This window comes from Luteibacter yeojuensis, assembly GCF_000964085.1.
GTDB classification, from domain to species: domain Bacteria; phylum Pseudomonadota; class Gammaproteobacteria; order Xanthomonadales; family Rhodanobacteraceae; genus Luteibacter; species Luteibacter yeojuensis_A.
In genome coordinates, this window is record NZ_JZRB01000018.1 from 112,941 (window position 1) to 169,396 (window position 56,456).

A 56,456-nucleotide genomic window follows, 5' to 3' on the forward strand; every position below is an offset into this window, starting at 1 on the left:
CCCGAACCGCTGCGTCCGGGAATGGCTGTGGAAGCTGACATCCTTCTGGAGAAGCGCCGCGTGATCGAGTGGGTTTTCGAGCCCCTGTACGGGCTCGCCCATCGTTTTGACGAGTCGGAGCCGGCACGATGAGTGAATTCATTGAACGCCTGAACTTTGGCTTATCGTCCAGGCTTCCCGTTATCCGTCAGTCTGAGGTCGCCGAGTGCGGCATGGTTTGCCTCGCAATGGTCGCGGCTTACCATGGACAGCATCATAGCTTGGCGGCTTTGCGTCAGAGATTCGCTCTTTCAGTAAAGGGAACGGACCTCGCACAGCTCATTGCCATGGCAGATGGGCTAGGTTTCGCCGCGCGCCCGGTGCGGCTCGAGGTTGACGAACTCGCCGCCTTGCGCGTTCCCTGCATCCTGCACTGGGACATGGATCACTTCGTGGTGCTGAAGGCAGTGCGCGGGCAGCGGATTACGGTTCACGACCCAGCCGTCGGCGCGGTCACCATGAGCCTGCGTGACTTCAGCGCACATTTCACTGGCGTGGCATTGGAACTTCTGCGCGGTGCAACGTTCGCACGGCAGGCCAAGCCGCCGCCGGTCTCACTCCACGCGCTGGCCGGATCGGTCCGAGGGCTCTGGAAAGGGTTGGGCCAAATTCTCGCGCTGGCTTTAGTCTTGGAGTTGGCTGCCCTGCTGGCACCGCAGTACCTGCAAATTGTCGTGGATCAGGTTCTGGCCGACGACGACCACGATCTCTTGGCCTTTCTGGGCTACAGCTTTGCCGGCTTGCTTGTCGTGCAGACACTAGTTTCGGCGTTGCGCTCGTGGACGGTCGTCTGGCTAAGCACGTCTTTCAATTTGGGATGGACCGGCAACGTCTTTCAGCACCTGCTCAAGTTGCCCCAAGACTACTTTCTCAAGCGCCACCTGGGCGATATCGTTTCCCGTTTCGGCGCTGTTTCGGCGATCCAGCAAACCTTGACGACGCGTTTCATCGAGGTGCTGATCGACGGCACGATGGCAGCGCTCACGCTAGTGCTGCTCTTCGTGTACAGCATCCCACTGGCCATGATCGCGTTTTGTAGCGTCGTGGTCTATGCGGCGCTTCGCCTTTTGTACTTCCGTACATTCCGAGAAGCAAAACTCAATCTCATCATGGTCAACGCGAAACAGCAAACGACTTTGATGGAGTCAATACGCGGCTCGCAGGCCATCCGTCTTCAGAATGGTGTCGCCCGCCAGACCGGCAGGTTCTTGAACGCCACGGCGGACGCGTTAAACACCTCGGTCACAGTCCAGCGCCTTACGCTCATCTTCCAAGGCCTTGGCGGCTTGTCCTCAGGTGCGCAACGCATCGCCATTCTCTGGCTAGGCGCATCGCTGGCGCTCAAGGGCGAGATGAGCGCCGGTATGCTCATGGCTTTCGTTGCCTATGCGGACCAGTTCTCGGCTAGGGCATCCAGCATGATCGACTACGGGATCGAGCTTAGGATGCTTCGGCTTCAGGCTGAACGACTGGCCGATATCGTTCTGACACCCCAGGAGACCAGTGTTCAAGGTACGCACTCCCACCCATCCCTGGAACCATCACTCACCTTCAAGAATGTTGCATTCCGGTATGGCGCCGGCGAGCCATGGGTGTTGGAGCAGTGCAATTTCGAAGTGCATCCTGGCGAGTGTGTGGCTATCGTGGGCGCATCTGGTGCGGGCAAGAGCACGCTTTTGCGGCTCATGGTTGGCCTCCTTGATCCTTTGGTTGGCGAGATCCATGTCGGTGGCATGGACCTGCGTAAGGTCGGCAAATCGCATTATCGGGCCATCGCGCGTACGGTGATGCAAGACGATCACCTATTTGCGGGATCCATTTCGGAGAACATTGCTTTTTTCGCTGAGGAAGCGACCCCTGAGCGAGTCGAGCGAGCTGCACGACTTGCCGCGCTTCACGAGGACATTCTTGCGATGCCAATGGGTTACCACACGCTTGTCGGCGACATGGGCTCTTCACTCTCCGGCGGGCAGCAGCAGCGCCTGTTATTGGCGCGAGCCCTCTACGCCGAGCCGAAGATTCTGGTGCTCGACGAGGCGACCAGCCATCTGGATCTGCCTCGTGAGAGAGCCATTGCCGAAATGCTGTCGCAGTTGAAGATCACACGTGTCGTCGTGGCCCACCGTGCGGAAACAGTCGCTGCTGCGGACAGGGTTCTGGTGTTGTCAAGCGGTCGACTAACGGAGGCCAGGCGACAGTGGTCCTCGCCACCGGGTGAGGTCCTTCAACAAACTGAGAAGGAAGAAAGCAATGCGCGAGTTACAGTTGCGTGAGCTGGCGGCCGTTTGTGGTGGCCGGAGGATGGAGCGTGTCAACGGCAGCCTGCGGCCAATGGAGCTTGACCCTGGCAATGACGGAGGCACGGTCGATCTGCCGCCCATTACCGTTACAGCGCCCTCGGGTGGTGGGTGGAGTTTCCCGAGCGGCGGAGGCGGCAGCAGCGGTGGCGGCAGCGGTGGCGGAGGCACGTGGCCCGGTGGCGGGAGTGGTGGCGCGAGCTCTAGCGGGGGCAACGCCGATCCTAACGGTATTCACTTTCATTTCCAGGATGGCTTGGGCACGGTGTCTGCGTCGCCTATTTTTAACAACACAGCCCACGTGACCGGCGCGAAGTTTGGGTTGGACTCATACGGAAACAATGGCGCCCTCTCGTTCCAAAATGGCGGCGCCACGCTCATGGACACGTATCAGATGGGCAATGGCGCGACCATCTCAGGTACGCTGGCGTACCTAAATGGCAACTACACGGAAACACTGTCCGGATCGGCACAGCTTTCCGACATGAAGATTGATGCTTCGTTCAATAGCGCAAACTTCGGCCAGGTTCACCTTAACTACCAGGCCTCGCCGGGTGTAGCCTTGGGCATTGATATCGATACCAATAACTTGGTCAAGGGGCATGCCGTCACGACACTTTACGACTCTGGCGGCTGGAAGGTGCAGGCTCGTTCTGATATCGGTGGCGGTAGCTGGGGACCGACTGACCAAGCTTCCATCATGGTGACGCATTCAGGCCCGCAGCCGCAGTATTTCAGTTTTGCGGTTGGCAAGAGCCAGGATCGAGGGATCTACTTCGAAGGCGGGGTCAACATTCCGTTCGATTGATGTGCGAGGCGCGCAGCGATGCTGCGCGCCTCTTTGTTAGGAGAAATGTCTTCGATGAAGCATGCGGTATGGGTTGCCACCTGCCTTTATCTGGTCGTCTTCGATGCCAGTGCTGTCCAAATCAAGTATGTGTCGCCGGCACGCGCCTCGCCGCTTGTCCAGGCGGCCCTTCAGGGCAATGATGCTGTTCTCGATGCCTATGCCGAACGTAACCCCTACCCAGTGCTCAAAGCGTTCGCGGCAGCTACGGCTGCGCGTGCCAGGTATGATCTTGTGGCATCCGAGACCAAAGCTGCCGAATGCTACGGATTGGCGAAGTCCTCGCAGCCTGCGGAGATGAATACGCTCATGGCGTGTGGCGAGCTTCATGTCGGGAACGCGCTTTTGGCTGGGCGTTTCAAAGACTGGACGATTGAAGCAGCGCACGCGCGGAGGGATCTATACCCCCTCTTACCAAAGGTGGCGGGTGTTGAACTGCGCGATGCTGCGTTGGAATCGCCCGATGCAGCTGCTTTCGCCCAATGGCCCGCACCGACGTACGATCGGAGCAAGACGGGAGGAATACTGAAAGCTACAGGGCCCGCACTCAGTGGGTTCACAGGGCTAATCTCCGTCAAAGCAAGGGCGAATGGCGTGGAGCTAACACTTCTTGTCGACACGGGAACCCAGATGACCGTGCTCTCACGCGAAGACGCCAAGCGCGTCAACGCCAGACAGAGTTCGGAGACCGTCATGGAGGTCGCGCCCTCTCAGGTGGCCAAAAGCGTCGCAGTGAAGGCAGCCCTCCTGGGGAGCCTGAACCTGGGGGCGTTTCGGGTCGGGGATGCCAACATCGGCGTCTGGGACCAACCATTTTCGGTCCTTGGAATGGACATACTTCGCCAACTCCCCGGGCCGCTTCGCCTTAGTCGCCAAGCGTTGGCGTTCGGCGGGCCGACCTTACCTTCCACCTGCACGGGTCGGATAGCGTTGCACTCTGAGCTGGGTGCGCGGCCTGCTCAAATTTTCCTGACCGGAACGGTGGATGGGATCGCGAAAGAATTCATGGTCGACACTGGAAACAATGGTGGCGTCACGCGCCGAGCGCTGCCCGGCGAGGCGCCCGGGAAATCGATCGATGTGATGTCTGTCGCCGGGCCGACTGAAGTCAAGTCGAGCATCACATCCCAGTCGGTCGGGCTTGGACATACTGCTATGACCGAGCAGGTGCGTGTTGTCACAGGAGACATGGCCGCCGATTACATCTTGGGTGCCGGCGTGCTATCGGCAGAACGAACCCTTTGGCTATCCTTCGATGATCAGCGTGGATGCGTGCTGCCCACGGAGGCAGCCGAGTGAGATTCTCATGGCGGTATGTCATGCCAAGCACCTTATTGGGTGTGGTAGGAGTCGCTCTGGCAGGGTGCGCAGGTTACCAGCCTCTGCCCGATGAATCTGGTCATGTCCACGTTGAATGCGTGGACCTGGAGTCTATGTGCTACGCCGCTGCAGGTCGCGCGTGCCGGGGTCGCTACATCATTTTGGAGCGAGAGCGGACTCCGTGGGGGCCAAGTTTTGAGAAATCGGAGCCGGGGCAGGACCGCGCCTCCATCACCATGGAAGTTCAATGTGAACGTCAACAGGCTGCCCAATAGTTCGGTGCTGTAAATATCGGGTACGGTACTGCGGTCGTTTCGAACCCGGTCAATCTCTAGCGACGTCGACGCCGGAGACCTCCCAAATCTGCCTGCTCTTTGGCTTTTTCTGCGCAAGCAGCGATTTTGCCCTGCATTATCTCACTGGGCCGAGCGGCTAGGGGACGTCCGCCACGACGCCGCTAGGGCAAGAGCGTGTATGTCATGGGGTCTTGGTAAGATACGGTGTGGCGCGCCTCGTGTGAAAAGATACCCGTTCGGACGACGTGTAGGGGCCAGACCTGCCCAGTCTGATGCATACCGGCCCGGTACCGTTCGCAGTCGCCACGGCCGGTTGCCTCGCGGAGATGACAGCCGTAGCATCAGGCACGATGCGAGGGGGGCGCGCCTTGCTGACCTGCCCCCACTGAGCCGTACCATGTGAAGCTGTAAAGTTCGTCAACCACGAGGACGGACATGAAGAAGAGTCGTTTCACCACCGAGCAGATCATTGGCTTCATCAAACAGGCCGACGCCGGCATGGCGGTCTCGGAGCTAGCCCGGCAGCATGGCTTCAGCCCCGCGAGTTTCTACGCCTGGCGGGCCAAGTACGGCGGCATGGAGGCCGAGGACGCCAAGCGACTGAAGGAGTTGGAGTCCGAGAACGGTCGGCTCAAGCGTCTGCTCGCAGAGGCCCATCTGGACATCGAGGCGCTGAAGGTCGGGTTCGGGGTAAAACGCTAGCCGCGCAACGCAAGCGCGAGGCAATCCGGCGCATGTGCGAGCTGACGCCGATCAGCGAGCGCCGGGCTTGCCGCCTTGCGGGGCTGTCCCGCGATGCTTTCCGTCATGAGCCGATACCGACGCCTGCCACGCAGGCGTTGTCGCTGCGACTGGTCGAGCTGGCGCAAGCGCGCCGCCGCTTCGGTTATCGCCGCCTGCACGACCTCTTGAAGCCGGAATTCCCGACAGTGAACCACAAGAAAGTGTATCGCCTGTATCAGGAGGCCAAGCTGTCGGTGCGCCGTCGACGCAAGGCTAAGCGCCCAGTCGGCGAGCGCCAGAAACTGCGCGCATCGTGCCGGCCGAACGAGACCTGGAGCATGGGCTTTGTCTTCGATGCACTAGCCAACGGGCGCCGGATCAAGTGTCTGACCGTGGTCGATGACTTCACTCGTGAGAGCGTGGATATCGCCGTGGATCATGGCATCAGCGGTGCCTACGTCGTACGGCTTCTCGATCGGGCGGCCTGCTTCCGTGGCCATCCATGCGCCGTACGAACCGACAACGGGCCGGAATTCACCAGTCGCGCTTTCATTGCCTGGACGCAGCAGCATGGCATCGAACACATCCTCATCGAACCGGGCTGCCCCACGCAGAACGGCTACATCGAAAGCTTCAACGGCAAGTTCCGCGACGAATGTCTCAACGAGCACTGGTTCACGTCACTGACTCAAGCGCGAGACGTCATCGGAAGCTGGCGTCGGGATTACAACGAGGTTCGGCCCCATAGCAGCTGTGGCCGCATCCCACCATCGAAATTCGCTGCCTATCACCGCGCACAATCGGCCAACAACGCAGTAATCTCCAACCCCGGACTTTCACAGTGATCACTGGTACGGCTGCTGGGGGCAGGTCAGACTCCCTCCAGGTCGCAGCGCGTCTTAACTTGTCTTCATGGAGAAGCGAGCGTCTCGAGCGCTACGTCACATTCGTCAGCAAGCGCGAGCAAGGCCATGCCTCTAACTATTTCCGTGAATTCATTGGTTGCGACGTGACGGCTGACCCGCGCACAGAATCCAAGAAGTTCGTGGCAGTCCTTCAAGAGTTCATCGCCGAGCGAAAGGCTGCCGGTGTTCTCGCTGAAGATGATGGCGTGGCACGACTTCGGCACGTATTCGATCACATCACAAAAGCTGATCGTGGCACGCCTGTTAGCCTAGATGAGATCACCAAGGTGGTGTGGCCGGAGAATGAGGTGGTATTCACTAGCTTCCTAAATGCGCACAACGCGTCGCCGGTCGATCAATTTTATCCGGATACCTGTCGCACAGGGTCTTTTAGTAAGCCAAATGAAGGCCGACGCCACCGCTGGCTTGGCGAATACAGCTCTTCTCATTGCGTCACTGGTATTCCTCATTATCTGCGTCATGATTTTAGTTGGTCATGTTCAGACGATCGGTCAAGTTCCACCGAGTTGACGCTAGATCGCAAGGCAATGAAGGAGCGATTCCCCGGACAGTACAAGCGCGTAAACACCATTTATGATGCCGTTGAGGCCCGCGCGTCATGGGTCGCTCGATATCCATGGGTGCTCGGAGGTGTCCTTCTTTTGGCGACTGCCTTTACCTGCTATGCCTATCTTCAGCTGCCCCCCGTTAGTGCAGGTACAGCTTCCCACGACGTGACACAGCAAGCATCGCACTGAATTAGCAAGCATCGCACTGAATTGCAGATGCGCGGCCCATCGTCTTAGCCCAAGGCAAGCACCTCTAGTCGGAGGTTTTGGCAGGATCTGTACGCCGGAGGTCTTGCATGGCGCCGCGACCTGCAAGCGACTTGCGCGTGTAGTGCGTGACCATTCGTTCTGTTTTCCACCCGCCAGCCTGCTGGATCTGTGTGCTGGTAGCACCGTTCTCAGCAAGGTCGTTTGCCGATCCAATTCGCGCCGAATGCCCACTGATCGCCGCGGCGCCCTCCAGTCCGGCGGCTTTGGCGCGTCGGCGAAAGATGCGAGCCACCTCCTGCGGCAGGAGGGCAGGGGAGGCATCACCTGCGAGCTTGGGGCGACCGCCCACGGGCCGAAAAAGGGCGCCTTCCGTGATGCCGGACGTGGCTTGCCACGCACGGACGCGGACGATCGTCTCCTGGCTTACAAAACGGAAGTCAGGCGACTCGCCGTCCTGGTTGGTTTTGGAAAACGGTACGTGCAACGACCACGTGTTGCGACGACGATTCAAGTGCAGATGCGCTACCTCGATCGCCACCAGTTCGGACTCGCGGCACAGCGTATCCGAAGCGAGCGAGAGCAGGGCAGCATCACGCAGGTCGCGTGGGCTGTCGCCCAACGTGGCGAGGATCGCGGAGACGCCGCCCATGTCGAGTTCGGCCGCCTGTTTGCGCATATGCCCGCCCGTAGTCTTGAGGCGCCGGGTCAGTTTCTTCCATTTCACCGACCAGTCGGGATCCTTGGACGGGCTCGGCAGACCCGCCGCGGCGTGGACCAGGCCCACGGTGTACAGATAGCGATCCACCGTAGCGCGTTTGCGGCCACGATCGATGGCGTCGACCAGAAAGGCTTCCAGCTGCAAAACGGAGGCTGGCAGCGGTGAATTTCCGCTCGTGTCACACCAGACCAGGTACTGCGCCCAGTCCGAACGGACGGCCTTGACTGTCGCCGACGCACTGCCGGCGGCAAAGTCAGTCGACCAGCTCGCCAGGCGGGTCAAGACCTGATCCACCGACGTCGCTAGGGCAGCGCGAGGCTCGCGCACGGTCGCGGATACACCAGGCACCGAGGACAGCGCATCAAGTGTCTGCACGATAGGTAGAGCAGGGTACGTTGACTTAGGCATAGGAAATTGATCGCCAGGCTGGGCCACTGAAAACCATAATAGCGAATAACTGCCATTATTCGCTATTGCTGGAGCAACTTTTTTGGCATATTTTTCAGTAAATTGCAGCAATTGAACGATGACACACCAATCAATTAACGCTTTTGCCGTTAGGAGGCCACACATAGAACGCCAACTGAGCGAGCGCATCGTACGGTTCGTCGGAAACTTGCTTCCACTTTACGACCTGAAGCACCAGGACGGGACGGGGGTAGCGCGCCAGCTTGCCACGGGACTTATTCTCAGGCCGGTGGACGAAAGCGGCGCGGAGGAAGAGCGTGGGCAGATCCAGTTGCAGCATCCGTCCGGTGAAGCATGGGAGGCCGAGGGGCGCATGGTGGCGACCGGGGCGATCCGCGATTACGTGGATCTGATGGGGTTCGGGCTCACTGAAACGAGCCGCCGCGCGGAATTCAGACGAATGTGCGATCACTTCGCGTTCAAGACCGGCACACATGTTTATATCGAGTGGGAGAATGATGCCTCGGACGCACTTGCTCTGGCTGGCCGTGTGGTGCGCGCACTCGGCAAAGACGTCGCCATGAGTGCGTTCAAAAAGCTGCTTGGTCTACCGTGATAGTGCGCTTGGACTGATTGCAGAGGATGTAAGTGTGAATAGGCAACTTTTTTTGCTCATCGAAAGCTATATCGGCGCGGTCGCCCGAGCAGTCGTCCTGTTGCGGAACGCGGGAGTGCCGATGCCGGAGAGCAACGCGCAATGGGCGGCGTCTCGGCTCCCCACAGGGATTGTCCTCAGCGATAACGCTCGTTTCAGGAAGCACGGGTATGGGTGTGAGGTTGAAGGACCCGGCTGGAAGGTGGATTTCGACTTTGGAGATCACGGAGAAATCAACGGTTTCGATAACTGGCGTTTGCGGCGATTCCAAGCGGAGAACGACTTCGCAGCGGTACGTATGTCCATTGAGTCCCTGACGCTTGCGTTCAGCGCTGCATCGGCAGCTGGCGAAATAGTCCGCCCAGGTCACCATCTCTATTACCTAAGGCGGGCGCCTTTATCGCTTCAGTGACATCGAGTCCAGGGTTCTATCCCTCGGTGCAAATGGTTGAGTAGGCGTCTCGCGAGGGCCGTGCCACACACCGCCGGTCGCCGCCTGCCTCGGCGTTACGTGCGTTACACGCCGCTACCAGGCGCCATCAGGGTCAAAGGTTGCCTCTTCACGGGCAAGCTCGATCACCGCATCAGGCACGGTCTCGAAGCGCTCGGCCGCGGTCCTCCCGTCTTCGTTCGGCCCCAATCCCAGTGCCGCATCACTTAGGCGATCGCTGCAGCCGTAGAGCCAAAACGCACGTGACCAACCACCACGATCTGTCGTCGGATCAAGGCCTGGAATGCCACCCAAGGCATCGAGTAACTGTTCCAGCCGGGGACGTATACCCTCACGATCGAACTGAAAGGAGGGAAAAACAAAGTCGGCGTTGCGCTTCGACCACACTGCCAGGAGCCGTCCGTGCTTGTGCTCATCAAGCAGCCATACGCGCGCCTCGTCGGTGTGACGCTTCAACAGCGGGGCGAGCTCCACGGCGGAGGGCCAGCCGGCATCCAGCAATTCGTCGCGCACTGCAACTGCAGCACTGATCGCCGCCTGCTCAGGAGAGATAGACCGGTAGGAAGGCATTCGATTTTCCTCACCCTAGTAAGAAAGCCCAGTGTAAGTCAGATGCCATTAGGAACGGTCGTGCACGGTCATGTGCTGTTTTAAGCAGCCCTCACTTCCTTGGATCCGTGGGACTCATGTGGCTGTGGTCCAACATTCTTGGCTGTCTGCGGGGTCCGGCACAAACTAGTTGAACGCTAGGGGTGGTGGCCCAAATTTGTCCGTGGCATGTGCGCAGACTTATGGCATCGTTGGCCCACACATCACGACCGCATCCAACATGAGTGGCTTCAAAAGCCTGATCTGACTTTCGTAAATTGCCCCAGTGTGCGTTGGGCATCCCAGTGACATTGAGCATCATCGTGTGGTCGTCACAGAAAATTAGGCACTGGCGCCTGGTCGCCACGGAAAGGTAGGCAGCGATTAAGGCGTGGACTGGGCACCCAAACTGCGGTGCCAAGGCATTCTTCAGTGCGCACTACAGGACGGCGAGGACATCTTTAAGGCAGTGGACATCTTTAAGCCTGTGAGGACATTTTTAAGCCGGTCCCGACAGCCAAGCGACAGAAGAGAGCTTTCAAATGCATCCACATATGTGCGCATAATGTATATTATGTCAACATATAAAGATAGCGTACAAGGCGTGCGCCACCCCTGCTATCACCTTTGTTGTCACCTAGCCCTCAAATGAGGCGCCCAGCCTTTAAAAGCGTCGCGACCCATATTTATGTCGGGAAGCTGAAGTTCGGAAGCCGTAAATCAGTAACTTACCGCTCCAGACACAATCGCCCCGATCCACCATGAGTCGGTCACCCTGCGCGTAACTCTGTCGTGGACCGAAATGATGTTGCGAAGGTCCAGTCCCAGCGGGCCGCCAATCGTGTCGCGAACTGACACGAATTCGCCCTTTCTCCGCTTCGCGTCAGGATTACGCGCACTCCCGGCGTTTCGCGCCACATTTTCCAGGCTGGACGTTGGCGCTCCCGCAATTGATTGGAGCACGGCGAGCGACCGCGCAGAAAAGCCGCGGCCACCTTGAACGAGCCTGAGGCCGTGCTCGCCTCCTGCGAGGACACCCTAAAGTGTCGGCGCGACCTCGCGCTGCTCTACTTACGAATTGCCAGTGCCCGCCGCTGCCGCAGCGAAATCGCTGACGCCGATATGGGCGATCTGGGCGTCCCCTCCACGGCAGCTACGTCTACCGCCTCGAGCACAGTAAGACCAACAGAGCGGTGCCACGGCGAGCTCGTACTCCGACAAGCCGCTCTTGGGCCGCGCCCCGAGGCGATCACCGCCCAAGAAGTCGCGTCTCCGAAGCGCGCGTTCAATCCCTTTTCATGCTCAGCACAGCAAAACCCAGCAAAGCGGGGTAACGGCAGCATCGATTCCCGACAAGCCGCTGCTAAGCCGCGCCGCCGATGCGTTAGGCGTCTGACTGGCGACCGCGGCGATCACTGACGGCGCCTCTTCCGGCGAATCTGGCAGAACCGCCGGATCTGGCCGAGCTATCGGTCGATTCTGGCGGACACAGCCTTCCCTCGGGTTTCATCACCGAGGGCGCCCGCCAGCGCGTCGCCCTGCCCGCCCTGGTGGCGCTGACCGATCACCGCTCGGTCGCCGGCGTCACTAGCTAATTTCGCGCGGCCGATGTCGAACTCAACCCCACCGCCAAGCTCTTGGAATCCTGAATTCGCTCGATCGCGCCGCGTGCCCACAACGTGTGACGAACGGGCTTTGCGCTGTGCCCTAACCGGGTCTCGCCGTAAGGTCGCTGTCGGCCACCGTGACGCCGTGACCGGCCCCCATCGATTCGCTGGACGCTCGCACCGCGCCATTTTCGAACATAAGCACTCGATCGGCACTACGGATGGTCTCGGGCCGGTGCGCGATGATCACTCGGGTGATCTTTAGATCAGCGACTGACGCATTGATGAGCGCTTCGGTTGTGACATCGAGGTGGCTGGTCGACTCGTCCAACAGCAGAAACCTTGGTTCGCGATACAGGGCACGGGCCAGCAAAAGCCGCTGCAATTGACCGCCCGACAGGGCTGATCCCATGCTTCCAACGAGACTGTTGTATCCCATCGGCATGGCGATGATGTCGTTGTGCAACTGAGCCAGCCGTGCGGCTGCCTCCACCTTCTCCATGCTGCTGCCGGGATCAAACATCGATATGTTGTCGGCGATCGATCCCGTCAATGCATGATCATCCTGCATCACGACGCCGCACATAGAGCGAAAGCGTGCCTTGCCCAGTTTGCGAAGATCCGCTCCGCCAATGCGGATGATCCCCGCTTCTGCGTCGATCAGGCCTGTGATGAGCCTGAGCAGCGTGCTCTTCCCACAGCCCGACGGCCCGACAATAGCCACTGATTCGCCCGATTTTATTTCAAAACTGCAATTCCGGACCACCCATTTCTCACCCATGCCGTAGCGGTAGGAAACACCTTCCAGCTTGATCGATGCATCGTCGACTTCGCCAAGGTAGGAGCCTTGAAGGTGCCGTTCCGGCTCCGTCATGACGATATCGGCCAGTCGCTCACCCTGGAGGCGAAGCAGCTTTAATTGGATGAGATAGTCGATCAGGCTCATGGCTCGTGAAACGAACTGATCAGCGTAGGCGACGAACGCTACGAGCATGCCGGCCGACAGCTTCCCCGACAACCCCAGCCATCCGCCGATCCAAAGCATAGCGATCCGCTGCAGGCCAGCCGTGGTGGCATTGATCGTGTCAAAGATCAATGACAGCTTTTGCACAGCGATCTGCGTGTTGAGAACGTCGGCCGTGGCATTCAAATAGCGGGCCGTACTGATGGATTGCTGGTTAGCTAGCCTAATTGTTTGGGCGCATCGCACGGATTCGATAAAGCGACTCTGCCGCCTAGCGTCCATGGTGATCTGGCTCAGGTTCGCTTCTCTGAGACTTCGGAAGTAGAGAAGACGAGCACCCGCGTACAGAAGTACAACGAGGAGGGTCAGCAAGGCCATCGGCCAGCTGTAGGCGATGATGACGGCGAGCGTAACGATTGTCATTGCGCCATCGAGTATCCCGCTGACCAGTTGAGTGGTCAGGGTTTGCTGGATGGTGCTGATCGCGGCAAAACGCGACGTGATATCGCCAATATGCCTGCTCAGGAAGTATGGCTGTGGCAGCTTGAGAAGATGTCGGAAGACGTTTCCGGTCCAGCTGAACACGAACTGGCTCCCCACCCACATGAGCGCCCAGGTTCGGACGGCAGCCACCAGCGACTGGGCGCCAAGGACACCAAGGAACGTAAGGCCGAGGAAGACAAGCAGATCGTGATCCTTGTCTGCAAGGACCTGGTCAACGGTGATCTGAAGGTATTGCGGGGCGACTAGGGTAAATACCTCGAGTACCAGAGCAAGACCTAGCAGCGTCCCGACGGCACGCCGCAGCCCGGCGATCTTGCCGGCGAGCTTCCTCATCGACAGGGGTGGAGGCGCAGCTTTGCGCTCGAAGGAAGCGGCGGTCGTGAACTCTACGGCTACACCAGTGAAATGATCGCTTGCCTCGCTTATGGCAATCCGCCGTACACCCGCGGCGGGATCGACGATGTGCAGGTAACCTTTGGCGACTCGCTCCAGAACCACGAAATGGGTGAGGTTCCAATGAAGGATGCAGGGGGTTGCAAGATTCGATACTTCGCTGAGCTCAAGCTTCACCGGGCGCGAGGCCAGGCCAAGCAGCTCGGCACATTGCACGACATCCGCCAGCGTCATGCCCTTGGTGGACACTGCGTAAAGCTTGCGAAGTTCTCCCAGAGCAACGTGGTGGCCGTAGTACCCAGCGACCATCGCCAGGCATGCCAGCCCGCATTCGGCTGCCTCCGTCTGGCGAACGGGGGGAACGCGCCGAATCCAGCTGAAATTCAGCGCTGAGTGATTCCCAAACGCCGAGTGTTCCGGCATCTCGGGCGAGGCATCGCTAAAGTCGTCCATCACACGTCCTCTATCGTTTCGCCATGCCGTATAGGGGCTCGAACACCCACTCGAGCATGCTTCTGCGTTCAACCATGATGTCCGCGTCGAGCGCCATTCCCGAGGTAAGGCCCTTGTCGTGCCCATAGGCCGAGACTGTCTGCCGATCGAGGCTGACGATAACGCGATACATCGGATCGGGGCCTTGCTGGCTGGTAAGCATGGGGGTGTCCTCCTGTCTCATGGCACTCTTACCAATTCGCTGCACCGTCCCTTGGCCGGGCCCAAATTTCTGGTACGCGTAGGCACCGTAGTGAAGAACGACGTGGTCACCCTCGGCGAGGAAGCCGAGCGCGTGGCTTGGAACGAGCAACTCCGCCTGAAGCTGGGCGTTCGTGGGCACGAGCGTTAACAATTCCCGACCCGCGGTCACCGATTGCCCCGGATGGACAAGAAGGTTTGCAACCGTGCCGTTGATCTGGCTTCGGACAATGACGAGCCGGTCGGCCTCGGTTTGTAGATAGACCTGCTTGGCATCCAGTATTTTCCGCTGGAAGTCGCCCCGCTTCTGTTCCGCATCAAGCGGGACCTGTCGCTGTTGCGCCTCGTTCTCCGCAATCTGCTGCGTCACTTGCAAGCGCTCGCGCTGAAGTGAAGATACCTGCCCACGAGCATTGTCCTGCTGCGCTTCCATTTCCTGTAGCTGGACATCGGAGACCACGCCCGAGGCCAGCTTGGTATGGATCTTGTCGAGCAACGCACCCTGGCGTTCACTGGACGCGCGCCAGAGCGCGATCTGATCATCGATCTGCACGAGCTGTCGCTGTAGCGAAGCGTGGTCGGCAGTCAATGCATGCTGTTGATCATTGGCGGACTTGCTCGTGAGCTGGATATCTTCCGCAAGACTGGTCTGCGAAGCCTGAATCGCCGCGCTAATTGATTTGCGGGTATCTCCCGTTGAGGCAGCGGACTCCTCTTGCGTGACCATCAAGAGTGGCGTACCCACGGACACGGTGTCGCCCTCCTGAACCAGCACACGTGTAATGATCCCCGCAGTGGCCGACTCCAGCGGCGCAAGGCCGCCAACGGGGGCAAGCGTTCCCGATACGTGCACCCGTCGCGTGTAGTGCCCCAAGGCGAGCCAGCAGCCAAGCGCGACAATCAGAAGCAGACCGACGCCAGCCAGCGCGCTCGCGCCGACTGGCGTAGTTAGCCGGACCGATCCAAAGGCCGATGCCCGCCTTGCCTTGCTCACCTCGATGCGTAGCAGCTCTCGGCGGTGCTCATCGGTTGTATCCATCTTCCGATTGGTGGGCATTAGCTCACATTCCCTCGCGTCGTCCAGCCAAACCTATGGCTCAATCGCCTTGACGACGACGTGTAGCGCTGTGGGACTTTTCCCCGTTGGTGAAGCGGAGATGAGACCCTGCACAGACACGGACTTGCCCACCATGCGTTCCAGTTGGGACGAAAGCTGAGAGTTGTCCGACGAGAATGACAGGTCGTAAACGTGATAGGCGTTCTCGGAGAAGTGGTCGGGACCGGAGCCTGCGGCGAAATTGATGGGCTTATCCAGGTGGATATAGGTGTACGGGTGCGAGCCCTTGCCCGTCGCGTCCTGAGCCGTTCCCTGCTGAATCGTTGCGTGGAGCCACGGAGACGTCTGCCCCTCCTTCACCAGGACGGCCTGGCTGTCGCTGCTCACAGTGAGCGCCTCGTTCCCGAGGGCGCCAAAGGAGGCGGTGAGGACTAGTGCGGATATCAAGGCGCGAATCATAAATACCTCTGGGAGTCGAAGAAGGCCGGCACCGAGAGGTGCCGGCCAGGGCGTTACATATTGGTGCCACCCTCAGCGTTGGTCACCGCGTCGAGGAACACGTTGAACTCGTCATCACTCATGTTATGAATGGTGTCGTTCTGCGCATCGGCATACCCGTGCGAGGCCATGTACGAGTTGATGTTGTTCGACTCGGTGTTCTGGGCCGACGTGCTGCCGCCGTTGTAGCCGTCGTGCGAAAGGCTGTTGGGCGTGCTGTCGTAGTAATTGCCATCGATCAGATCGCCGAGTGCCTGCCGCCCATCCTGCTCCGACGAGAAGTCGGCGAAGCCATTGGCGGTTTCGCCGGTTGCCCCGTGGGAAGCCGTCCAGCTGTTGTAAACGAGGTTGCCGGGGTTGTTCTCGCCAGCCACCTTCGACGAATAGTTCCGGTCGTATACGGAATGGGTGCCCGTCCGGGTCGGAGTACCGGCTGGGCCGCCGCCACCATCGCCTCCGGAAGACGGCGGCGGATCATTGCCGTTGTTCGGCGGATCGGGGGTGACCACGATTGTGGTCAGCGTCACGTCGCCGCCAGACACGAGGAACAGCTCGGCTGCTGTTAGAGTTCGCATGTATAACTTCCTGGTTGAAATTACGGCCCTCGGTGAGGGCGTTCCGTGGCGTACGCCGCGTTACTGGTGAGGCGGGATGCCAACCGTACCGCCGCCCGGGTTGTCGTTTCCGTCGCCACCGGGTTGCGTGGGATCATTAGGCGGATCCGGGGTCACAACAACGGTGGTAATCGTCGTGTTGCCACCGGAGACAAGAAACAGCTCCGCGCGTGTCAGTTGTCGCATATGTCACTCCATGGTTGGGGGTGCTGCTACTGCCCGGCTGCGATGCGCCATTGCTCCGAAGCCAGGCAATTCCTGAATTACGTCGAGTTCCCTTAGCTGCAGCTCGTGAATGAGCAGGACGGCATTTGCCATCCACCGGCAAATGATCGCAACACGGCCGAAGTACCTCGCCTGGTTGCAGGCGATCTCAAATCCACTCTGGCTAATCGCCATGAGATCTTTGAATGGAATGTAGTTGTCTCGCGCGATGGCAGCGTCGCCAAAGATGAGGAGATTGGCGAGCGCTCTGCTCGTACGCCCGTTTCCATCGGTGAAGGGGTGGATAGTCAGCAGCGCGGTCATGACGATGGCTGCCAGGAAGACAGGCGACCCCGATCTATCCGATTGGACAACACGCCAAAGCCGCTGTAGCTCCTGGTCTACAATATTAGGCGGAAGGTACAGCCAGCGGTTTCCTGCTGGATCATATGATGTACCAACTACAACAGATTCACGAATGTGGTTAGGCGAATCCACGACGGCAGTGGCAAGGCGTTCCAGTGTGCTGCGGAAGTCGCTATATGATCCACGGCAAAGCTCAGCGCCATCGGGTTCCAGCCCCGCCAGCGCGCTACGTTCGCGAGCGACTCGATGTGACACATCCCTGTCTGCGTGATTGGCACGAACCACGAAGCGGGACAGAGGGTGGATCAGGCGATCAAATGGGGCATCGAGCTGCTGGAATGCTTTTGACGTCGACACTCGGCGGACGGTGGTTGAAAGAAGATCGGCCGCGTATCGGCGTAGGACCGGGATGGCATGGTCGGCGCTGCGTACAAGAGATGCGGTTGACGAAGAAAGCGAATCGAAAGTTGCGTAGCGAAAAGGAGGAATCTGACGCGAAGGCATGACTTTCCCTGTCCGCAGAGGTCCCCCTCATGCGGTGCTTGTCGTTAGCGCATCGAGATAAACGTGCGCCAGTTAAATAACTTCAACGGCAACACATTCGGTGGATTTATTGCTCGGTTAGGTGGGGTGTCTTGACCGTCTTTTGCGCAGCAATTCTCAGCGGCAAATGACCGTGCTGCAAGCGCAATAAAAAGACGTTTCTCGTAAGCATGTGCGCCTATTTGAACGGCGCGATTCATTGGGCTTTTCACTCACGAAGCCCATTTGATGCCGTTCAGGCACTTACGAAAATCGTCAGCGCAAGTAGCTGCGGTTTGTAGGGGAAACCCTACAAACGTATGCGGCGCTCACCTACACCATGTCAGAACGCGGTCGCGTGACTGCCCTTTCGTGAACTGGATATTGCCCGTTAATACGCCGGGCAACGTCATGCGAGTGCAACAATTCGCATCTACGAACAAGTCATCGCCGTCACAATGTCAGGATGTAACACCGTCCGATGCCAATGGTGCCGAGGTCGAAGGCGCCACCATCCATCGCCAATCATCGGCAAGCCTCACCGTGGCATGCACGGCCGGGTGCGTTCTTCCGGCGGGAAAGGATCACTCGTGAGGTGGCAAGGTGACGTCTGTGTCGTCATCTGGCTGTGTGCCCAGCGCGTCCGCCGTGCGTTCCGATGCAGGCTGAGGGGTTGCCAGCCGCTTTCCCAAAGCGCGAGCGGCGACCGTGCAGGCGACCCAGTTCCGACTGGTCCACGCGTAGAACGCGGCCAGGACCGCCAATAGGCCAAACGCCTGTCGCTGCTCACGCAAGGTGGTGTCCAGGTGCTCGGCGAGCTTCGGATCCGCAAACCAGCCGCACACTGCTGTGACCTCCGACGCGGATAGGCCGACCTGTCCGGCGAGCACTTGAGTAGAGCTTGTCTCGCAATCGCTGCGGCCGAAATGCGCCTTGCTTGGCCATACGCGCGCATCGCTGGGCGAAAGGTATAGCGTGTGAGCACCGGGCTCCCTCACGTTGACCCAAGCCCTGGGCGCGAAAGTGGCGGTGGTGGAAAGCACCAGCGTAGCCACCGAGGCGGCCAGCACCACGATGGCGACGAGCAGCCAGAAGCCGTGGGGTACCGCCTTGAGCCTCAACGTTTCAACATCGAAATTCTGCCCACACCGTGCGATGTCGGCGACATCTTCATTTTGCGCTTCGGCCCACGCGATCAGACGGTGGGCATTGGCGAGTGTGCGCACTGGCGCTCCGGACATAACGCGGAACTGGATCAGAGCATCACGGCCATTCAGCCAGCGCGCAATGACCGGATCGGTGCGACTGGATTTGCCCTGTACGAGGCGCCAGGCGCGCGATAGCAGCACATGAGTGGAGCCGGCGCGGACACACAGCCATAAGACCAGCGAAACGATCCAGGCGCCATTGACGATTTTCCAAAGCGTGTCGCTGTTGGCAGTCAGCAAGTCGAACATGCAGAGTCCTCAGGGGAAGCCCCATTTGTCGTAAGCTCCGGCCAGAAACTTTAGCGCGCTCAGCCGCTGCCCGTTTCCTGCCGACGCTGGTGCCGCTGGCGGAAGACTTCAACATAGCGGCCGATAAACTCGATCGGCGTGGCACCTAGCAAAGCCTCCGCCGAAATGCATGCGAATCAGAGCCTTATGGTTCGCGTAGCTTGCCGCCATCCTTAGCGACGCACGACACCTCTTCGCGCTGTCCACGGCTCGGCGAGCGGCAGCTAAACCTTCTGTGTCTTGATTGGCCTTCGCCGCTTTGACCTTGCGTCGGGCTTTCATCAGTTGGTGAACCAAGCGCTCGCGCTCGTGCTCACCGAGACCGGGATTGGCAGTTCGCCAGAGTCGTCCTCTTACGACAAGATATCGACCGTCTGGAGTTATCAGAGCATCCATGTCGCCATGGTAGCGAAGTGATTGGGCTCGTTAGCGCGGATCGCAAAATGTTCATGCGCAAGGAGCGGTCCCTTACTCTCCGCGGCGTGTTTGATGCCAAATTTGGCATGAATGATGATGGTCCCGGGCGTGCCCCTGAATTAAATTGGTTTGCGGTAACGGACCACTTTTAAATATTCGCCACCGGGCTGGAGCGAAATCATGTTACACGTAATACTCAAGGCGCTTGAAGCGCATGGTGGACTGGAACGCTGGCAGTCGGTGACCAAGATCACCGCCAATTTCCTCCCGAACGGGCTGGCTTTGAAGCTTCGCGGCCAGGAAGCCTTCGCAGGCAAGCCAACCCGTGTGGCCGTCGACACACGCCGCCAGCACGTAAGCATTGAGCCCTTTATTCATGCCAGCCACATAGGGCTATACACGCCGGGCCGAACGGCCGTTGTTACCGCGGATGGTCGGCTGATCGAGGAGCTTGATGACCCACGTGATAGCTTCCGTCCGGACACCGCATGGTCGCGCACGCAGCTTGTCTATTTTGTTGGCCATGCCGTGTGGACGTACTTCAACCTTCCCTTTCTGCTGGACAGTAGCGAAGTCCGCGTGGAGCCATTGAGCCCGTGGATCGAGGGCGAAGAGACCTGGCAGGTAGTCAAGGTCACCTTTCCTGGCACTATGGCGACTGTCGCTTCGGAGCAGCTGCTGTACTTTGACGAAACAGGCTTGCTTCGTCGGGAGGACTACGCGGTGGAGGTCGCAGGTACGGACCCTGTTGCGCACTATCTTGACCGTTATGAAACCTTCAACGGATTCGCATTCCCGACGCGCCGCCGGATTTACCTGAAGTCGCCGGAAGGCGCTCCTCTGCGCGATATGGTGATCATGTCGGCAGACCTGTCTGACTACACGATCACGTGCGCGTAATAGATGCTACCACCGGCGCGAAGGCTCGCGTGCCAAAGACGAATCAGCAAAAAGATTGCCCGCATCCGCTGGCCGATAGAACGTCTCGGGGTCAAAGTCCGAGCCTCGAGGATCAATGGACGCCCGGCAGCGAGAATCAAGCGAGCGGACGAAGTGGACACCGGGGATAAAGCGTTGACAGACAGCGCAATAGAACATCCGCGACGTAGCGTCCATGCGGTCGCCATGGGCAAACCATCGACGTCTTTCCCGGCCCATCTCCATCCTTAGCTGTCATGACAATGAATCGATCATAACAGCTAAGTATTTTTACCTATGTGAAGACCGGATAGAGCGGTCGCTCCCCTACCCTTGGTCTTCGTCACTATGTTCCTGCTGCGGAGACTCGTCCTTCCGCGGCTTTTTCTCCACGTGCTTGCTTGCTGTGTCGTCGTACTGATGAGGCGTTGTGTCGGCCTCACCCTTTTTTTGTTCATCGTTCATGGCGGTCTCCCGGTGTGATGTATGCGTGACGACCAAGTCACTCCACGCGGTAATGAATGGGTTTGAATCGGAAGTTGTTCGATAGGCCGGCGGAGCACGCTGTGAGCCCGACTACGAGGTCCATCTGGGCCACGAACGCGGTGGAATCGCCCGCCTTGCTCAAGGGCGGCTCCACTGACAGCGTCCCTTTTTGGCCGTCCACCTGCACATTCATGAAGACGTTGAACGCGGTCGGTATGGCGTCAGGCGTGATGCCGTAAGGCTCCAGCGCTTCGGCCAGATTACCGAAGCAGCCCCGATGCGGCTCCGCATGCCCATACAGTTTTGCGAACATTTCCTTCGAACAGGGCGCTAGAAGGAAATCGTGCCGCCCCACGTCGTCGCGCTCGATGGCGAGCATCGCATTGCTGCGGTTCGAGTAAAGGATATCGCCGGTCGTCAGAAGGAACTTGCTTGCGTAGTCCAGCGTACGGCCACTCGAAAGCCATTCAGCGGTGTCTTCCGCGTTGAAGGCTACGAGGTCACTTACTTGCTGGCCTTCGGGATCAATGACAGTCAGCAGCTGGCCTTTTTTCAGGAGAAAAGCAGTGCCACTTTGTGGCCGGATCGTGGATGGCGTCACGCGCGCTCCCTTTCGGGTGAGTGGATTGGAGCGAATGGGCACCGCCATTCACCGGTGATATGCCGTCCGCTGTATTGGATGGCCTCGGAGCTTTCGCCATGGGCTGCGAGCATCGGATTTGCCGAGCCGTTGCGCTCGATGTCTTCCTGGATGATGGCTGCCTTGAGCCGATCGTAGCGCTCGTGCTGGCGGAGGAATTCAAACTGGCTGTGGAGGTTGAAGACCAACGCGGGGTGCGCCAGGCGCCGACCTGGCCGCGACGCACCCGGGTGAAGCCCCACCACGTAGAACGCCTCGCCTCCTATGCTCATGCTGAAAGCCGGGTCATCCGGGTCACTGCTTACCTTGGGATCCCATGCGTGTTTCCGGGCGTCGATTCGCTGGATGCCCTCGAGCCGCGCGAACAGGAGTTTCTCGAAGAGAGGCTCCGGAACCGGATCGGCATCGGTGAAATGGACTACGAGGCTGCGGAACGTTCCCTCGGGCGGGTTGGCCTGCGCGAAGGCTGCAATGCCCTTAGCGAGTATGCCGTCATGCGACGGACACCCCATGGCGTGGGCGAACAAATGGTCGACCTGGTGCCTGCGATTAGCCGTGCGGCCAGCGAAGCAAGGAAACGCATCGCTTTCCAGGAGGGCATTGAATTCGTTTAGTGCTGCGTTGTCTTGGGCTGTCGTCATGGCCCCAGTGTGGGGAGGCGGCAGTGAAACAACGTGCGATGGATGTTGAAGGGCCAGGCCACATAGATGACGGTGTAAACGCCCTGCCCTCACATCATCCCAACATTGCCAGCGGCATGGGAACTCAGCCTGACCCGAGCATTGACGCTACTGCCCGGCTCAGTTCCGCAAGCTGGAACGGCTTTCCTATCATCGTCATGCCATCGTCGAGGAAGTCCGCCGGCCCCACGGCGCCGAACGCATAGCCTGTCATGAACAAGACGCGTAAGCCGGGGCGTGCCTGGCGTGCGATATCGGCAAGCTGGCGTCCGTTGAGTCCTGGCAGGCCTACATCGGTCACGAGCAGGTCTACCCGGGCATGGCCCTGGAGATATTCGAGGGCCGTTTCGGCGGACGACGCGCCATGCACGTCGTAGCCCAGCGAGGCCAGGAGCTCGGTCACCAGGGAACGCACCTGCGGATCATCGTCGACCACGACAATCTGCTGCCCGCTGCCGGTCGCGACGGCTTGTGCCCTCGCCTCCTCGGCTTCCACCGCAGCCACTTGGGCGATGGGTAGATAAAGCCGCACCGTGGTGCCTTCCCCAGGAACCGACCGGATCCGGATATGGCCGCCGGTCTGGTTCACGAAGCCGTAAATCATGGACATGCCCAGGCCCGTGCCCTGGCCTATGGGCTTGGTCGTGAAAAAGGGCTCGAATACTTTCTCGAGGGTCGCCTCATCCATGCCCACGCCGGTGTCGGCCACTGAGAGGACCACGAACATGGTGTCGGTTGCGTTGCTTTCGGCATGGTCTGGCAGGGCCTGGACGGAGGTGTCGACGTGCAACACGCCCCCGTCCGGCATCGCGTCGCGGGCATTGATGGCGAGGTTCAGCAGTGCGCTTTCCAGTTGGTTTGCATCGACCATGGCTGATGGGAGCGGACCGTTGGCCGTCGTCTTCAGCTGGATGCGTTCGCCCAGCGTCCGCCTGAGCAGTTCTTCCATCGACAGGGCAAGCGCCCCGACGTCCACCGGCTTCGGATCCAGGGCCTGGCGCCGGGAGAAGGCGAGCAGGCGCTGCGTCAACCCGGCGGCGCGTTGTGCCGATGAGGTGGCGATGTCGAGCAGCCGCGGGATGCCGGCGGGCTCACCCGTCTCGATTTTTGAGCGCGCAAGCTCGATCGCGGCAAGGATGCCGGTGAGCATGTTGTTGAAGTCATGCGCAATGCCGCCGGTGAGCTGCCCGACCACTTCCATTTTTTGCGCCTGGCGAAGGGCCTCCTCGCTCGCCTGCCGGGCGGCCATCTCCGCGCGCAGTTCCGCCGTTCGCTCGGCGACCCGCGACTCGAGGAGGGCTGCCTCCCTCCGGGTGTATTCCAACGCGACGTTGCGTTCGGTGATGTCGGCTGCAAACACATGGAAGCCGTCGACGGTCCCCGCCGCGCCAAAGCGGGGGATGTAGCGGATCTCCGTGTCGCGTCGGCTCCCATCGGGCCGCGGCCAGCGAATCTCGGAGGTAACCGGCACGCCCGTGAGTACAACCTCGATGTCGGGCTGCCGCGTTGCCCATAGCTCGGGCCCGATGACGTCCTCGATGCGTCGACCTACGATGTCCTGCACCGGTCGGCCCATCCAGGCCTCGTAGGCCAGGTTGACGAAGCGATACACCATGTCGTTGTCTATGAAGGCGATGAGCACGGGGAGCGAGTCGGCAATCAGGCGAAGTTCGGCTTCGCTCGCCCGCAGGGCGGCCTGGCTATGCTCGAGCGCCACCATCTGGTCGCGAATGACAAATTGCTTCGCACGGGCACGTAAGGCACTTTCCACCGCGCTGATCAGCGATGTCGACGAAAGCGGCCGCTCGAGTTCGATGACGTTGATCGCTTCGGGCGGGAGCTCCATGCGTCGTGTGGTGCCGGGTGGTCGCCGGGCGCGCAGCAGCACGAACGGGAGATCCGACCACGCGGCCTGGGCTTTCAAGGCCAGCGACAACTGGGACAGGCCGCCGTTAAGTGCTTCCTCGGTGACGATGACAGCGCCCGCTTCGTTGAAGACTGCGTCGGATAAGGCGCCGAGGCTATCGACGATGTCTGGCGTCATGCCGTGGGAGGCGAGGACGGACGCAATGCTTTGGGCGTCGCGACCGAAGGGGGCGAGGACGCTGACGGGCCTTGATTTAGGCACTACGCTCGTCCAGCAGCTTCACGCTGTCGCCCTCGAACTCCGGCGTGCCGGTGAGCACACCGCGGAAGCGCTCGAGTGGCTCGCCCAGCCGGATCCCCTGGGTGTCGATACGCAGCTCGCGGATGGCGTCCTCGTGCCCGCCACCGCGATTCTTGATCACGCTGATCGCCTTCCTGATACGGCCGCGTGCTTCGAAAAAGCGGAAGAGGACAATGGCGTCTGCGATGTACGAGACATCGATGTTCCCTATCGACATGCTGCCAACCAGCCCGTGCTGTGGATTGACCAGGAAGGTCGTCACCCCCTTCTGGTTGAGGTAACTAAGCACCTCGTGCAGCTGGAGGAGAATCTGCTTTTCCTGTGGCATGGAAGCGATGTAGCCATTAAGGCTGTCGATGACCAGCAGACGGCAGCCTCGCTCCTCGACGGCCTTGCGCACGGTCCACGCAAATTCGCCCGGTGAAATATCGGCGGGGTCGACCTGGGTCAACTCGAGAAGGCCTGAATCGATGTACGGCTGAAGGTCATTGCCAAGCGCCTTCGAGCGTGTGAGCAAGGTCCCGATGCGCTCATCGAACTCGAACACACAGCACCGCTCGCCACGCTCCAGCGCGGCCGTGACGTACTGAAGCGCCACGTTGGTTTTTCCCGCTCCGGCGGGGCCGGTGAGCAGCGTGCTGGTCCCGCGCAAAGGGCCGCCGTAGAGCAGGCCGTCCAAACCCTCGACGCCGCTGGGCACGGGCTCACCGGCAAAGGGGGTGTGGTGCTCGGCGGCGATCAGGCGTGGGTACACCTCGAGACCGCCGGTCACGAGCGCCATGTCGTGGTAGCCAGCGACGAAGTTGACCCCTCGTAGCTTCTGCACCTGCAAGCGTCGGCGGGCGGCTCCAAATTCGAGGGTGAGGCGCTCGAGGGAAATGACGCCGTGGCATAGGCTATGCAGATGGGCATCACGCTCGCCGCCCTCCCCCGTCAGGTCATCGACGAGCAGGACAGTCACGTTCCGGGGCGCGAAAAACTGCTTGAGCGAGAGTACCTGCCTGCGGTACCGCAGTGCATCCTGGGCAAGCAGCCTGAGCTCCGACAGCGAGTCAAAGACCACGCGCGTCGGTTTGATGCGCTCCACCTGTTGCTGGATGAGCTGGATGGTACCGTCGAGTTCTACCTCCCATGGATGCAAGACGGACTGGTGCCGGCCATCGCCCAGCACTTCTTCCGCGGCAGCGAGTTCGAAGAGGTCAATGCCGTCCAGTGTCCAGCCGTGCGACGCGGCAACGTCGCTTAGCTCATCGGCCGTCTCAGAAAGGGTGACGTAGAGGCAGCGTTCGCCAAGGCGCACGCCTTCGCGCAAATACTGGAGCGCCAGTGTCGTCTTGCCGGATCCGGGCTGCCCTTCGAGAAGATAGAGCCGGTTGGCGGGTAATCCCCCTCGCAGGATGGAATCAAGTCCTTCCACACCCGTAGTGCTTCGAGCGAATGGCGTCATGGGCAGCCTTCCTGGGATCCGATATCTGCCCGTGCTCACCCCTCAGGTAGACAGGCCAGCGAAAGCCTGCCTTCACGGATGTCAATAAAGCGTGCAGTACACCCTCATAGGGTTATCTCGCCCTCTTCTTTACCCTCCCACCAAGTGATCCGGCGGGCGTGGACTTTGAGCATGACAATCCCGGGCGTGTCGACGCCCTGCTCGAACCAATGGTCGAGTTCCTTGTGCCAGTGATCCCGCATCAGCTGCTTGTCACGAATCAGCTCGCCACGACCTTCGACCGCGACGAATAGGGGTGGCTTTCCCAAGAGCGATTTGGCGCCGGAAAACGATAGGGCGACAGCTGGATTGGCCTCGATCTCAGCGACAAAATGCGTCGTTTCGTAGCCGAAAAACCAGCTGTCGCCGTCGTACTCCACGTCCCCATTATTGCTCATCGGGCGGCCTGCGATTTCGCCGTTGGCGGCGTGGGTCTGGAGCATGGCGAAATCGATGCTCGCCATGGCCTTGGCCAGATCTTGAAGGGTGCGGTTGGTCATGGCGATCACTTCGCGCTCGGCAGGTTTTGGGCCATTTCAAGGTGGTGCTTCAGTGTCGGCAACGTCTTGGTAGCGAACGCCTTGAGTTCAGCATCCTTACCGCTGGTCGATTCGGTGCTGAACAACTTCACGGCTTTCTGGTGGTCAGCGACCATTTTTTGTTTGAAGGCGGAGTCGAAAGCCACCCCCTTCTTGCTCGCCATCTGGCTCGCCACCTTGGCGTCCGCCGGCATGGGCTCACTCGAGACGGGCATCGACTTGCTCATCGCGATTGCCTTTAGCTCGTCACCCGCCGCGGTGTGGTCGTCCACCATCGTTTTGCCAAACGCCTTGACATCTTCAGAGCCGCCATTCTGCGTGGCCAGGGTGCCAAGTTTGACCTCAGCCAGGCCAGCGGCGCTCGCCGCTTTGACAAACGAGGCATCGGCCTGCCCGTTGTCCGCGGCTGCCGCCGCATGGACGACACCACCACCGGTGGCAAGAACAAAACAGCTGGCAAGAACGGACATTCGGAACGTCGGACGCGTCATGACCTTCTCCCTCGGGTTGGAAGCGCCGGTTTGACAGGTCGCTGATCAAGAGGCTGTCTACGGAGAGTCACGCCCTTGTGCGGCATTCCGGTCAATGGTCCTTGAAGGGTTTCAACGGATCGGTCTTTTCTTCAGTCGCATCCGCCGGCACCGGCTTTCCCGGGGGCTGGTTGGTCTGGTTGGGCTGTTCCGCCTGCGTCCGGCGCGGGGGCTGGTTGCCGGGCTCTCGATGATCATGCGGCGGCTCGGCCGCCGCATTCTGCAGCTGTGATAGATGGGAACGGACGTTCATGGCGTAGTCCCGCTGGTGGAGGGTAAGGCCATTAAGCCGTCCACCGACGTGAGGCTGCCGCACAGGACCAGTAATGAAAATGTCGTCGTCCGCAGATACGACTCTCGTTGCCACCTCTACCGCCGCCGCCGCAAAAAACGCAAGCTCACAAGATTGCCAAGAACCTGGCGGTACATGGGGGCTGGTAGTGCAGGAAGGCGTTCGACAATTCTGTAATGTCGTGCCAGCCCTCGCCCGGATTTTCCCGGCATATCCAGTACTCGCTGTTGTCACCATACGGTTCTAAGACGATGTAAACCCGGCCGTGGTATTTGAATTCAACGCGAACATCATCCGTTGACCCAAATCGGCCACGTAGTTTGACGTCGGTGATGCCTTGTACTGTTCGCGGAATCCGGCCGATTGCTCGGCGTGAAATATAGACGTTCTCTATTTTGAAGGCAGGGGCGCCTGCCTCGGCCGTCAGGAATGGAAAGATTTCCATCGCAATCACCTACTCAGTCGCTCAACGGCATCCTCGCTTCCCATGGACTTGGCGACCATGAACCACCGCTTTGCCCGTCGCTTGTCACCTCGATTCAGATAGCTCATACCGAGGTTGTAGGCGCCCTCCGGCAATCCTTGCGTGATTGCACGCTTGTACCAGTACCGTCCTTTTGCGATGTCACGCCGGACGCCGTCCGCGTCGTCATATATGTTCGCCAGGTTTAGCTGTGCTTCCCGAACGCCAGCCAACGCCGCCTTCAACAGGAGCTGGACTGTTCGACGTCGCTCTCCGGTCTCGTACAAGTCGCACGCTTCCTCAAGCCACGCGCGAGCACGCGATGCCTCTGCTTCGGCGCTCGCGGATGGCTTTCTATTCGACATATACAGCTCCAGCGGCTACGGATGCGATCGAGCGGCGTTTCATTGGTAGCACGGCTACCGCTTGTACCCCGGATTGGAAAGAGCTACTGGGACAGGATTAAGAGCCACCCAATCAACGGCTAACTGGCATAGTCGCTGGGTATCACCAGACTTTCGCTTCACGTCGCCCACGATATCCGTCGCCTCCTGCAGCTCGGAGGCGCCCAGCGGCTTACCGGATGCCAGGTGCTTAAGCAGGGCATCCGCCATGTGGTTGAAGTCCGCATCCCAGTTTATGCCGCCGTTGCCATCAAGCTCATTGGCGATACGACCCGAAATGCGGATGACCTCCCCTTGCACCGTACTGGCCGCGCCACCCGACGGAACAAGCAGCTCCCATAGCTCCTGGTGCCGGTCTCCCCATGTTGTTGCCTTCGCCACGATGGGGGATATCCCGTCATGCATGATTCTGCGCGGGATGGGCGAAACCCCGAACAGGACATAGAGTCTTTCGAGCGCGGCACTTGTCGCATCGACGCTTTCCGGATTGAAGTTACTGCGATGGAACTCAAAATCCGTGCCGATGCGCTCGACAAATCCCCGCATCTCGGGGGTGATCCGGCTGCCTTGCTCGTCTTCCCCCTTAAGCAGTCGCGAAAAAATCGAGCGCAAGCCTGCGGGTTGAATGGGTTGCGAGGCGAGCAGCAGTTGGGCGATTTCGACGATCTGCGGAATCTTGGCGTTGGTGCAACGCTGCAGGGCGAGCGCCAAAGGGCTCAAGCCACTGCGATTGAGTGCGTCGAGACGTGCCCCGCGCTCCAGCAGCGTTCGTGCGGTCTGAACATTCCCTACCGAGGCTGCCTTGTGAAGTGGCGTCTCCCCCCCGCTATCTGTGCAATGCACATCCGCACCGAGCTCAAGCAAGACACCGATCTTTCCGTTCCAATGGCCCGAGCGGCTGTGCAACGGCGTCTCGCCATAGCTATCGGTTGCGGATATGTCGGCGCCCTGACCGACCAACCATCGAGTCACGTCATCGTGGAGCTCGTTGAACGCCAAAGCGGCTCTCTTGGAGTATCCCCCGCGCGCATCCAAGTCACAGGATTCGAATACTGCTTTGATCGCTTCTGAATCACCGGCCTGAAGCAACGCATCAAAGTCCTTCGGTAAGGTTTTCCTTTTGGCCTTTGTCATTCCTTGTGACCCCATTCGCGACGTGTGATTACAACGTCCTTCGGCCGAGCTTAGCAGCCGCACGCGGCATGGCAAACGGGAATTCGCAAGAACTTGCGCGAAATGCTTTGCTGTACCGCGACTTGCATTCGTCCCGACGAATCCGGCACATAGCATAACCAAGCCATATGCGAATTCCGTATTCGTATATTCAAAAGGCGCCGTGGGGGCGGCGCTAACGGTCGCGGATGACCTGATGCAAGAACTGGGGAGAACACATGAAGAGCACCGCCGTGCGGCCGTCCTTGGTCGCAAGCTCCGTTGCGCTCGCACTTTGGGCGCCGCTCCTATTCGCACAGGCTGCACCATCGTCGTCCAGTGCCCCGCCAACAAGCGCGGATAAGCCCGACAAAGCCGTTGAGCTGAAGGCGGTCACGGTGACTGGTTCCATGATCCCGCGCGTCGAGGTCGAGGGCCCTGCGCCCGTGGTGAGCTTTACGGGCGACCAGATCAAGCAACAGGGTTACACCACGCTGTGGGAATTCCTCGATTCCCTGCCCCAGGTCGGCCCCCAGGTATCGGACTCGGCCTCGTGGGGCTCCAGCTCGGTGAATGCCCGTTCAGTCAATCTCCGCGGGCTTGGGCCGGGTTTCAGCCTGCTGATGATCGACGGCCACCGCGTGGTTGATTATCCCCAGCCCCTGAACAAGCAAAGCAACTTCCAGAACTACAACAACCTACCCACCGGGATGATCGATCACATCGAGATCCTCGCCTCGGGTGCGTCGTCGATCTACGGTTCCGATGCCGTGGCTGGCGTGGTCAATGTGATCCTGAAGAAGAATTACCAGGGTGACGACCTGCAGGTGACCGGGGGTGGTGCCACGCGCGGCGGGCGCGCATACGGTGACATCAACTTCTTCGGCGGCCGCTCGGGGAGTAACTGGCACGTCGTCTATAATCTCGAGAAGTCCAATCGCACCGCCTTATGGGGCATGGACCGGCCCTACCAGGATTCGGTGGCCAGCGCCGGCTACGGCTCGTGGGGCCCCGCGGCGCGCTTGTTTGGCTACCAGTACGACGCTGCCGGTGCCATCGCGTTGTCCGCCCAGGACGCCAACGGCCACTACATTACGCCGCCCGCGGGCGCGTGCTCGAAATTCACCAACTCGCGGCTGGCCCAGTCGCATACCGTGAACACGAATGGCACGCAGATCACGAGCATCACGGATAACGGGTATTACTGCGCCCAGCCTGCCCTCTTCCAGAACTGGGTGCTGACGCCCGGCAGCCGTAGCAACAACGGCTACGTATCGGGTGAGTACGACTTTGCCAATGGCATGCAGCTGTACGGTTCGGCGGCCCTGTACAAGACGGTTGGCATCTCCAACACACAGCTCAACGTGTTCGGTAGCGGCCAGTTCTATGACCAGAACACAGGCCAGGTCATCAACCAGGCGATCCGCCAGCTCACGGCCCAGGAAATGGGCACGCCGGCCAATACGCACGACCGTGAAACCAACTGGAACCTGCAGACGGGCCTGCGCGGCACGGTTTTTGACAGCCGCTTCCATTGGGACCTGAACCTCAACAGCCAGAAATATACTGTGCGGGAGGACTTCACGGGCCTGAACCAGCAGGCCATGTCGAACTTCTTCCTTGGCACACAGCAGGGAACCACCGCCGATGGCCTGCCGATTTACGCGTGGAACCAGCAGCAGTGGTGGAACCCCATCACGCCCCAGCAATACAGCCAGTTCGCGGTAAACGGCGAAAACACGTCGTCGTCGTGGCTTGACCAGGCGCAGCTGCGCGTCAACGGTGATCTGTTCAAGTTTCCGTGGGTGGACGAATCGGTCGGCTGGGCCGCGGTGGTCGAAGCGGCGCACAATGGCTTCAAGCTTTCTCCTGACATCCGCGCGACCGACCCCGCCACGTTCCAGAACCCCTTCGGCGCATACCTCACGGGTGGCGGCACGCGCCAGCGCTACTCCGTCGGCAGCGAATTCCGCGTGCCGCTGCTGAACTCGGTGACGTGGACCATATCCGGGCGGCTGGACAAGTACGATGATGCGAGTAGCGCCGATATAGCGCGTACATGGGGCAGCGGCATCGAATGGCGCCCGTACGATGGTCTGCTCCTTCGGGGCAGCTACGGCACCAACTTCAAGGCGCCCGACATGCAGGCCATCTACCTGACCGGGTCGACCTCGCCCGTGGGTGATTATGTCGACCCGCTGCAATGCGTGAACGCCATCAAGGCCGGCCAGAACAACAGCACGTGGTGCAACCTTGTCCAGCGGCCCACCTCGCAGTACTACTCGCTATACACCAATGGCAGCCGTCTCCTGCTGCCACAGAAGGGGCATTCGTGGACATACGGTTTCGTCTGGCAGGTGCCTGGTGTGCAAGGCCTGTCCCTGTCCGCCGATTACTGGCACATGGGCGTCGACAACGCCATCCAGTACCTCGGGCAGGAAACCGTCCTGGCCGACGAAGCGGGCTGCCTCACCGGCGTGAAGCCGAACGGCACCTCGGGCCTGTCGCCTTATACCGCGCATGTGGCCGGCTCGGCGTACTGCCAGATGGTCACCCAGATGGTAAAGCGAGACCCCAGCGGGCAGATCATCTCAGTGCAGTCGGGGCCGATCAACGAAGCGTCGCTTTACGTCGGTGGCATCGATGCATCGCTGGACTATAAATTCCACAGCGATGACTGGGGCGATTTCACTGCCGGCATCAACTACACGGATAACCTCTCGTATAAGCAGCGCGTACTGTCGTCGGATCTTTTGCAGAACACCCGCTACCAGAACGTCGCCAGCCGCGTCACGTGGCTGGCCGACTGGCGCAAGGGTATCTGGGATGTCTCAATCTCCGGTGTCCGCGCCGGCAGCATGCGGGCCCCTAACTACGACGGTTGCAACGTGCTACCGAATGGCATCCAGCCGGGCATGGTGACCGTGCCGAACGGGGCCGAGCAGATCGCCACGGGCATCTGCCAGGTCACCCAGGACGGCCAGCAAGTGACGGTAGCCGATACGACGTACAAAGGCCGCACGCCCGTGTGGATCACATGGAACAGTTCCCTTGGGGTTCAGATCAACCCCGACACCCGCGTGAAACTCACGGTGTCGAACATCTTCAACAAGGTCGGATCGATCCCGTACTACTCGGGTGGCTTCGAATTCGTGACCACGGGCCAGACGGCGGATGAGTACAACGGGCGAGAGATTTTCCTGACGTTCGACTACAAGCTGGATTGAGGCATGCAATCTGGAATCCTCTCGGCCTCGGTGTGATCGGGGCCGAGCAGGTGCAAGCCTGTTGTGCAGAACGCATGAGTGTACTGTTATCAGCCGCCGGGCATCAGCTGGGATACCGCCATCGTGGACGCACACGTCGATTTCCTGCCCCAAGAATTTCAGACAAATCCTCCCGTGGCTGATCGCGACCTGCAGTCGCTCCTGGATCGCTACCCTGCCCTCCCCGAAGCCTATGTGCGCTTCCTCAAACAACATGACGGTGGCGAGGGTTGGTTCGCCACAGGGCGCTTTTATAAATTCTGGCAGGCGTCGGAGATCGAGCAGAGCAACCTTGATTATGGAGCGCCAGAGTTCTCGCCCGGCTTTCTTTTGTTTGGATCCGACGGAGGCGACGAGAGCCTTGCTTTTGACATGCGATCCGAACCCTGGATGGTGGGCGAGCTTCCATTTGTCAGCGTGGGCGATACGGACTTCCTGTGCGTCGGAACCTTCGAGGACTTCATTGCAACGTCACGAGTAGCCACGGGCAGCGACCAAAGCGGCTAAGCCGTCATCAATGTAGCGAAGGCCCCTTAGGAACCATGGTCACTGCTGATCAGCCAACGGCCGCCGACCTTCTGGAATAGCAAGGTGGTAAGCCCGCGTACCTCCCATCGTGACCCTCAGTATGCGGGCGTCATTCGAAGCAGCGTCAAACGAGCACCTCGACGCTCGAACTCGACGTGGAAGCGTTTGTCATCCGCGTTGCTCGTGTAGTCCACGTTTAATTCGAAAGCCTTGTAGCCAACAGAGAACCGGTACGCGAAGCCAATCAATTCCGGCCTGACCTTGCTGCCCGGATCAATTGGGGAGTGCTCGTTTCGACTTCCCGAATTAGAGGTGCTGCCAACCCCGGCCTAGCCGTTCGCGCCGTTTTCAGCCGGTCCAGGGAAAATCGACTTCGATGCAAGGGATTTGTCGACGAGTGCACACACGGCTCCCCAAACGGGGGTCGCGAATACGACCGTACCCATGAGAAAGGAGGAGCCCAGCTCGGACGCGCCTCCATTTTGGAGAGCCACCTCAGTATGGCCATTCACAACAAGGACCGTTGCCTGGGCAAGGACTCCACTCAGAAATCCGCACGCAGCACCGCGCATTGCATCCTGCCGCCACGACGCATGCCGCGGTACGCCAAGGGCTGCCCCTACGAGAAACAGCGCCGCGTAGAACGCCGGAAGGAACGCATGCGCGCGATCGAAGCGATAAAACCGATCCACCACCTCAAAGGGCGAAAGCTCGGCCAGAATGAGAAAGCCTGCGCACGTGAGAAAATAGCGGAGCACAGGTTTTGCTTGCTTGTCCATGGCATGTTCTCCGTGAATCGCCTAAGTCCTGACCACACCCAACTTAAGGCCTACCTGGCGTTGCTACGCATTTCATTCAGATCCGCCTGAACCAGGGTCTTCCAACCGTTATAGTGCATTCCGTCGACTTTCCGGGCCATCAGCATGGACAACTCGGCATCGCCGGCCGGGTCGTATGCATGCAAGCGTTTCATCTCGCTGAAAACATACACGATGTCCCGAATGGTCAAGTCGTCGTCGGCGCGGGACAACTTGGCCTTAAGAAGAGGAACGACGGCAGCGCCCTGCCCGGCGAATAGCGTGGCCAATTCCATGGCCGGGGGATGAAGCACCTGGTTTCCGCACATGACGATCTGATACTGGCTTTCCATATCGTAGGATTTGAAAGCTTCATCCCTCGCAGTCGTTGAATCCCCAAAGAATGCGCCAAGCCAGGCTTGGCACTTCTGCAAATCCGGGTTCACGGGTTCGCTTCGGACGACCATGCAGGCCAGGAACAGCATGGCCGCTCGCCAGGCGCGCACATTCATGTCAGGCCCTCAAGGCATCCACTCCACCAGCGGCTTCCCCTTGGGAACGATGTAGGTGCCAATCTCCGCCGCGTCGGTCGTGCCAACGTTCGTGGCGCTATGGATCGTGCCGGTCGGCACGAAGAGCACGTTCCCGGCATGCAGCGTCTGCGCGGGCTGGCCGTCGAGGTCGTAGCGGATGGTGCCTGCGGTGACGTAGATGATCTCCTCCCCCGGGTGGCGATGCCGGGCCGCCACCTCCCCAGGTTTGAGCCCTACCCGCATCTGGATCTCCTCGTACCCCGGAATGGACAGGTCATGGCGGGATAGCTGGGTCCGCTCGCCGTGGTTCGCGGCGGGAGGGGCCGCCGGCGCGCCCAGCGAAAAGGCCAGCAACAGCAATCCGGAGGCTATGCAGCAAGACGCGGTCATTTACCCATCCTCCCACGTGGCAATAAGCCAGTTAACCCAAGGTACGCCGCCTACGGCCAGCCCGAAAGCCCCTGCCCGGGCCAACCCATTGCGATCCCCGCCGTTTCCGGCAACCCTATCCGGCAGCCCGCCACCTGAAGCGGGGCGCATACCAGGGAACCCCGCATGACCGTACGCGACACCGAAAACCGCAAGGAGCTGACCCTCCGTGGTCTCATCCTCGGCGTGATCATCACGGTGGTGTTCACCGCCGCCAACGTGTTCTTCGGCCTGAAGGCCGGCCTCACCTTCGCCACCTCGATACCGGCGGCGGTGATTTCCATGGCCCTGCTGCGCGGCTTCAAGGATTCGACCATCCAGGAAAACAACGTGGTGCAGACCATCGCTTCGGCGGCGGGCACCTTGTCGTCGATCATCTTCGTGCTGCCCGGCATGATCATGATCGGCTGGTGGGCGGATTTCCCTTTCTGGACCTCGTTCGCCATCTGCGCCCTGGGTGGCGTGCTGGGCGTGATGTATTCGATCCCGCTGCGCCGCGCGCTGGTCACCAATTCCGACCTACCCTACCCCGAAGGCCTGGCCTGCGCCGAGGTGCTGAAGGTGGGCAGCGGTGACGATGCCGATGCCAGCAGCGTGGAAGAAGGCCGTGCGGGCCTGCTCGCGGTGCTGTGGGGCTCGATCGCCTCGGCCGCGTTCGCCGTGGTGGTAGCCACGCAGGTGTTCGCCAGCGATTTCGTGCGCTATTTCCGCGTCAACGACAAGGGCGCTGTCAGCGGCTTCGATTTCAGCCTGTCGTTCGCGCTGTTCGCCATCGGCCACCTGGTGGGCCTGTCGGTGGGTATCGCCATGCTGGTGGGCGCCATCATCGGCTGGGGCTGGGGCGTGCCGCACTTCTCGATGCTGGGCGACCTGTCGCAGTCCATGGGCGACCTGGCCAACGCCACCTGGAGCCACAAGGTGCGCTTCGTGGGCGCGGGCGCCATCGGCGTATCGGCCATCTGGACCTTGGCCAAGCTGGTGAAGCCGGTCATCACCGGCCTCACGTCGGCCATGGCCGCCGCCAAGGTGCGCAAGGCCGGCGAGGCCCACACATTGCCGCGCACCGAGCGCGACATCCCGATCGGCATCGTGGGCCTGGTCACGCTGGCCTGCTTCGTCCCGATCGCCTGGCTGCTGGGCTACTTCGCCAACACGGCCGGCCTCGGCGCCCATATTGGCGTGCTGGCCATCGGCGGCGTCGCCTTCGTGGTGCTGATGGGCTTCTTCGTCTCCACCGTGTGCGGCTACATGGCCGGCCTGATCGGCTCGTCGAACAGCCCGCTATCGGGCGTGGGCATCATCGTGGTCATCGCCGCCGCGTTGCTGCTCGTGGCCTTCGTCAAGCCGTACGTGGGGCCGGAGGAAGGCAAGGCGCTGGTGGCGTTCGCGCTGTTCGTCACCGCGGTGGTGTTCACCGTGGCGGCCATCGCGAACAACAACCTGCAGGACCTGAAGACCGGCCAGCTGGTCGACGCCACGCCGTGGCGCCAGCAGGTGGCCCTGGTGGTGGGCGTGGTGGCGGGCGCGGCGGTCATCCCGCCGGTGCTCGACCTCATCAACAAGGCCTACGGTTTCGTCGGCGTGGCGGGCGCGGGCGCCCATGCGCTGCCGGCACCGCAGGCGGGGCTCATCTCCGCCCTGGCCCAGGGCGTGATCACTGGCAACATCGACTGGAGCCTGATCCAGATCGGCGTCGGCATCGGCGTCGCCATCATCGTTGTCGACGAGATCCTCGCGCGCACCACGAAGCATGCGCGCATCCCGCCCCTGGCCGTCGGCCTGGGCATCTACCTGCCCACCGTGAGCACCTTGATGGTGGTGGTGGGCTCGGTCGTGGGCTGGTACTTCGATCGCCGCGCCGACCGCTCGGCACGCCCCGAAAGCACGAAGCAGCTGGGCGTGCTGCTGGCGTCGGGCCTGATCGTGGGCGAGAGCATCATCGGCGTGGTCATCGCCGCCATCGTGGCGTTCGCCGACAAGCTGGGCTTCACCAACCTGCAGGCGCCCCTGGCGCTGGTGGGTGCGGACTTTGGCGAGAAGGCGCAGTGGCTGGGCGGTATCGTCTTCGCCCTCATCGTGTTCTTCATGTATCGCTGGGTAGCGCGCATGGCCCACCGCATCGGGAAGTAATTACCAGACTTCGACCTCGTAGATCCGCGTGGCCGGGTCATCCGTCTGCGTGGGCTTGCTCACATCGAGCTCCACGTAGCGGGCTTGCACCGGGCTGATGGGGTGCTCGGTCACGCTGGCCGTATTGGCCGGCACATCCACCACCTTCGTCCAGTCGTTGCCATCGACGGAGACACGCACCGTGAAGGCCCGCGTGTTCATATCCGCGGGCTCATCCCCTGCCCCGGCGTGCCTGATGGTGAAGCCGGACACCCGGCTCGCCTGCCCGAGGTCGATGCGCAGCCAGCTGGGCACCTGCCTGGTGCAGAACTTGTCCTGGGTCTTGCTGGCCAGCTTGCCATTCACCGCCTTTTCGGCTTCCTCGCCCGGCTTGCAGATCGGCGAGCCCGTGGCCCGTTTGCCGAGGGCAAGGTCGACGTGCTGCGGCGGCGTGGTGGCGCCTGCTGCCATCGCGGTCGAGGCCACCGCAAGGAACACGCTGGTGGCCAGCAGGCAGGCGACATGCTTCATGAGTGGTATCCGTGGATCGTGTGCGACGCCCCTGGCGGTTGCCGTTCGGCCCTGGCCAGTTCCTCTTTGGCCACCTTGGCCGTCTTGTGGTTGCCGTCGTGGCTCCAGCCCGGCGGCATCACCAGGTACATGACCTTGTTACGCAGGCCCGGCGCGTGCCACACATCCTTGCCGAGCAGGTAGAACTCGCCCAGGTACGCATCGGTGACGCTGTACGGCTTCATGGGCCGCGTGATGCCGTATTCGATGCGCACGTCGTCGCGTTCTTCGATGTACGTGCCAAACACCCGATCCCAGATCGGCAGCAGGTTGCAGAAGTTGGTATCCATGTACACCACGTTGCGCGCATGGTGCACGCGGTGGTGCGACGGGGTGAGGATGATCCGGTTCATCACGCCGAGCCGGCCGTTCTTCAGCACGCCCTCGCCCACGTGGATGAAGCTGCCCCAGAAGCCGTCGATGATCATGATCAGCACGAGCAGTGGCGGGCTCACGCCGAGCACCATGCAGATGCTGGTGCGTACGAAGTCCGCGTACGCCGCCTCGAGGAAGATGTGCGAGTAATTCACGCTCATGTTCATCGCCACGGGCGCGTGGTGCGTGGAATGCAGGCACCACAGCAGCCGTACCTTGTGCGCGAAGAAGTGGTACACGAAGTGGGAGAACTCCCACGCCACGTAGCCATACAGCACGCCGTACCACGTGAGGCCCGCCTGGAACGGCGCGAAGCGCTGGAACAGCCCGATGCACATGCCCACGACAGCGATGGTCACGAACGCCCCGATGAACCGGTTGAGGACCATGACCAGCAGGGGTACCTGATAGTGCTCGCGCTTGAACGTCTTCGCGGCGACGCTGCGCAGCAGCTCGAACACCAGCAGCAGCGGGAGGATGGGGTTGATCGCCGCGCCGAAGCCATCGACGGTGAGCAGCGCGCGGTAGTCGCCGTTGGCGATGAGCTGCAGCAACGGCTGCAGGCTGAAGAAGTCGAGTACCTGGTGGTACAACCATCCGATCACGTCCATCGCTGGCACCGGTCACCGATGTGGCTAATGGGCCGGTTTATCACGATCCAATAGTTGCATCAAGCCAAGCTGCGGCGCCCTCGCGCCTTTGTATCGCAGGTTCGTGCATCACACCGAAACGGCATTTTGCCGGTTAGGATGTCAGCGATAACCCGCACCCAAGGAATCGTAGACATGACGAAGCTGGCCACCGCCCTCCTGCTTGCGGCCCTGCTACCCGGCGCCGCGCTCGCCCAGAGCAACGCTGGCGACCAGAAGGCGAACCCGGATCTTCCGTTCACCGTCACCAAGGTGGCCACCTTCGACCTGCCCTGGCGCATCGCTTTCCTGCCTGACGGCCGCATGCTGGTGACCGAGAAGGTGGGCCCTGTGTACCTGGTGACCCCGGATGGCACGAAAACCGAGCTTGGCAACGTGCCCAAGAGCTGGGTGCAGGGCCAGAACGGCATGCTGGGCGTTTACCTCTCGCCGCACTACGCCACCGACCACAACGTGTATCTCACCTACGTGGAGCCCGGCGAATACGGCGGCGGCGTGGCACTCGGGCGCGGCAAACTGGTGCTCGACGACAAGCCCCGCCTGGAAGGCTTCGAGGTGCTGTGGCGCCAGGTGCCCACGGGCAAGGGCGGCCAGCCCGGTGGCGCCATCGCGTTCTCGCCCGATGGCAAATACCTCTTCCTCACCCTCGGCGACCGCCAGCGCTTCACGCCGGCACAGGATCCGAACCAGCCCGTGGGCAAGATCCTGCGGCTTACCCTCGATGGCAAGCCGGCCCCTGGCAACCCCTGGGCGGGCAAGACGGGTAGCCCCACCATTCCGCTGATCGACCCGGCCGGCAACACCGAGAAGGCGAAGACGGCGCCGGTGGTCAGCACCTACACCTTCCCGGGCAAGAACCTCACGCCATCGGAAACCTGGGCTACCGGCTTCCGCACGCCCTATGGCCTCGCCTTCGCGCCCGACGGTAAATTGTGGGAGCTCGAGCACGGCCCGCGTGGTGGCGACGAGCTGAACCTTATCGAGCGCGGCAAGAACTACGGGTGGCCGCTGGTTTCGTACGGCAAGAACTACGACGGCGTGCCGATCCCCAGCCCCGATACCCGCCGCGACCTGGTCAAGCCGGTGATCTACTGGGTGCCCGTGGTCGCCCCCGGCAACCTCATGTTCTACCACGGCGACCTCTTTGCGAAATGGAAGGGCAGCGCCTTCCTTGGCGGCCTGTTCGCGCAGGACATCGTGCGCGTCACGTTCGATGGGAAGGGTGGCGCGCAAGCCGTCGATCGCTGGGACATGGGCAAGCGTGTCCGCGATATCGAAGAGGCGCCGGACGGCTCCCTGTGGATGGTGGAGGATGCCTCGCCCGGCGGCCTGTTCCGGCTTACGCCCAAGAACTAAAAGCGGCTCTGGATCCAGGACTTCACCGCGGTGGTGTCCTGGATATTGCCGTCGAACAGCACATCGGGGCGGTTCGGTTCGTTGTCGCCCCGCTTGCGGTTGTCGCGGGTCATGACGGTGACGCGCACGCTGCCATTGCCGCTGGGCAGCGGGTGGGCGAAGGGCGTGCCCGTGCGTGAATCCACGTTCGTTTCCACGCCCACCTGCGTGACCCCCGGGATGCGCTTCATTTCATCGAGGAAGCCGATGCAGGCGCTGTAGCAGCCATAGCCCGTCAGCACCAGCACCTTCGCGTGGACCGGGTTCGTGGGCGCCTTCGCAGGCTTTGCGATCCCCTGCATGTTCGGCCCCGACTTAAGCACGGGCTCGTGTTTGCGCAGCGCCGCCTCATACAGTTTATTGTCGGCATCGAAGGTCTTGCCATCGACAGGCACCTTGAAACCTTCCGAACCATTTTTCTTCGCCGTGTCGTCGTTGAACAAGGCATCGATCTCGGGCGTCACGCGGTACACATTGCTGATTTCCAGCCGCGCACGGGCGTAGTACGCCGACATGGGGTCACCGTACAAGGTGCGGATGAACGCCATGAACCACTCATACGGGCCGCCACCGTTGTTGCGCTCGTCGATGACGATGAGCTTCTTGTCGCGCAACGCGGGCGTGGCTGCCAGCACCTCGTTGAATGAGTCGGCCTCGGCCTTGGTGGCGGGGTTGAAGTCCTGCAGCGTGATCCAGGTGCCATCGTCGCCAAAGGGCTCGATCCGGCTCATCCGCTGCGGCTGCACACGCACCTGGGCGTTGATCTCGGCCGCCTTGGCGCCGCTCAGCGGATGCCATGCGAGGGCGACCCGCTTGCCATCGATCACGCATTCGGTGGGGCGTGGCACAAACGGGCTGCCCACGTCCCGGAACACCAATGGCGCGACCAGGGCACGCGAGGATTCGAGGCCCGGGATGCGGCCCTCGTAGGGCTCCAGCTCGCTGACCCAGGTGTCGATCGCCTTGCCGTCGCATGCGGTGATGACCGCACCATCGCGCATGCCGGGCTCCGAAAACGTCGTGACGTACTTGCCGCCGACGTAGAGCGCGGCAAACCCGGGCCACTGCATGGTCGACTGGTCGATATCCAGGCTGACCGAGTTGTGGTCATCGTTGAACGCGGACATGAAGTGGTTCAGTCCCTGGCGGTAGGCAGTGAATCCGTGGATCTTCGGCGCATCCAACCGCGCCTGTGCCTGTGCCCGTTGCAGCACTTGTTGAAATCCCGATTGCCCCGGATAGACGGCCAGGATGTGCTGCGCCTCTGCCCATTGGACGATGCCAGCGACATCTTCCTCGAACATCTGTTGCCAGGGATCCGGGCGCGCGGCGTTCGGGGCATCCGCTGCGGCGGCACCCAGGGTGAATACAGCAAGCGCGGCGGCTACGGCGTGGCGGGGTATGGGCATCGGGTGGACCTTGTGGTTGGGGACACCCACGCTACGCAAGGCGCGTACCAAGCCCGGATTCGCACGGGAGCGGGGCATGCGAACGCCCCCGCCCTGTCCGCGCGCCACGCGCGGACAGCAAACGGTGTCCGCGGACGCGGCACCCGTCAAAGCAGCACGGTCACCCCCGAGGTGGTCCTGGCCTTGACGTCATAGGTGCACTGGAACGTGAACGTCTGGGAAGGCCCTGCCACCCCTGCGAAGGTACCTTCGCCCGAGACGCTGACGCGGTTATCGCCCGCCGACGACGGGTCGGTCTTTGTCACGGCCACCGCATTGGCCGAGGGCATGCGCGTGCGCACTTCCTGGCTTGCGGCGTCGCTGCACGCGCTTACCGCGAAAGGGTCCACCACCTGGTGGTCGCGTGCATCGAACTGCGACCATTGCGCCCCCGCCAACCCCGGTACCATCCACGCCAACGCCCAAAGCCCTCGCGCGTTCATGTGACCTCCCGCCGGCGACCATGGGCCGTGGCGCGCCCATCGTTCGGCTCCCGGCGTGCACGGGCGGTGACAGCGCCGTCGTCGCGACACGCCCCGCCGCCCGGGATATGCCCCCCGGCTAATGTCGCAGTCACGTTCGGGCCTCTAATCTGGCCCCATGGCTACCATCGACGAAGACATCCTTCTCGCCCGTGCCCAACTCGCCATCGACGCCATGGCCATCAGCCGCGCCATGCTCGACCGGGATTTCGACGAGGCACGCTTCCGGGCTCACCTGGTGCTCTGCGAGGCATCGACCATGGCGCTGCCCGCCGTCGGCGGCGCCGCCCAGGCCGTGCTGAACGTGCTCGGCCCACTGGGCAGCGTCCCGGCGCCCGGCATTGGCCGGGCCCTGCTCGAGCTCTCCGGCGCCATCGACGCGGTGGAACGTACCTGATACCTGCGGTATGAGCGGCTATACCTGCGCCTAGGGTTCCTGGGGTTGATAGCCCTAGCGGTCGGCCATCGCGGCGGCGTGCTTCCCGGCGTCGGCTGGCTGGTCGCAACGGATATGCCCCGGCCAGGGTTCGATGACGTGCCCCGACGTGGCATAGACCACGCCCGCCACGCATGTCGCACGGCCGTCGCTCAAGGCATCCAGCGCCGCTGAAATGTTGGCATCGGCCGCATCTTCACGGGTCACGGGGCCAGGCAATGCCTGCACGGCCGCGACATGGGCGGTTTCATGCGTCGATTCATGTAGCGCACCGGGTTGGCCGCCGTCGCCGTCGCGCACCACTGCGTAGGCGATGGCTGCCGACACCACGAGCAGGCCGGCGAACAGCAGGCCGAGCTGCCTTGTACCCGAAACACTCATCGCAAGATGCCCCGTGCGCCCATGTACCGTTCTCTATGGCCTTGATCATTCGAGTCTAGCCGGGAAGACGGCACACGGGCGCACCCGCCCATGCGGACGTTAGGCTATTGGTTCAGCGCCGCGTTGAGCGCCCCGGCATACCCCGCGGTGAGCGTGCCGCTGCCGTAAGTTTTTCCGGCGACATCGTCATAGAGCCACAGGAATGCACCCGTGGTGCCGCACTGGTTCTTCCAGCCGCCGACCGTGTCCTGGGCATCGGGCACGGATACGCCGCCTGCGACGCTGGTATCGGCCACGCCCGGGTAAACCGGGATGCCGCTGAAGGCCCAACCGGAACACGGGTTGTTGCCTGAGCCCCCGGCATAAGCCTGCAGGTGCACGCCATCGACCGTGCCTGGCCGCGCCTGGTTGATCTCCGCGGCCAGGTCAATCCAGTAGGCCGAGTTCGTGTAGGCATCCGGCATGACGTGGTAGCCGAGGTCGCCCAGCATCACCGAGAAGCTCACCGTCGACGCGGTGTCATAGCTGTTCTCGTCATCGAGGTCGATCGCATCCACCGACGGCAGCGCCGCCTTGAGCGCCTGGAAATTGCGGTAAAGGACGCTGCCCGACCCGGTGCCACCGCTGTTCACCAGCTGCTGGATATGCTGGAAATCGCCGACGTTGGACGAACCGATGCTGAGGGTGATGCGCTTCACCCCTGCGGATTTGAGGCTTGCCAGTGTGTTGGCGAATTCAGGGTGGGTCTGGTCGCCGATGTAACTGCCGTTGGAGACGAGTGGGAATTCACCGTTGAGGTTGAGGTCGCCGTTCTCGAGCACCTCGACGCTCCACACCACCACTTCATCGAAGCCGGACTGGCTTAATTCGGGCAATGACGCCGATGGATTCTTGTAGATCGGGCCACCCGTGAAAATGCCCGTGTAGCCATTGGACGCCGCGAACGAGGCGGGAGCCGCCACGAGGCCCGCGGCGGCAAAAGCCAGCCCCATCACCACTTTCGCACGATACAACCGAACCGAATGCCGCATGATGCATGTCTCCGCTGGTTATCGAAGCCATGCTTGCCCACGATATCCAGCGGATGCTGTGACCGGTTCGGCTAATTCATCTTGGGTGGTGGCTACCGTTCACGATCAACCGGCCCTTACTGCAGCGTCGCCAGCCACTTCAGCACAGCCTGCGACAACTCCATGCGCTGGTCCGAGTAGGCGTGGTCGGTCGGCAAGTGCACGGTCGCCACGTGCGGGTCGCCCGCCTTGCGTACCGCATCCGCGAATGCATCGTCGGTCGGGGCCAGGCCATCGTCCGATGTGACGACGAGCAAGGGGCGGCCACGCATGGCGCCGGCTTTCGCGGTGAAGGTCCATGCAGGCCCATGCTGGGAAAGCTCCCGTGCCAGGCTGTCGCCGGTGCAGCCGGCCAGTGGGGCCATGCCTTCCTTCGCCAGCAACGCGCCCATGGTTTTCACGGCGCCCGCGGCATCCGAGGTCGAGCGCAGCTGTTGGAAGCGATCGGCTAGGTCGGCGCCGGAGATCATCGCCACGCCCTTGATCGCGGGGTCCGCGGCGGCACCATGCACCGCCATGAAGCCACCCATGCTGTGGCCGACGAGCACGATGCGCGCGGGATCGAGCCGCAGGCGCGCCGCGTTGGCCGGCGCGCGCAGGTAGGCGATGGCCGAGGCCACGTCCTCGATGCCGTTGCCGAACGAGAAGTCGCCCGGCGTGCCCCACGCGCCGCGGTAGTTGAAATACAGCACATCCCACCCTGCCCGCCGCATATCCTGTGCGAGGTCGAGGTTGCGTTCGTTGCCCGGGAAACCGTGCAGCAGGATGACGACGGGGTGCGGCCCCGCACCCGCGGCAACGTACACCATGCCATTCATCAGCTTGCCGTGGCTGGGGATCTGCATCGATTCCATCGTGGCCTTCGGGACATCGGCCGCATGGACGGCCATGCAGGCGGTGCCCAGTGCCACGCAAGCGGCCAGCAGCACCCGGCGCATCGTTTTCGTCATGCTCATGTCGCCTCGCGGGCCGCATACGCGGCCGTTATCGCATCGTGGGTGGCCCGCAGCACGGCTTCGGACAGCGCGGGGTCGTGCTTCGCCACCGCACGCGCCACGGCAATGGCACCGATATGCGCGGCGATGGCGGCAAGCGACAGGCTGCGCCGCGCCTGCGCGGTAACGGGCCCGTCGATGGCGTCGGCCACGAGCGCCACCTCCTCCTCGAACGCATCGGTAAAACGCTTGCTCAACGCGGGGCCCTGGCGCCCTGCTTCGCTCGCCGAGGCGGTCAGGGGGCAGCCGCGCGTCACCTCGTCACGCATGTGCGTCGAAAAGAGCGCACCGGCGTAGTCGGCGAAGGTGAGCTCGCGATCGCCAGACCACGCGCGCAGGTCGTCCATCTTGGCGGCGAAGCCATGCGACAGTGCCTCGGCGGCCAATAGCTCTTTCGAGGGGAAGTGCGCGTAGAGCGCGCCGTGTGTGAGCCCGGCGGCCTTGGCCACCTCGGCCACGCCGACCCCGTCGATGCCCCTTTCCCGGAACAGCTTGCCCGCAGCGCCCAGCAGGGCCTCCCGGTTCTCGGCGGCTTTTTCCTTGGAAACACGCATGTTGCACACTCCTGAACCGTCTTTTACGTATTGGTTGTGCCTGCCATCTAAAGACAATAAATTGCAAGCGTAACTAATAGGGGCGCCTGTAGCTTCCTTCGCACCAACCACGAAGGAGACGCCCCATGTCGAAACTCACGTCCCTGTTCGCCCTGGGCTCCCTTGCCCTGGGTGTCGCCACCGGCACACCCGCCGCGGAAGCACCGGCGGTGCGCAACGTCGTGCTCGTGCACGGCGCGTTTGCCGACGGTGCGGGCTGGCGGGCCGTCCACGATGCCCTCGTGGCCAAGGGGTACAAAGTGTCCATCGTCCAGAACCCCGAGACCAGCCTCGCCGCCGATGTGGAGGCCGCGAAGCGGGTGATCGACATGCAGGACGGCCCCACGGTGCTCGTTGGCCACAGCTGGGGTGGGCAGGTGATCACCGAAGCCGGCACCGACCCGAAGGTGAAGGCCCTGGTCTACCTCGCCGCCATCGTCCCCGACGTGGGCGAGAGCACCGAGACGCTGGAGACTCTGCCTCAGTTCCCGCCGCCGAACAACGATGTGAAGAAGACGGCCGACGGCAGGTATTACTACATGGACCCGGCGAAGTTCCGCCAGAACTTCGCTGCGGATTCATCCGCGGAGCTGGCGGCGTTCATGGCCCAGTCGCAGGTGGTGCTTTCGGTCGAGGCGTTCGCGACGCCGGCCAAGGCTGCCGCATGGAAGACGAAGCCGGTGTACGCCGTGCTGCCCGGCGCCGACCACACGGTAAGCATGGACCTGCAGAAATACATGTACGACCGCGCCAAGGCCAAGGTAACCAAGGTGCCGGGCTCCAGCCATACGGTATACCTCTCGCACCCCGATGTGGTCGTCAAGGTGATCGAGCAGGCGGCCGCTGGCAAGTAAGGGGCCGTCGTCACCCTGCATCCGGAACCGTGGCGGTACCGTAGAACCCGTTAACGCCCACCGGGCTCCACGGTACCGTCCATGGCGATGCGCTGGCTAAATTTCCTCGGTTACCAGGCAGTGTGGTTCGCCCTGGTGATCGGCGCGGCGCACGGCAGCACGGTCCCCGCGATGATGGCGGGCGTGGCTTTCATCGCGATCCAGGGCGTGCTGGACCCGCGGCCATGGGATGACGCGCGGCGGATCGCTTTGGCACTGGCGTTGGGCATGGTGATCGATGGCATCCCGGCATGGCTTGGCTGGTGGCATTACGCTTCGCCCTCGCCCGCTGTACCTCCTGGCGGCGCGCCCCTGTGGATCCTCACGCTGTGGGCGTGCTTTGCGACGACCCTCGACCGGTCACTTTCCTACGTAAGGCCGCGGCCGCTGATCGGTGCGTTGTTGGGTGCCGTGGGTGGTCCGCTGGCCTACCTGGGCGCGGCACGCGGCTGGCAGGCGGTGACGTTCACCTGCCCGCCAGCCCTCTACCTCGGGTGGCTCGGCACCGCATGGGCACTCGCCATCCCCGCGCTCGCCTGGCCGTGGCGGCCGCACATGGGGTCCCCTAGTGGATCGGACCGCCCGTCTGGCTGAGTGCCCTGCCGTCGCGCGCGTGACGCGCAGCCATGATCTCGGCGACGATCGACAGGGCGATTTCGCGCGTGGTGTTCGAGCCGATGTCGAGCCCCGCCGGCACGTGGAGAACCGTCGACGCCACGGCGTGGCGAATAGCCCGTGCCCGTTGCTGGGACCCTAGCGCGCCCAGGTAGAAGGCGCCGGCTGCGGCCCCCGCCTCGAGCCACGCGATGTCGAGCGCGAGGTCGTGCGTCATGGCGAGCATGGCCGTTGCGCGATGGAGCCTTACGGCCTGCGCGAGGCGGCCCGGGTGTGTCTCAACCGCCGACCAACCCGGCGGCGTCGGTCCTAGCTGGCTCAGCCGGTCAATGGAGGTATCGACGATAGCCCCGCGCCACCCCAGCCGGGCGGCCAGGGTGGCCAGTTCACGGCCTTCATGGCTCGCCCCCGCGACCACCAGCGATACGGGGGCGTCGAATGTCTCGACGAGGCGGGTGCCATCGGTGTGCGGTTCGCTTGCCGCTGCATCCCGCGCCGTAGCGCCGGCGCCCAGCATGTGCACGGCCCGGGTGACCCCGCCGACATGCCCTGGCGGCGGGAAATCCGTGGTGATCCGGAACGGCTGGCTAGAGCCCAAGGCGTGATCGAGCACGTCCAGGAAGGACGGGCCGCGGTGGTCGAGGGGCTCGATCGCCACCTCCAGTTCGCCGCCGCAGCCTATGTCCATCAACATGTCGAGACCCTGCTCCGCGTTGTAGGCCACGTATGCCACACGCCCTGTTTCCATCACCGACAGCGACTTGTCGACGATATCCTGCTGCGGGCAACCGCCCGCGAGTGGATTCACGACGGAGCGGTCCGCGCGGACGAGCATCGCGGCACCGACGCGGCGAAACGTCGAGCCCGATGTGTGCAGGATCGTGGCAAGCGCCGCCGGTGTGCCCTTCGCGGCCACGTCGCGCCAGGCCGCCGCGAGGTCGGTGAGTTCGCCGTGCGACTTCATACCGTCGGCAGTCGGTCCAGCAGCTTGTCCAGGGTCACGGGGTAATCGCGAACGCGCACGCCCGTGGCGTTGTAAACAGCATTGGCAATGGCGGCTGCGACACCGCATAGCCCCAATTCACCCACACCCTTGGCCTTCATGGGCGACGACACCGGGTCGGCTTCGTCGAGGAATATGACCTCCTGGTGCGGGATGTCGGCGTGCACGGGCACCTCGTAGCCCGCGAGGTCGTGGTTGACAAAGAAGCCGAGGCGCTTGTCGACGTAAAGGTCCTCCATCAATGCGGCGCCCACGCCCATGGTCATGGCGCCGATCACCTGGCTTCGCGCCGACTTGGGGTTGAGGATGCGCCCCGCGGCGCACACCGCCAGCATCCGGCGGACGCGGATCTCGCCAGTAGCAGCGTGCACGGCTACTTCGACGAAGTGCGCGCCGAACGTCGATTGCTGGAACGTCTTCTCAAGGTCACCGTACTCCATGCTGTCTTCCGCCACGATCTCGCCGCTCTTCGCGGCTTCCGCGATTGGCACGCTGCGGCCACCCGCGCTGACCTTGCCATCGTCGAAGACCGCGCTCGCGGCATCCATGCCAAGGGCCCCGGCGATGGCTTCGCGCAGCTTGACGCAGGCCGCGTACACACCCGCGGTGGAACTGTTACCGCCCCACTGGCCGCCCGAGCCTGACGAGACGGGAAACGACGAATCGCCCAGCACCACGGATACCTGGGAGAGCGGCAGCCCCAGCATTTCGGCGGCGGTCTGGGCGATGATCGTGTAGCTACCCGTGCCGATGTCGGTCATGTCGGTTTCGACCGTGGCACGGCCGTCCGTGCCCAGCCGCACGCGCGCGCCGGATTTCATCACCAGGTTGTTGCGGAAGGCCGACGCGACGCCCATGCCGACCAGCCAGGCGCCGTCGCGCATCTTGCCCGGCGTGGCGGAGCGTTTCGACCACCCAAATTGCTCTGCACCTTTGCGCATGCATTGGACGAAGTTGCGCTGCGAGAAGCGCCGCCCGGGCTTCTCGGGGTCCTCCTGCGTGTCGTTGCGCACGCGGAAGTCGACCGGGTCGAGCTTCAGCTTTTCGGCCATTTCGTCCATGGCGATTTCCAGCGCCATCAGGCCGGACGCTTCACCGGGCGCGCGCATGGCATTGCCTTCGGGCAGGTCGAGCGTGGCGAGCCGCGTCGCCGTCATGCGGTTGGCACCGGCGTACAGCAGGCGCGTCTGCTGCACGGCGGTTTCCGGGCCACCGCCCGGCAGGTCGCCCGACCAGCTTTCGTGGCCGATGGCGGTGATCTTGCCGTCCGGCGTGGCACCGATGCGGATGCGCTGGATCGTGGCGGGGCGGTGCGTCGTGTTGTTGAACATGACAGGGCGCGGCAACGCCACGGCGACGGGCCGGCCCGCCGCCTTCGCCCCGAGGGCCGCAAGGATCGCGTCGGCACGCACGAAGAGTTTTCCGCCAAACCCCCCGCCGATATACGGCGACACAAGGCGAACGTTATCCGGTGGCAGGCCCAGCGTTTTCGCCACGTCGCCCTTGCCCCAGTGGATCATCTGGTTCGCCGTCCACAGCGTGAGCTTGTCGCCCTCCCATGCCGCGATAGTGGCGTGCGGCTCCATCATGGCGTGTGACTGGTCGGGGGTCGTGTACATGGCATCCAGCGTCACCGGCGCAGAGGCGAACGCACCGGCGAAATCACCGACGGCGGTGTCGGGCTGGCCGTCTTCCGGTTTCACCGCACGGCCTTTGGCCGCGGCGAGATCGAACGCGCCCGGCGAACGTGCATAGTCGACGCGCACCAGGCCTGCCGCGGCCCGCGCTTCCTCGAAGGTTTCGGCAACGACCACGGCGAGCGCCTGGTGGTAGTGCTGCACCTCGGGGCCGCCCAGCAGCTTCGCGGTGTTGTATTGGCCCTTGGTGAGTGGCCCCGCCTCTTTCGCGGTGACTATGGCCAGCACGCCGGGCGCCCTGCGTGCCGTGGCGGTATCGATGTTGACCACCCTGCCCTTGGCGATGGTGGCGGGCACGATGTAGCCGTACACATGGTTTGGAACGGCATCATGCCGCTCGTAGGCGTAATGCGCGGTGCCGGTGGTCTTCAGGGGGCCATCGATGCGGTCATGCGGTTGCCCGATCACTTTCAGGCGATCAATGGGGTTAGTGGTTGCAGGAGTATCGAATTTCATCGTCAGGCCCCCGCGTCCGCGATGACCGCACCCAGCGTGCGCTCGACGAGCGCCACCTTCATGGCGTTCTGCGGTGTCGTGCGGGCGCCGGCCAGCAACGACGACGTGACGGCCTTTGCGCCCTTCGGCAGGTTTGCCTCCGCGGCCTCGACCCGCCAAGGCATGGGTGCCACGCCGCCCAGGGCGACGCGCCCCGAGCCATCGGGCTGCAGTACGGCGGCGACGGACACCAGGGCGAACGCATAGGACGCCCGGTCGCGCACCTTGTGGTACACGTGCGTGCCGCCGACAGGCTTTGGCAACGTCACCGCCGTGATCAGTTCGGCCGCCGCGAGGACGTTCTCCACGTGCGGCGTGGAGCCCGGCAGCTTGTAGAAGTCCGCGATGGGAATGCGGCGCGTTGTGCCATCAGGCTTTACCGTTTCGACGGCCGCATCGAGGGCACGCATGGCCACGGCCATGTCGCTGGGATGCACCGCGATACAAGCGTTGCTCACCCCTACGATGGCGTGCGAACGGCTGAAGCCGCCAAGTGCGGCGCAGCCACTACCCGGCAGGCGCTTGTTGCACGCCTGGTGCGTGTCGTAGAAGTACGGGCAGCGCGTGCGCTGGAGCAGGTTCCCCGCCGTGGTGGCCTTGTTGCGGAGCTGCCCGGAAGCGCCGGCCACGAGGGCACGCGTCAGCAGGCCGTAGTCGCGACGGATGCGGGCGTCGGCAGCGAGGTCCGTATTGCGGACGAGCGCACCGACACGCAGGCCGCCCTCGTCCGTGGGCGCGATGGCATCCAGGCCCAGGCCGTTGATATCGACAAGGTGTGGCGGCGCCTCCACCTCGATCTTCATCAGGTCGAGGAGATTGGTACCGCCGGCGATGAACTTCGCGCCCCGCTCGCGTGCGACGGCGGTGGCGGCCTGCGCGGGCGAGCTGGCTTTCTCGTAAGTGAAGGGTTTCATGCCCGGCCCTCCTGGACCTCGGTGATCGCCTCGACGATGTTGGAGTAAGCCCCGCAGCGACAGATGTTGCCGCTCATCCGTTCGCGCAGTTCGGCGGTGCTGAAGGTGGCCTTCGCGCCGATGTCGGCTGTCACATGGCTGGGGACATCGCGCCTGATCTCGTCGAGCACACCCACCGCGCTACAGATCTGGCCGGGCGTGCAGTAGCCGCACTGGTAACCGTCGTGCTTGATGAAAGCGGCCTGCAACGGGTGCAACGCGTCGGGCGTGCCGAGGCCCTCGATGGTGGTCACCTTCGACCCTTCGTGCATCACGGCCAGCGTGAGGCAGCTATTGATCCGGCGGCCATCGACGAGAACGGTGCACGCACCGCACTGGCCGTGGTCACAGCCCTTCTTCGTGCCGGTGAGGTGCATGTGCTCGCGCAGCGCATCGAGCAGCGTGGTGCGCGTATCGAGCGAGAGCGTGGCCGGCTTGCCGTTGACCTCCATGGCCACCTGTTGGGTGACGGGCGCGCGGGCCACATCCGGCACCGCAGCGCGAGCCACCAGGGGCGGCGTGGCGGCGACGGTGGCGGAGACGGCCGTCAGCTTCAGGAAGCCGCGACGGGAGATATTGAGCTGGTCCGTGATGTCCAAGGCGCTGCCCTCATGCCGGCGGGTGTGGGGAATCGCACGCCTTGGGATGCTAACGCCTGCGCCGTCGCAGGATTGTCACGGAACCTTGCATGACACGGCCTAGCTTTTCGCCGAATCGCGCGTCAGGGGGTGCCGGCCGACTGCTTCGCCAGGTTCGCCATGAAGCCGGCGAGCTTCTGCACGGTGGCATCGCCTTCCATGCCGTAGCCGGCGGCGACACGTTGCAGGTCGTGGTAGCCCACCCATGTGCGGCCCTGCTCGTCCTGCCAGATGGCGAGGCGCAGCGGCAGGTCCAGTGCGAACGCCTGGTTACCCTGCATGAGCAGGGTGCCGACCTTGGGGTTGCCGAACACGAGGACGACGGTGGGCCGCAGCGGCAGGCCCGCTTCCTTCGCGTTGGCGCCGTGGTCGAACGTGGCGAACACGGGGACGCCAAGCTTCTCCAGCGCGGCCTTCGCCCGGGCCTGGGTCGAGGCGACATCCGAGGTGCTTCGCGATACGACCAGGTCGGCGGGGCCGCGCGGGGGTGGCGACGCTTCCGCCCCCATGGCCATCGTGGCGACAGTAAGGAACAAGCCAGCCTTGATCATGGCGCACCTCGGTGTGGGCGGATCGGTTTTACCCGGCTATATTGAAGTATCTCGTAATAGGCCCGCAGCGCCTATACTTAACGTTTGGTCTTCCCGGATAAGCGCCCGAACATGTTGAGAAGCGACCAAGTCCTCGTCACCGTCGGCACCGCCTGCACCATCTCGGCGGTGGGCTCGACGGAAACCTACCAGGCCCTGGTGGCCCAGTCCGAGGAATTCCTGCCCCTGGCGGCGTTCGACGCCGGCCTGGTCGAGATCGACCCCGAAGCCGCGAGCGCGGCCGATGGCATGCGCTGGGCCACGGGCGAGAAAGCAGGTGAACCGGCCACGCTCGACGAACTGAAGCGCCTTCACGGCGCCGAGCTCCGCGCAAACAGCGGCATCCGCCACGTGCCCGGCGTGCGCGAGCTGGCCCCGCGGGTGGTGACCGATATCGCCGCCCCGCTGCCGCACGACCTGGAAACCGTGGGCCTGCGCCGCCTGGCCGGCCTGCGCTACGAAGATATCCGTGGTTCCGGCCTGAAGGAAATGCACGGCCTGTTCCAGAACGATCCGCTGCTCAGCCCCTCGCTGCAGGCGCAGTTGTTCGCCTACGGCGCGCTGGGCGCGCTGGCTGGTTTGCCCCGCCCGCTTTCCGAACTCGTGCCCAACCCCTTCTCGTTCCGCGTGGCCTCCGCCACGGCGTTCGGCGGCAACGAGGCGCTTGGCCAATGGCTGCGCCCCGACGCCCCGCTGCCCGAAGGCGGTTTCCCGAAGGACACCTTCGCGGTTCGCCTGGCGCACTCGCTTGGCTCGCATGGCCCGGCGCTGGTGTCGACGATGCTTGCACCGTCGTACAGCATCAGCCGCGTGCTCAAGAACCCCGAGCTGCGCGAGTCACTCAAATCGGGCGACGTCGGTTTCATGCGCGTGCCGCAGGCCCCGGCCACCGCGGTGGGCGCCTGCGCGTCGAGCCTCATCGCGCTTGCCGACATCGCGCCGCAGCTGCTGTTTGATTACCCCGGCTTCCAGCGCCCGCAGATGGTGCTGCTCACCGCGGCCGACGCGGCGTTGCAGCCACGCTACGGCATCCTCGAGGCGTTTGGCGGCGGCGCGCTCATGACGGGCGAGAAGCTGGCCGCGAAAAATGCCGCGCACGGCGATGGTTCCGAACGCTCGGTGCATGATTCGCTCGCGCCGTTCGACATCGACGCCGATGGCACGGTGGTCGGCCACGGTGGCTCGGGCCTGCTTGTCACCACGCTCGATTTCGCCCTGCGCAACCAGCTCGACGTCACCTCCATCATCGTCGGCTGGGGCCAGAGCGGCGAAGCCGGTGGCAAGGCACACTTCGCCGGCGTGGGCTTCGGCGGCGAGAACGCGCTGGTGCAGGCGCTGGACATGGCGCATGCCGCGCACGGCTACGGCGTGGATGCGTTCCAGTACCTCGCCGCCCACGCCACGGGCACGCGCACCAACTCCAAGACCGACCTGGGCACGGCCCTGGCAGGCTTGCGTGGCGCGGCGCAGCGGCAGGGCCGCGAAGGCGAGCTGCCCAGGCTGTTCGTCGGCACGCCCAAGGCCGTCGGCGACGGCCACACCATGGGCGAGACGGGCCTGAAGGCGTTGTCGCAGGCGGTGCAGTTCGTCCTGGGCCGCAAGGCGCCGGGCGTGCCTACGCTGCGCCGCGTCGATCCCGACCTGGCCGAGGTGGCCGCGCACTTCCACTTGCAGGCCGAGCCTTCGCCGGGCAACCCCGATGGCGGTGCGATCTGCGCCACCCAGGGCTTCGGCGGTTATAACGGCGCCGTGGCGTTGCGCTCCGCCACGCCTGAGTCGCTGGCTCGTTACGACGTGGACGCCGACCTGCTTGCCGCCTACCTCGAAGCCTGGCCGCGCATCCGTGCCGAACGCGAGCGCCGCGAGCGCACGGCACGGCGTAGCCCGAAGCTCGCGCTTGCCATGGCTGAGATGCATCGCTGGGCCGGGCTCGAATAATCCTGCGCGCCATGTAACAAAAAAAGCGGCCCTCGGGCCGCTTTTCTGTTCCGAAATTACTCAAGCCATACCGTCAACGGAACCGCGGCGTGATCGTTGCATCACGTATGTGTCAACGCCGCGCAAACGTGGCCGACGCGCGTTAATGCCGGAAATGCAGCATACCTGCCCATGGTGTGCAGCATGATGCATACGACGCATCGTTACCATGCGGCACCACCTCGATCATTGTCTCGGGGGCGCTGTGGATTATCTAAATAAAGATTCATGCAGCGCCGAAGGTGGGCGGCAAAGTGTCGCAGAAGGTGGTCATCGCCTTCGCAACGCACGGAAAATGCGCGCGCGTTTTGTTCCACGACATGCAAGGGGTCCCATGTCAGTACCCAATCGCACCAGCGGTGCCTCGCTTATCGAGGTGCTCGTCGCGGTGCTGGTGTTCGGTGTCGGTGTCATCGGCCTCGCGGCATTGCTCATCACCTCGTTCCGCTCCAACCAGGTGGGTTACCTGCGCACGCAGGCCGAATTCCTGGCCATGGGCATGGCCGACCGCATGCGCGCGAACCCCCTCGGCGTGTGGGCCGGCAATTACAATTCCACGGCCTACCCCATCACCGGCACCCAGAACTGCACCGCGGCCAGTGCGTGCACGCCGGCGAACCTCGCCAAGCGCGACCAGTACCAGTGGAGCTCGCAGCTCACCACGTTCCTGCCCAACGCCACCGCCAGCATCGCGTGCACGAAGGGCGTCACGCCCGATGCCACGCAGTTGCAGATGCGCCCGCCTTATGCGGGCAACTGCGTCATGCAGCTCTCGTGGTCGGAGCGTGCGGCCACGAGCAGCAACGATGCCGCCAACCCGACACCTGCCGTCGCCACCCGCACGTACGCGTGGAATTTCCAGCCATGAGCGCGCCCGCCCGCACCCCACGCCGGCAGGCCGGCGTATCGCTCATCGAGCTGATGGTCGCCCTTACGCTCGCCTTGCTCGTGGCGCTGGGCATCATCAACCTTTTCACCACCACATCGAGCACCAGCCTGGTCCAGGCGCAGCTTGCGCGCCTGCAGGAGGGTGGCAGGTTCGCGGTCACGTCGCTCACGAACGACCTGCGCATGGCGACGGCCCAGTACTGCTCGAACATGGGCGGCCAGTCGGCGCCGCTTTCGAACGGTGCGATGACGCTCGACCGTTACCTGCGTTCGCCGCAGGTCATCGTCTCGGGGGCCACGTTGCAGTCGGCGCTCAAGGATGTCACCACCACCTGGGCGACCAAGAGCGGCTCCAACACCTACCCGGCCTCGCCCACGTCGCCGTTCGTGCTGCCCTCCTGGTACGGCATGCGCGGTTACGACTGCACGACCACCACCTGCACGCCCGTCGACCCGGCAGGCCCTGCGAATACCGCCGGCGTCATCCCGGCGCAGGGCACGGCCACCGGCAACCGCGTGGTCGGTAGCGACATCCTCACCGTGCGCTACGTGGATGGCACGCGTGGCTGGACCCTCGACGGCGTCAACAGCAAGCTCAATGTATCGGGCCAGGTGGTGACAAGCGTGACGGTGACGCAGCAGGCCGGCGAACCACCGTTGACCGACATCAAATCGGGCGACCTCATGATGCTTTCCGACTGCAACGCCTCCCAGGTGTTCAGCGCCAAGGTTTCAGGCACGACCATCACGCCCGATTCGAACTACACCACGCTCGCCCAACCCACCGGCGTGTCACCCCGCCTCTTCGATTTCAACCGCGACTACCAGACAGTGACGTATTACCTGCAGGTCGTCGACGACAACGACGGCAACAAGACAGGCGCGCTGATGCGCCGCCAGAACGGCGTCAGCGCCGAAGTGGTACGTGGCGTGGAGCGGCTCGATTTCCTCTACGGGGTGATGGACGCAGCCGGGAACACCAGCTTCCGCACCGCCGCCGATATCGACGCGGCCACCGGCTGCGCATCATCGTCGCCGGGCACCCTGGGTGGCGATCCGGGCTGCCTTTGGCGCTCCGTGCAGGGCATCGAGGTGCACCTGCTCATGGATGGGCAGAAGCCGCTTGGCACCATGACGGCCAACGACATGCTGTACCAGTACTTCGGCGATAGCGCGGTGGGGCTTTCCTCGCCCACCGATGCAAGCCGTGCCGTCAAACCGTCCGACCAGGGCTTTGACAACCGCATGCTCCGCCGCGAGTTCTCCACGATGGTCTCCGTGAGGAACTACAACCCATGAAACGCGAACGCGGGGCGGTCCTCGTCATTGCCCTGGTCTTCCTCTTGCTGCTGACGCTGGTCGCCATCACCAGCTCCAGCCGCTCGCTGATCCAGGAACGCCTGGCCGGCGCATTGCGTAACGCGCAACAGGCCGACTGGTCGGCAGAGAATGCGTTGCGCGGCGTGGAGTGGCGGCTATTCACGGGCGATGCCAGCCTCGGTTGCTATGACTCGAGCAACCCGGCCACGGTC

Annotated in this window: 55 protein-coding genes and 1 pseudogene (2 of these 56 cut by a window edge); 20 read left to right on the plus strand and 36 right to left on the minus strand. The window is 62.6% G+C overall.

Features of this window, described 5'->3' with window-relative positions:
- The 6 genes from VI08_RS09550 to VI08_RS21285 form a co-directional block, all read left to right on the plus strand.
- Window positions 1–132, plus strand: the final stretch of a protein-coding gene (locus tag VI08_RS09550) for an HlyD family secretion protein (RefSeq protein ID WP_045829339.1). The gene continues 1,140 nt to the left of window position 1, outside the view; only the last 132 of its 1,272 coding nucleotides appear in the window; the start codon falls outside the window, past its left edge; its stop codon occupies window positions 130–132.
- Complete coding sequence (locus VI08_RS09555; RefSeq protein WP_045829340.1) at window positions 129–2,312, plus strand: peptidase domain-containing ABC transporter; 2,184 nt, start codon at window positions 129–131, stop codon at window positions 2,310–2,312. Before VI08_RS09550 ends, VI08_RS09555 begins: the two co-directional genes overlap by 4 nt.
- Window positions 2,290–3,144: a hypothetical protein gene (locus VI08_RS21725; protein WP_157006558.1), complete on the plus strand. Its 855-nt coding sequence runs from the start codon at window positions 2,290–2,292 to the stop codon at window positions 3,142–3,144. Before VI08_RS09555 ends, VI08_RS21725 begins: the two co-directional genes overlap by 23 nt.
- Window positions 3,145–3,189: 45 nt before the next feature.
- Window positions 3,190–4,482: a retropepsin-like aspartic protease gene (locus VI08_RS09565; RefSeq protein WP_198148907.1), complete on the plus strand. Its 1,293-nt coding sequence runs from the start codon at window positions 3,190–3,192 to the stop codon at window positions 4,480–4,482.
- A 752-nt stretch (window positions 4,483–5,234) separates the two neighbouring features.
- Window positions 5,235–6,367 (plus strand): IS3 family transposase gene (locus VI08_RS09575; protein ID WP_157006561.1). Its coding sequence is split into 2 segments (ribosomal slippage): window positions 5,235–5,490 and window positions 5,490–6,367, totalling 1,134 coding nucleotides; the frame shifts between segments, so codons are not numbered across the junction.
- Window positions 6,364–7,185, plus strand: coding sequence for a nucleoid-associated protein (locus VI08_RS21285; RefSeq protein ID WP_198148908.1), 822 nt, complete (start codon window positions 6,364–6,366; stop codon window positions 7,183–7,185). Before VI08_RS09575 ends, VI08_RS21285 begins: the two co-directional genes overlap by 4 nt.
- A gap of 64 nt (window positions 7,186–7,249) precedes the next feature.
- Here the strand turns inward: VI08_RS21285 and VI08_RS09580 are convergent, their stop codons facing one another.
- On the minus strand, window positions 7,250–8,521 hold the full coding sequence (locus VI08_RS09580; protein WP_232309511.1) for a tyrosine-type recombinase/integrase: 1,272 nt from the start codon (window positions 8,519–8,521) through the stop codon (window positions 7,250–7,252).
- A 19-nt stretch (window positions 8,522–8,540) separates the two neighbouring features.
- Here VI08_RS09580 and VI08_RS20825 point away from each other — a divergent pair, with 19 nt between their 5' ends.
- Window positions 8,541–8,948 (plus strand): hypothetical protein, encoded by a 408-nt coding sequence (locus VI08_RS20825; RefSeq protein WP_157006564.1) that lies wholly within the window; start codon window positions 8,541–8,543, stop codon window positions 8,946–8,948.
- Between the two features lie 34 nt (window positions 8,949–8,982).
- Window positions 8,983–9,399, plus strand: coding sequence for a DUF6896 domain-containing protein (locus tag VI08_RS22550; RefSeq protein ID WP_428992140.1), 417 nt, complete (start codon window positions 8,983–8,985; stop codon window positions 9,397–9,399).
- A gap of 114 nt (window positions 9,400–9,513) precedes the next feature.
- On the opposite strand, the gene VI08_RS09590 is transcribed toward VI08_RS22550, so the two are convergent.
- The 8 genes and pseudogenes from VI08_RS09590 to VI08_RS22200 form a co-directional block, all read right to left on the minus strand.
- Window positions 9,514–10,008, minus strand: a complete 495-nt coding sequence (locus tag VI08_RS09590) for a hypothetical protein (RefSeq protein ID WP_052697803.1) — start codon at window positions 10,006–10,008, stop codon at window positions 9,514–9,516.
- Between the two features lie 1,725 nt (window positions 10,009–11,733).
- The gene (locus VI08_RS09595; RefSeq protein WP_084621415.1) at window positions 11,734–13,947 is read right to left on the minus strand and encodes a peptidase domain-containing ABC transporter; all 2,214 of its coding nucleotides are present in this window, start codon (window positions 13,945–13,947) and stop codon (window positions 11,734–11,736) included.
- Between the two features lie 10 nt (window positions 13,948–13,957).
- Window positions 13,958–15,226, minus strand: a complete 1,269-nt coding sequence (locus VI08_RS09600; RefSeq protein ID WP_198148909.1) for an HlyD family secretion protein — start codon at window positions 15,224–15,226, stop codon at window positions 13,958–13,960.
- A gap of 51 nt (window positions 15,227–15,277) precedes the next feature.
- Complete coding sequence (locus VI08_RS09605) at window positions 15,278–15,703, minus strand: hypothetical protein (RefSeq protein ID WP_045829346.1); 426 nt, start codon at window positions 15,701–15,703, stop codon at window positions 15,278–15,280.
- Between the two features lie 53 nt (window positions 15,704–15,756).
- A complete protein-coding gene (locus tag VI08_RS21730) occupies window positions 15,757–16,317 on the minus strand; it encodes a hypothetical protein (protein WP_157006570.1) in 561 nt (186 codons plus the stop codon).
- Between the two features lie 228 nt (window positions 16,318–16,545).
- Window positions 16,546–17,430 carry a Fic family protein gene (locus VI08_RS21295; RefSeq protein WP_084621416.1) on the minus strand — a complete coding sequence of 295 codons (885 nt, stop codon included), beginning with the start codon at window positions 17,428–17,430 and terminating at the stop codon, window positions 16,546–16,548.
- 602 nt (window positions 17,431–18,032) lie between these two features.
- Window positions 18,033–18,905 (minus strand): DUF6216 family protein, encoded by an 873-nt coding sequence (locus VI08_RS09620; RefSeq protein ID WP_045829349.1) that lies wholly within the window; start codon window positions 18,903–18,905, stop codon window positions 18,033–18,035.
- A 231-nt stretch (window positions 18,906–19,136) separates the two neighbouring features.
- A pseudogene (locus tag VI08_RS22200) lies at window positions 19,137–19,340 on the minus strand (hypothetical protein); the annotation flags it as partial.
- Window positions 19,341–19,601: 261 nt separating this feature from the next.
- Between VI08_RS22200 and VI08_RS09625 the strand changes: the two are divergent.
- Complete coding sequence (locus tag VI08_RS09625) at window positions 19,602–20,261, plus strand: hypothetical protein (RefSeq protein ID WP_157006573.1); 660 nt, start codon at window positions 19,602–19,604, stop codon at window positions 20,259–20,261.
- Between the two features lie 345 nt (window positions 20,262–20,606).
- Here the strand turns inward: VI08_RS09625 and VI08_RS21735 are convergent, their stop codons facing one another.
- The 11 genes from VI08_RS21735 to VI08_RS09665 form a co-directional block, all read right to left on the minus strand.
- A complete protein-coding gene (locus VI08_RS21735) occupies window positions 20,607–20,744 on the minus strand; it encodes a hypothetical protein (RefSeq protein WP_157006577.1) in 138 nt (45 codons plus the stop codon).
- Window positions 20,745–20,781: 37 nt separating this feature from the next.
- Window positions 20,782–21,366: a DUF1989 domain-containing protein gene (locus VI08_RS09630; RefSeq protein WP_045829351.1), complete on the minus strand. Its 585-nt coding sequence runs from the start codon at window positions 21,364–21,366 to the stop codon at window positions 20,782–20,784.
- Window positions 21,363–22,046, minus strand: coding sequence for a guanitoxin biosynthesis heme-dependent pre-guanitoxin N-hydroxylase GntA (gene gntA, locus VI08_RS09635; protein WP_045829352.1), 684 nt, complete (start codon window positions 22,044–22,046; stop codon window positions 21,363–21,365). The genes VI08_RS09630 and gntA overlap by 4 nt, the downstream gene beginning before the upstream one ends.
- A 124-nt stretch (window positions 22,047–22,170) precedes the next feature.
- Entirely contained in the window at window positions 22,171–24,213 is a 2,043-nt protein-coding gene (locus VI08_RS09640) for a hybrid sensor histidine kinase/response regulator (protein ID WP_045829353.1), read from the minus strand.
- On the minus strand, window positions 24,206–25,699 hold the full coding sequence (locus tag VI08_RS09645; RefSeq protein WP_045829354.1) for an ATPase domain-containing protein: 1,494 nt from the start codon (window positions 25,697–25,699) through the stop codon (window positions 24,206–24,208). The genes VI08_RS09640 and VI08_RS09645 overlap by 8 nt, the downstream gene beginning before the upstream one ends.
- 104 nt (window positions 25,700–25,803) lie before the next feature.
- The gene (locus tag VI08_RS09650) at window positions 25,804–26,238 is read right to left on the minus strand and encodes a pyridoxamine 5'-phosphate oxidase family protein (RefSeq protein WP_045829401.1); all 435 of its coding nucleotides are present in this window, start codon (window positions 26,236–26,238) and stop codon (window positions 25,804–25,806) included.
- Between the two features lie 5 nt (window positions 26,239–26,243).
- Window positions 26,244–26,768, minus strand: coding sequence for a DUF4142 domain-containing protein (locus VI08_RS09655; RefSeq protein ID WP_045829355.1), 525 nt, complete (start codon window positions 26,766–26,768; stop codon window positions 26,244–26,246).
- 91 nt (window positions 26,769–26,859) lie between these two features.
- Window positions 26,860–27,060, minus strand: coding sequence for a hypothetical protein (locus VI08_RS21740; protein ID WP_157006580.1), 201 nt, complete (start codon window positions 27,058–27,060; stop codon window positions 26,860–26,862).
- Between the two features lie 145 nt (window positions 27,061–27,205).
- Entirely contained in the window at window positions 27,206–27,544 is a 339-nt protein-coding gene (locus VI08_RS21745; RefSeq protein WP_157006583.1) for a hypothetical protein, read from the minus strand.
- 5 nt (window positions 27,545–27,549) lie between these two features.
- On the minus strand, window positions 27,550–27,849 hold the full coding sequence (locus VI08_RS09660; RefSeq protein WP_198148910.1) for a tetratricopeptide repeat protein: 300 nt from the start codon (window positions 27,847–27,849) through the stop codon (window positions 27,550–27,552).
- 132 nt (window positions 27,850–27,981) lie between these two features.
- On the minus strand, window positions 27,982–29,100 hold the full coding sequence (locus tag VI08_RS09665) for an ankyrin repeat domain-containing protein (protein WP_045829357.1): 1,119 nt from the start codon (window positions 29,098–29,100) through the stop codon (window positions 27,982–27,984).
- A gap of 428 nt (window positions 29,101–29,528) precedes the next feature.
- Here VI08_RS09665 and VI08_RS09670 point away from each other — a divergent pair, with 428 nt between their 5' ends.
- Both VI08_RS09670 and VI08_RS20830 read left to right on the plus strand, forming a co-directional pair.
- Window positions 29,529–32,345: a TonB-dependent receptor domain-containing protein gene (locus VI08_RS09670; RefSeq protein WP_232309512.1), complete on the plus strand. Its 2,817-nt coding sequence runs from the start codon at window positions 29,529–29,531 to the stop codon at window positions 32,343–32,345.
- Between the two features lie 174 nt (window positions 32,346–32,519).
- Entirely contained in the window at window positions 32,520–32,891 is a 372-nt protein-coding gene (locus tag VI08_RS20830; protein ID WP_198148911.1) for an SMI1/KNR4 family protein, read from the plus strand.
- 350 nt (window positions 32,892–33,241) lie between these two features.
- Here VI08_RS20830 and VI08_RS09680 read toward each other — a convergent pair whose 3' ends face one another.
- From VI08_RS09680 to VI08_RS09690, 3 genes are read right to left on the minus strand one after another with little or no spacing between them, the layout of a single operon-like run.
- Window positions 33,242–33,691, minus strand: coding sequence for a hypothetical protein (locus VI08_RS09680; RefSeq protein WP_045829358.1), 450 nt, complete (start codon window positions 33,689–33,691; stop codon window positions 33,242–33,244).
- Window positions 33,692–33,741: 50 nt separating this feature from the next.
- Window positions 33,742–34,221: a hypothetical protein gene (locus VI08_RS09685; RefSeq protein ID WP_045829359.1), complete on the minus strand. Its 480-nt coding sequence runs from the start codon at window positions 34,219–34,221 to the stop codon at window positions 33,742–33,744.
- Window positions 34,222–34,230: 9 nt separating this feature from the next.
- Window positions 34,231–34,632 (minus strand): cupin domain-containing protein, encoded by a 402-nt coding sequence (locus tag VI08_RS09690; protein ID WP_045829360.1) that lies wholly within the window; start codon window positions 34,630–34,632, stop codon window positions 34,231–34,233.
- 165 nt (window positions 34,633–34,797) lie between these two features.
- On the opposite strand from VI08_RS09690, the gene VI08_RS09695 reads away from it, so the two are divergent.
- Complete coding sequence (locus VI08_RS09695; RefSeq protein WP_045829361.1) at window positions 34,798–36,801, plus strand: OPT family oligopeptide transporter; 2,004 nt, start codon at window positions 34,798–34,800, stop codon at window positions 36,799–36,801.
- Here VI08_RS09695 and VI08_RS09700 read toward each other — a convergent pair whose 3' ends face one another.
- Window positions 36,802–37,311, minus strand: coding sequence for a discoidin domain-containing protein (locus tag VI08_RS09700; protein ID WP_045829362.1), 510 nt, complete (start codon window positions 37,309–37,311; stop codon window positions 36,802–36,804). It abuts the gene before it with no gap.
- Window positions 37,308–38,336 carry a sterol desaturase family protein gene (locus VI08_RS09705; protein ID WP_045829363.1) on the minus strand — a complete coding sequence of 343 codons (1,029 nt, stop codon included), beginning with the start codon at window positions 38,334–38,336 and terminating at the stop codon, window positions 37,308–37,310. The genes VI08_RS09700 and VI08_RS09705 overlap by 4 nt, the downstream gene beginning before the upstream one ends.
- Before the next feature lie 174 nt (window positions 38,337–38,510).
- Here VI08_RS09705 and VI08_RS09710 point away from each other — a divergent pair, with 174 nt between their 5' ends.
- Window positions 38,511–39,731 carry a PQQ-dependent sugar dehydrogenase gene (locus VI08_RS09710; protein ID WP_045829364.1) on the plus strand — a complete coding sequence of 407 codons (1,221 nt, stop codon included), beginning with the start codon at window positions 38,511–38,513 and terminating at the stop codon, window positions 39,729–39,731.
- On the opposite strand, the gene VI08_RS09715 is transcribed toward VI08_RS09710, so the two are convergent.
- Together VI08_RS09715 and VI08_RS09720 are read right to left on the minus strand one after the other, a co-directional pair.
- A complete protein-coding gene (locus VI08_RS09715) occupies window positions 39,728–41,179 on the minus strand; it encodes a S41 family peptidase (RefSeq protein ID WP_198148912.1) in 1,452 nt (483 codons plus the stop codon). The genes VI08_RS09710 and VI08_RS09715 overlap by 4 nt on opposite strands.
- Before the next feature lie 146 nt (window positions 41,180–41,325).
- On the minus strand, window positions 41,326–41,661 hold the full coding sequence (locus VI08_RS09720) for a hypothetical protein (RefSeq protein WP_157006586.1): 336 nt from the start codon (window positions 41,659–41,661) through the stop codon (window positions 41,326–41,328).
- Between the two features lie 157 nt (window positions 41,662–41,818).
- Here VI08_RS09720 and VI08_RS09730 point away from each other — a divergent pair, with 157 nt between their 5' ends.
- Entirely contained in the window at window positions 41,819–42,097 is a 279-nt protein-coding gene (locus tag VI08_RS09730; protein ID WP_045829368.1) for a hypothetical protein, read from the plus strand.
- 54 nt (window positions 42,098–42,151) lie between these two features.
- Here VI08_RS09730 and VI08_RS09735 read toward each other — a convergent pair whose 3' ends face one another.
- The 4 genes from VI08_RS09735 to VI08_RS09750 all read right to left on the minus strand — a co-directional run bounded on the left by VI08_RS09735 (window position 42,152) and on the right by VI08_RS09750 (window position 45,136).
- Window positions 42,152–42,517 (minus strand): hypothetical protein, encoded by a 366-nt coding sequence (locus VI08_RS09735; RefSeq protein ID WP_045829369.1) that lies wholly within the window; start codon window positions 42,515–42,517, stop codon window positions 42,152–42,154.
- 104 nt (window positions 42,518–42,621) lie between these two features.
- Window positions 42,622–43,548 (minus strand): hypothetical protein, encoded by a 927-nt coding sequence (locus VI08_RS09740; protein ID WP_045829370.1) that lies wholly within the window; start codon window positions 43,546–43,548, stop codon window positions 42,622–42,624.
- Window positions 43,549–43,664: 116 nt separating this feature from the next.
- Complete coding sequence (locus VI08_RS09745; protein WP_084621420.1) at window positions 43,665–44,543, minus strand: alpha/beta hydrolase family protein; 879 nt, start codon at window positions 44,541–44,543, stop codon at window positions 43,665–43,667.
- A complete protein-coding gene (locus tag VI08_RS09750) occupies window positions 44,540–45,136 on the minus strand; it encodes a TetR/AcrR family transcriptional regulator (RefSeq protein ID WP_045829371.1) in 597 nt (198 codons plus the stop codon). The genes VI08_RS09745 and VI08_RS09750 overlap by 4 nt, the downstream gene beginning before the upstream one ends.
- Before the next feature lie 125 nt (window positions 45,137–45,261).
- Here VI08_RS09750 and VI08_RS09755 point away from each other — a divergent pair, with 125 nt between their 5' ends.
- Together VI08_RS09755 and VI08_RS09760 are read left to right on the plus strand one after the other, a co-directional pair.
- Window positions 45,262–46,029, plus strand: coding sequence for an alpha/beta fold hydrolase (locus VI08_RS09755; RefSeq protein ID WP_045829372.1), 768 nt, complete (start codon window positions 45,262–45,264; stop codon window positions 46,027–46,029).
- An 81-nt stretch (window positions 46,030–46,110) separates the two neighbouring features.
- The gene (locus VI08_RS09760; protein WP_052697810.1) at window positions 46,111–46,662 is read left to right on the plus strand and encodes a DUF2878 domain-containing protein; all 552 of its coding nucleotides are present in this window, start codon (window positions 46,111–46,113) and stop codon (window positions 46,660–46,662) included.
- Here the strand turns inward: VI08_RS09760 and VI08_RS09765 are convergent.
- The 5 genes from VI08_RS09765 to VI08_RS09785 all read right to left on the minus strand — a co-directional run bounded on the left by VI08_RS09765 (window position 46,634) and on the right by VI08_RS09785 (window position 52,020).
- Window positions 46,634–47,647, minus strand: coding sequence for an XdhC family protein (locus tag VI08_RS09765; protein ID WP_045829373.1), 1,014 nt, complete (start codon window positions 47,645–47,647; stop codon window positions 46,634–46,636). The genes VI08_RS09760 and VI08_RS09765 overlap by 29 nt on opposite strands.
- A complete protein-coding gene (paoC, locus tag VI08_RS09770) occupies window positions 47,644–49,839 on the minus strand; it encodes an aldehyde oxidoreductase molybdenum-binding subunit PaoC (RefSeq protein ID WP_045829374.1) in 2,196 nt (731 codons plus the stop codon). The genes VI08_RS09765 and paoC overlap by 4 nt, the downstream gene beginning before the upstream one ends.
- A gap of 2 nt (window positions 49,840–49,841) precedes the next feature.
- Window positions 49,842–50,792, minus strand: a complete 951-nt coding sequence (locus VI08_RS09775; protein WP_045829375.1) for an FAD binding domain-containing protein — start codon at window positions 50,790–50,792, stop codon at window positions 49,842–49,844.
- Complete coding sequence (gene paoA, locus VI08_RS09780) at window positions 50,789–51,424, minus strand: aldehyde dehydrogenase iron-sulfur subunit PaoA (protein ID WP_157006596.1); 636 nt, start codon at window positions 51,422–51,424, stop codon at window positions 50,789–50,791. Before paoA ends, VI08_RS09775 begins: the two co-directional genes overlap by 4 nt.
- A 128-nt stretch (window positions 51,425–51,552) precedes the next feature.
- Complete coding sequence (locus VI08_RS09785; protein ID WP_052697811.1) at window positions 51,553–52,020, minus strand: DUF302 domain-containing protein; 468 nt, start codon at window positions 52,018–52,020, stop codon at window positions 51,553–51,555.
- A 111-nt stretch (window positions 52,021–52,131) separates the two neighbouring features.
- On the opposite strand from VI08_RS09785, the gene VI08_RS09790 reads away from it, so the two are divergent.
- From VI08_RS09790 to VI08_RS09805, 4 genes are all read left to right on the plus strand, one after another.
- The gene (locus VI08_RS09790) at window positions 52,132–53,997 is read left to right on the plus strand and encodes a hypothetical protein (protein ID WP_045829376.1); all 1,866 of its coding nucleotides are present in this window, start codon (window positions 52,132–52,134) and stop codon (window positions 53,995–53,997) included.
- 373 nt (window positions 53,998–54,370) lie between these two features.
- The gene (gene pilV, locus VI08_RS09795; RefSeq protein ID WP_052697812.1) at window positions 54,371–54,904 is read left to right on the plus strand and encodes a type IV pilus modification protein PilV; all 534 of its coding nucleotides are present in this window, start codon (window positions 54,371–54,373) and stop codon (window positions 54,902–54,904) included.
- Complete coding sequence (locus VI08_RS09800; protein WP_045829377.1) at window positions 54,901–56,223, plus strand: PilW family protein; 1,323 nt, start codon at window positions 54,901–54,903, stop codon at window positions 56,221–56,223. The genes pilV and VI08_RS09800 overlap by 4 nt, the downstream gene beginning before the upstream one ends.
- On the plus strand, window positions 56,220–56,456 hold the 5' end (the start) of the coding sequence (locus tag VI08_RS09805; RefSeq protein WP_045829378.1) for a pilus assembly PilX family protein. It continues 354 nt past the right edge of the window; 237 of the gene's 591 nt are visible here — the first part of the coding sequence; the start codon lies at window positions 56,220–56,222; the stop codon falls past the right edge of the window. Before VI08_RS09800 ends, VI08_RS09805 begins: the two co-directional genes overlap by 4 nt.

What these genes read in the sequence shown, in the direction of transcription:
- VI08_RS09555 (WP_045829340.1), top strand. Translation starts at nt 129, where the DNA reads ATGAGTGAATTCATTGAACGCCTGAACTTTGGCTTATCGTCCAGGCTT.
- VI08_RS21725 (WP_157006558.1), top strand. Translation starts at nt 2,290, where the DNA reads ATGCGCGAGTTACAGTTGCGTGAGCTGGCGGCCGTTTGTGGTGGCCGG.
- VI08_RS09565 (WP_198148907.1), top strand. Translation starts at nt 3,190, where the DNA reads ATGTCTTCGATGAAGCATGCGGTATGGGTTGCCACCTGCCTTTATCTG.
- VI08_RS09580 (WP_232309511.1), bottom strand. Translation starts at nt 8,521, where the DNA reads ATGCGCTCGCTCAGTTGGCGTTCTATGTGTGGCCTCCTAACGGCAAAA.
- VI08_RS09590 (WP_052697803.1), bottom strand. Translation starts at nt 10,008, where the DNA reads ATGCCTTCCTACCGGTCTATCTCTCCTGAGCAGGCGGCGATCAGTGCT.
- VI08_RS09595 (WP_084621415.1), bottom strand. Translation starts at nt 13,947, where the DNA reads ATGGACGACTTTAGCGATGCCTCGCCCGAGATGCCGGAACACTCGGCG.
- VI08_RS09600 (WP_198148909.1), bottom strand. Translation starts at nt 15,226, where the DNA reads ATGGATACAACCGATGAGCACCGCCGAGAGCTGCTACGCATCGAGGTG.
- VI08_RS09605 (WP_045829346.1), bottom strand. Translation starts at nt 15,703, where the DNA reads ATGATTCGCGCCTTGATATCCGCACTAGTCCTCACCGCCTCCTTTGGC.
- VI08_RS21730 (WP_157006570.1), bottom strand. Translation starts at nt 16,317, where the DNA reads ATGCGAACTCTAACAGCAGCCGAGCTGTTCCTCGTGTCTGGCGGCGAC.
- VI08_RS21295 (WP_084621416.1), bottom strand. Translation starts at nt 17,430, where the DNA reads ATGCCTTCGCGTCAGATTCCTCCTTTTCGCTACGCAACTTTCGATTCG.
- VI08_RS09620 (WP_045829349.1), bottom strand. Translation starts at nt 18,905, where the DNA reads ATGTTCGACTTGCTGACTGCCAACAGCGACACGCTTTGGAAAATCGTC.
- VI08_RS21735 (WP_157006577.1), bottom strand. Translation starts at nt 20,744, where the DNA reads ATGAACGATGAACAAAAAAAGGGTGAGGCCGACACAACGCCTCATCAG.
- gntA (WP_045829352.1), bottom strand. Translation starts at nt 22,046, where the DNA reads ATGACGACAGCCCAAGACAACGCAGCACTAAACGAATTCAATGCCCTC.
- VI08_RS09645 (WP_045829354.1), bottom strand. Translation starts at nt 25,699, where the DNA reads ATGACGCCATTCGCTCGAAGCACTACGGGTGTGGAAGGACTTGATTCC.
- VI08_RS09650 (WP_045829401.1), bottom strand. Translation starts at nt 26,238, where the DNA reads ATGACCAACCGCACCCTTCAAGATCTGGCCAAGGCCATGGCGAGCATC.
- VI08_RS09655 (WP_045829355.1), bottom strand. Translation starts at nt 26,768, where the DNA reads ATGACGCGTCCGACGTTCCGAATGTCCGTTCTTGCCAGCTGTTTTGTT.
- VI08_RS21740 (WP_157006580.1), bottom strand. Translation starts at nt 27,060, where the DNA reads ATGAACGTCCGTTCCCATCTATCACAGCTGCAGAATGCGGCGGCCGAG.
- VI08_RS21745 (WP_157006583.1), bottom strand. Translation starts at nt 27,544, where the DNA reads ATGGAAATCTTTCCATTCCTGACGGCCGAGGCAGGCGCCCCTGCCTTC.
- VI08_RS09665 (WP_045829357.1), bottom strand. Translation starts at nt 29,100, where the DNA reads ATGACAAAGGCCAAAAGGAAAACCTTACCGAAGGACTTTGATGCGTTG.
- VI08_RS09670 (WP_232309512.1), top strand. Translation starts at nt 29,529, where the DNA reads ATGATCCCGCGCGTCGAGGTCGAGGGCCCTGCGCCCGTGGTGAGCTTT.
- VI08_RS09680 (WP_045829358.1), bottom strand. Translation starts at nt 33,691, where the DNA reads ATGGACAAGCAAGCAAAACCTGTGCTCCGCTATTTTCTCACGTGCGCA.
- VI08_RS09685 (WP_045829359.1), bottom strand. Translation starts at nt 34,221, where the DNA reads ATGAATGTGCGCGCCTGGCGAGCGGCCATGCTGTTCCTGGCCTGCATG.
- VI08_RS09690 (WP_045829360.1), bottom strand. Translation starts at nt 34,632, where the DNA reads ATGACCGCGTCTTGCTGCATAGCCTCCGGATTGCTGTTGCTGGCCTTT.
- VI08_RS09695 (WP_045829361.1), top strand. Translation starts at nt 34,798, where the DNA reads ATGACCGTACGCGACACCGAAAACCGCAAGGAGCTGACCCTCCGTGGT.
- VI08_RS09700 (WP_045829362.1), bottom strand. Translation starts at nt 37,311, where the DNA reads ATGAAGCATGTCGCCTGCCTGCTGGCCACCAGCGTGTTCCTTGCGGTG.
- VI08_RS09705 (WP_045829363.1), bottom strand. Translation starts at nt 38,336, where the DNA reads ATGGACGTGATCGGATGGTTGTACCACCAGGTACTCGACTTCTTCAGC.
- VI08_RS09710 (WP_045829364.1), top strand. Translation starts at nt 38,511, where the DNA reads ATGACGAAGCTGGCCACCGCCCTCCTGCTTGCGGCCCTGCTACCCGGC.
- VI08_RS09715 (WP_198148912.1), bottom strand. Translation starts at nt 41,179, where the DNA reads ATGCCCATACCCCGCCACGCCGTAGCCGCCGCGCTTGCTGTATTCACC.
- VI08_RS09720 (WP_157006586.1), bottom strand. Translation starts at nt 41,661, where the DNA reads ATGAACGCGCGAGGGCTTTGGGCGTTGGCGTGGATGGTACCGGGGTTG.
- VI08_RS09730 (WP_045829368.1), top strand. Translation starts at nt 41,819, where the DNA reads ATGGCTACCATCGACGAAGACATCCTTCTCGCCCGTGCCCAACTCGCC.
- VI08_RS09735 (WP_045829369.1), bottom strand. Translation starts at nt 42,517, where the DNA reads ATGAGTGTTTCGGGTACAAGGCAGCTCGGCCTGCTGTTCGCCGGCCTG.
- VI08_RS09740 (WP_045829370.1), bottom strand. Translation starts at nt 43,548, where the DNA reads ATGCGGCATTCGGTTCGGTTGTATCGTGCGAAAGTGGTGATGGGGCTG.
- VI08_RS09745 (WP_084621420.1), bottom strand. Translation starts at nt 44,543, where the DNA reads ATGAGCATGACGAAAACGATGCGCCGGGTGCTGCTGGCCGCTTGCGTG.
- VI08_RS09750 (WP_045829371.1), bottom strand. Translation starts at nt 45,136, where the DNA reads ATGCGTGTTTCCAAGGAAAAAGCCGCCGAGAACCGGGAGGCCCTGCTG.
- VI08_RS09755 (WP_045829372.1), top strand. Translation starts at nt 45,262, where the DNA reads ATGTCGAAACTCACGTCCCTGTTCGCCCTGGGCTCCCTTGCCCTGGGT.
- VI08_RS09760 (WP_052697810.1), top strand. Translation starts at nt 46,111, where the DNA reads ATGGCGATGCGCTGGCTAAATTTCCTCGGTTACCAGGCAGTGTGGTTC.
- VI08_RS09765 (WP_045829373.1), bottom strand. Translation starts at nt 47,647, where the DNA reads ATGAAGTCGCACGGCGAACTCACCGACCTCGCGGCGGCCTGGCGCGAC.
- paoC (WP_045829374.1), bottom strand. Translation starts at nt 49,839, where the DNA reads ATGAAATTCGATACTCCTGCAACCACTAACCCCATTGATCGCCTGAAA.
- VI08_RS09775 (WP_045829375.1), bottom strand. Translation starts at nt 50,792, where the DNA reads ATGAAACCCTTCACTTACGAGAAAGCCAGCTCGCCCGCGCAGGCCGCC.
- VI08_RS09785 (WP_052697811.1), bottom strand. Translation starts at nt 52,020, where the DNA reads ATGATCAAGGCTGGCTTGTTCCTTACTGTCGCCACGATGGCCATGGGG.
- VI08_RS09790 (WP_045829376.1), top strand. Translation starts at nt 52,132, where the DNA reads ATGTTGAGAAGCGACCAAGTCCTCGTCACCGTCGGCACCGCCTGCACC.
- pilV (WP_052697812.1), top strand. Translation starts at nt 54,371, where the DNA reads ATGTCAGTACCCAATCGCACCAGCGGTGCCTCGCTTATCGAGGTGCTC.
- VI08_RS09800 (WP_045829377.1), top strand. Translation starts at nt 54,901, where the DNA reads ATGAGCGCGCCCGCCCGCACCCCACGCCGGCAGGCCGGCGTATCGCTC.